We start from the raw sequence: 57,671 nt of genomic DNA on the forward strand, positions 1-57,671 counted from the left end.
CAGCAAAAGGAGTACAATTGGGGCACCATTGAGCAAATAAAATGGACGTCTCTTGACGGTAAAGAGCTTACCGGAATGCTAGTAAAACCAGAGAATTTCGACCCAAATAAAAAATACCCGATGATTGTCAATTTTTACGAAAAAAGCTCGAACGGATTGCATAGACATCGTTCGCCTTCTTTCGGTAGATCAACTATTAATTACACATATTATGCAAGTAACGGATATATAATATTTAACCCAGATGTTTATTATCGAGAAGGATATCCTGGCGAAAGTGCTTATAATTGTGTCATTCCAGGTGTTACTTCACTAATAGAAAAAGGTTTTGTAGATAAGGATAATATTGGTGTTCAAGGGCATAGTTGGGGTGGTTATCAAATAGCTTATTTAGTAACCAAAACAGATATTTTTAAAGCAGCTGAAGCTGGGGCGCCAGTGCCAAATATGATTAGTGCTTATGGTGGTATTCGTTGGTGGACTGGATTGAGTCGCCAGTTTCAATATGAACATACACAAAGTAGAATTGGCGGTACACCTTGGGAATATCCTGCACGTTATATAGAGAATTCACCCATTTTTAATCTAGATAAAGTGAATACGCCTTTACTAATTATGCATAATGATGCTGATGGTCATGTGCCTTGGTATCAAGGAATAGAGCTTTTTGTAAGTCTACGAAGACTTGGAAAACCGTCATGGTTTTTAAACTATAATGACGAACCACATTGGCCTCTTAAATTTCAAAACCGAAAAGATTTTAACATTAGACTTTCACAATTTTTTGATCATTATTTAAAAGGCGCTCCTAAACCTGTTTGGATGCATCGTGGAGTTCCAGCTATTGAAAAAGGAATTAATCAAGGGTTAGAATTACTAGATAACAAAGAATAGTTATTGATTCATCTTTTCTAAAAATTCACCCATTTTTTGATGCACAATAGTCAGTGCTTTTAAAGGGCGTACCATTACTTTTAAAGATTGTAGTTTATCTTGTTTATTAAATGTAATGATATCTACACCTTCAACAATAATGCTGTCTATTTCGGTTTTAAATTCTAATATAGCTTCGTTTCCGTTTGAAATTTCATTTATATATTCGAAATCTTGATTAGCTATAATTTGCTCGGCAGCCATTAAATACATTTTCACAAAGAACTTACCTTTAATTGGTGTAAAAACTACAGGTGAATATAGTATGACATCATCGGCTAAAAAATCATCTAACAATGATACATCCCTTTCTTCTATAAACTGATGCCATATTTTTAACCCTTTTGATTGATTCATAATTTAAATATTTACTGATTTCTCACTTGCTTTGCAAGATACTTTCAATCAAAATTATATTTTGATTTCAGTAGTGTTAGAAATGATTTCAACTCATAACTTATAGTGGAATGTTTCCATGCTTGCGGTTTGGGCGATCAACTTTTTTACCCTCTAACATCGCAAATGCTTTAATTAATTTTCTGCGAGTTTCTTCAGGTAGAATAACCTCATCTATAAACCCTCTTTGTGCAGCACGGTATGGATTTGCAAATTTCTCGGCATATTCCGTTTCTTTTTCCGCTAGTTTTGCCTCGTGATCTTCTGCTTCGGCGATTTCTTTTTTAAAGATGATTTCACTAGCTCCTTTAGCACCCATTACGGCAATTTCTGCTGAAGGCCACGCAAAGTTCATATCAGCACCAATGTGCTTTGAGTTCATTACATCATAGGCACCACCATAAGCTTTTCTAGTTATCACGCTTACCCGTGGTACAGTGGCTTCACTCAAGGCATACAATAATTTTGCGCCGTTGGTAATAATTGCATTCCATTCTTGATCCGTTCCGGGTAAGAAACCAGGTACATCCACCAGCACTAACAGCGGAATATTAAAGCAATCGCAAAAACGGGTAAAGCGCGCTGCTTTTTTTGAACTATCTACATCTAAACATCCAGCCAAACTCATCGGTTGATTAGCTACAATACCAATACTTCTACCTGCCAGTCTAGAAAAACCAACTACTATGTTTTCAGCATAGTCCTTATGAATTTCAAAGAAAGAATCTGTATCTGTAATACCATGAATGACTGCTCGCATATCATAGGGTTTGTTTGCATTCTCTGGAACGATATCAGACAATTCTTCCTGATATTCTTCACCTAGATCATAGGATAATTGCTTAGCAGTTTCCTGATTATTTTGTGGCATAAAACTCAATAATGTCTTAATGTCTTCTAAGCATTGTATATCATTTTCTGAAGTTAAATGTGTAACTCCAGATTTTGTAGCATGTGTACTCGCGCCACCTAATTCTTCTGATGTTACTTCTTCATTAGTTACGGTCTTTACCACATTGGGTCCTGTGACAAACATATAACTAGAATTCTCTACCATAATGGTAAAATCTGTCATAGCAGGGGAGTATACAGCCCCACCTGCACATGGGCCCATAATAGCTGAAATTTGCGGTATCACTCCTGAAGCCTGTACATTTCTATAAAAAATATCTGCATAGCCTCCTAAAGAACGAACACCTTCTTGAATACGGGCACCACCTGAATCATTTAATCCAATTAATGGAGCACCTACTTTTACGGCCATATCCATAATTTTACAGATTTTTTCGGCATGCGTTTCTGATAATGAACCTCCAAATACCGTAAAGTCCTGGGCAAAAATATAGACCAGCCTTCCATCTATAGTCCCATAACCGGTTACCACACCATCACCATAAAATTGTTGTTTGTCCATGCCAAAATCGGTGGTGCGATGTGTTACTAAAATTCCTACTTCTTCAAAAGAACCTTCATCTAATAAATAGTCAACACGCTCTCTGGCTGTTAACTTTCCTTTTTGATGCTGGCGCTCAATTCTTTGCTCACCACCACCTAATTTTGCTTCAGCAAGTTTCTCTTGTAACTGATCTAGTTTAGACTTCACGAGTAGGTACTTTTAATATTTGTTGTTCCTTTAAATATGCTCTTAGAGCAAGTTTAGCGGCAATTTCAGCTTCTATTTTATAGGCTTCCTCTAACAGATCTTTTGAGTAATATTTTTGAACGAAATGCGTGTCAAAATTACCAGAGGTAAAGGCTTCATGTTCACAGACAAACTTTCCAAAAGGTAGTGTTGTTTCAATACCTTTTATTTTATAATTATCAATGGCTTTTTTCATGAATTCAATGGCTTCATTACGTGTTTTGCCGTAAGTAATAAGTTTTGAGATCATGGGGTCATAGTAAATAGGGACTTCCATTCCTTCTTTAAAACCATCATCTACCCTAATGTTCTCACCTTTTGGTGGATGATATACTTCTAAAGTTCCAATACTTGGTAGAAAATCATTCATAGGATCTTCTGCATAAACACGTAGCTCTAGTGCATGACCTGTAATATCTAAATCTTTTTGTGCAAAGGACAATTTCTCGCCTCTTGCAATTTTAATTTGCTCTTCAACAAGATCAATTCCTGTGATCATTTCAGTTACAGGATGTTCCACTTGTAAACGGGTATTCATTTCCAGAAAGTAAAAATTCTTATCCTCATCTAATAAGAATTCAACAGTACCTACACCCAGATAATCACATGCCTTAGCTACTTTTACAGCAGCTTCTCCCATTTTTTCACGGATTTCAGGGGTCAACACACTAGATGGAGCTTCTTCAACCACTTTTTGATGACGACGCTGAACGCTACATTCCCGCTCAAATAGGTGTACGGTGTTGCCATGACTATCCGCCAACACCTGAATTTCAATATGGCGGGGTGAACTAATATATTTCTCAATAAAAACAGAACCATCACCAAAAGCAGAAGTTGCTTCAGAAATTGCACGTTCCATTTGCTCAGTAATATCTACTTCTTTTTCTACAATACGCATTCCTTTTCCCCCGCCTCCTGCTGAAGCTTTTATTAAAATAGGAAATCCAATTTTCTTGGCAATTTTTTCTGCATAAGCAACATCAGTAACCGCTTCATCTATACCCGGTACCATGGGAATATCATAAGCTTTAACGGCTTCTTTAGCCGCTAGTTTACTTCCCATAATTTTAATGGCCTTTGATTTTGGACCAATAAAGGTAATACCAGCTTTTTCAACAGCTTTGGCAAAATCAACATTCTCGCTTAAAAAACCATACCCGGGATGTATACCTTCTACATCTAAAGATTTTGCAACATCAATAATTTTATCACCCAATAAATAGGATTGATTTGAAGGAGGAGGACCAATGCAAACAGCCTCATCAGCTAAATGGGCATGTGGAGCATTTCTATCAGCTTCAGAATAAATAGCAACTGTTTTAATTCCCATTTTTTTTGCAGTACGCATCACGCGTAATGCTATTTCTCCTCTATTTGCTACTAGTATTTTTTTCATATCATTCCATTTCAATTAATAGCGCATTTTTCTCAACTTTATCTCCAGACTTTACGGTAATTGCTTTCACTACACCATCTTTTGGTGCTACTAAGGTGTTTTCCATTTTCATAGCTTCCAAAACTAACATGCCATCACCTTCTTTAACTTCTTGCCCTTCTTTCACATCAACGGAAACAATTAGACCAGGCATAGGCGCTTTTACATCATTAGCCTTTTGTGTTGAAGATGCTTCCAATCCTAATTCAGAAATCAAAAGATCTAATTCATTAGAAATCTTTACCTCATACCTATTACCATTTACTTGAATGGTATATTTCTTTTGATAGAAATTAGATGTTGTAATAGTGGTATCAAAAGATTGATTGTTTCTTAAAATATGATAATTATTCTTGGTTGTTTCAATAAAATCTAGATTCTTAATTTCTTGCTCAGATACATTAAAATCATAAGATTCGTTGACTTTTACTTTGAAGGATTGACCCATGGAGTTTTAACAATTAGCATGGCTAAAATAATAATTTAAATGCGGCATTGCTAATTAAAAAAATGCTAGTAATTTTGCACTGTTCTCATAAAGGGGTGCCTATAACGGCTGAGATCATACCCATTGAACCTAGAACAGGTAATGCTGTTTAGGAAATGAAATGTCATTGCGAAGTAATTTAAAAAATTACTATGGCAATCTGTTTTTGATGAAGAGATTGCTTCGTCGTAAATGCCTCGTAATGACCAAAGTCAATTATTAACGACAAAGAATAATTACCTCTTTTTATTTGATTAACATTTTAATCGATGAAAAAATTATCATTATTCTTGGTATTGCTGACACTTTCAGTTAGTTTATATGCTCAAGATAAAAAGCAAGATTCAACAAAGGTTGAAAAGTTGGATGAAGTGGTTGTAAGAGCTGTAAGAGTAAAAGCTTCTTCACCAATTACCCATTCTAACCTAACAAAAAAGGAAATTACCAAGCGAAATCTAGGGCAAGATATTGCAACACAAATTAACTTCTTACCATCAGTGGTAACCACTTCTGATGCCGGGGCAGGTATTGGATATACTGGTTTTAGGGTTCGGGGAACGGCAAATCAAGGAATAAACGTTACTATTAACGGAATTCCATATAATGATGCAGAGAGTGCAACCAGTTTTTTTGTGAACTTACAAGATTTCACATCTTCTGTTGAAAATCTACAATTACAGAGAGGGGTAGGAACTTCCACCAATGGTCCTGGAGCTTTTGGTGCTAGTTTGAATATTTTGACTGATAATGTATCTGATGAAGGATACGCCAGTACTTCACATTCTTTCGGATCATTTAACACACGACGTCATAATGTAAAATTTAGCTCTGGATTGCTGAATGAACATTTTGAAATTTCAGGTAGACTTTCGCAGATTAAATCTGATGGTTATATAGATCGTGCTTCTTCAGATTTGAAGTCCTATTTTATCCAAGGTGCTTTTAAAAATGATAATACTTTGGTAAAAGCCATACACTTTGCAGGAAGTGAAGTAACATATCAGTCATGGTTTGGTATTGATGCTGCCACGCTGGAGAGTAATAGAACTTTTAATCCTGCAGGAGTTCGTTTTGATGAAAATGGTAATCCTGATGGATTTCATAACAATCAAGTTGATGATTACAAGCAAGATCACTACCAGTTGCATTGGACACAACGATATAATAATAGATGGAGTTCAAACATTAGCTTTAATTATACATATGGCCGTGGTTTTTTTGAAGAGTATGAAAATGATGATGATTTAAGTTTTTATGGATTATCTCCTATTACGATAGGTGGTGAAACCATTACAACTGCTGATATTATTCGTCGCAGATGGTTAGATAATGATTTTTATGTTTTATCAGCAAATGTTAATTACAAGGATGATCAATTTGATGTTATTACAGGATTATTTGGTAGTTCATATAAGGGTGATCATTTTGGGGAAGTCATATGGGCACGATTTGCCAGTGATTCGGAGTTAGGAGATCGTTATTATTTTGGAGTAGGAGAAAAGAACGAGTTTTCTGCTTTCGCAAAAGCGGACTACCGTCTGAACGATGAATGGCAGTTTTACCTTGATCTTCAAGGGCGTTTTATATCCTATGAAACAACCGGGCAAAATTCTGATGTAGCTGACTTTATTGTAGATAAGGATTATAGTTTTTTTAATCCTAAAGTGGGGGCTAGTTTTAGAATCAACAACAGAAATCAATTATATACATCTTTTGCTCGTGCGCATAGAGAACCTAATAGAACAGATTTTGAAAATGGCAATCCTAGACCAGAGCGTTTGGACGATATAGAGCTTGGTTGGCGTTATAATTCGGAAAAATTAAAGCTAAATATTAATGGTTTTTATATGGATTATAATGATCAGTTAGTGCTTACAGGTGCATTAGACAGATCAGGTGCACCCATTCGTGCTAATAGCGGAAGCAGTTATAGATTGGGTTTAGAAATAGATGCCAACCTAGCTATTACCCCTGAGTTAAATATGCAACCTAATGTGGCTTTAAGTACCAATGAGAACAGGGATTTCTTTTTTCAACGAGATGGTAAATTAGAAAATTTAGGAGATACTGATATCTCATTTTCGCCAAGTATTATTGCAGGAAATACGATTTCGTATAGGCCAGTTAAAAGATTGTCACTTGCTTTATTATCAAAGTATGTAGGAGAGCAATTTATGGGAAATATTGACAGTGATGTGTCAAAATTGGATGCATTCTTTGTGAATGATTTTAATGCAACCTACACCCTAAAAGGAATACCTGCTTTAGATAGTATTGAATTTTCATTGCTTGTCAACAATATTTTTGATCAAGAATATATTTCTAACGGATATTTTTTCACATTTAATGATGATTTTACAAATCCTGGAGAAATAAGAACTATTGAGGGCGCCGGTTTTTATCCTCAGGCAACCACTAATTTTCTAGCTGGAATTACACTAAAGTTTTAAAAGAAAGAAGCTGTCTAAAAAGATTTGGTTTTGTCATTTTGAGCGCAGTCGAAAAATCTCAATCATGTTATTGTTAGATGATTAAACTCTTAAAGATTCTTCATTTCATTCAGAATGACACTTTTTAGAGAGCTTCTTTTATTTTAATTTTGATTTTATTGTGTTAATACCGGTTACTAACCAAAGTGGACAAGTACTTGTTAAAATGGTTATAAGCATAACGATTGCAACTACATACAGTACATAATCCCAAGGACTTGAAACATAACCTTTGTAGGCGTCCCATGTGGCTACCAAGGCAACAATAAAACGTATGACTTTATCAATATTTCCTACATTTTTTTTCATGAAACTTTAATTATTATTTCTCAGTATTAAGATTTTCTTTTTTCCAAGCTGAAAACCCTCCTTTTAGATCATAAATTTGTGTAAAACCTTCTGCTGCCAGCTTTTTAGCTGCAGAACCGCTTCTACCTCCTGCCTTACAATACACATAAACAGGTTGAGATTTATCTAAAACACTCATTTTCTGAAGAAAATCATCATCATAAAAATTGATATTCTTAGCCCCTTTTATATAACCTTCAGCAAACTCTTTGGGCGTTCTAACATCAATTAATTGCACTTCTTTATTTTCAACTTTTTCTTTAAAATGAGCTGGCTCAATTTTTTTATTTATAGTTTCGACCTGAACTATCGTTTCAGTAGTTTGTTCTTCAACCGTTTCTTTCTTTTTACTTTCACATGAAAAAATAACACATAGAAAAGCAATGAAGGTTAGTTCTAAATTTTTCATTTTTTATAATTAAATTTTACTTCTTTGTTGCTCCCATCTTTTTGACCTATAAGAACGTATACATTCATTTCACGATCATTAACTTTCTCAAAAGTCATTCCATCAAAATAGGTGGCATTATCGGTAATTTTCACCAATGGAAAATCTACAGTTTCATCTTTGTTCTCCCAACCTTTTAAATCGCCATGAAAATGCTTGAGTTGTAAAATTAAAGATTCATTGACTTCTCTAATAATTTCTATTTCATAAAAGGAAACTTTACCATTATTGATCAACTTAAAAGTCGCCATCATAGAATCACCACTTGGTTGGCTCCAATTTTCTTCTACAATACCGCCAAAAGCTTTGCCTTTCCAGTTTCCTGAGATCCACGCCACATCAGCCAGTTTCGCTTTAGGAGAGTGGGCTAAGCTGTCTAAAGTCAAAATATTTTCACTTACATTGTTTTGTGAAAGTAAGTTGAGTGAGCATATTACTGCGAGAAGAAATATAAGTTGTTTCATGGTTTTATTTTAACAGACAAATTACTTGACCGTTGTTGGACAAACATAATCGGTTGTTTTAATGGCTGTTTTTTTTATGGCAGTATACCCGCCCGCAACGTCAACAACATTATGAAAACCTCTTGCTTTTAAAATTGAAGCGGCAATTACCGAGCGATACCCACCTGCACAATGCACATGAAAACGCTCTTGTGTTGGAAATTCCTTTATATGTTGATTGATAAAATCTAATGGTGTATTAGGAACTTTTTCAATATGTTCACTTTGATATTCACCTGGCTTTCTTACATCAAAAACGAGTGCATCTTTAGCCATTCTGGTTTCAAGTTCTTGCGCAGAAATAGATTCTAATGTGTCTATTTCTTTATTGGCTGACTTCCATGTTTGAATACCTCCGTTAAGATATCCTAAGGTATTATCAAACCCAACACGTGATAATCGGGTAACTGTTTCTTCCTCTTTTCCTTCAGGAGTTACCAATAAGATAGGCTGCTCTATGTCTTTAATCAGCGCTCCTACCCAAGGTGCAAAACTACCACCTAATCCTATAAAAATGGAGCGTGGAATAAAACCTTTAATATACTCATTATGATGGCGTACGTCTAGTACTAAAGCATCATGCTCATTAGCCAATTGTTCAAATTCCTCCGCATTTAAAGGTCTAGAACCTTTATCTAATACTTTGTCAATACTTTCATAACCTTCCTTATTCAATTTTACATTCAAAGGGAAGTACTGTGGAGGAGGTAACAAACCATCAGTTACTTCTTTTACAAACTCCTCTTTTGTCATATCAGCACGCAAGGCATAGTTTATTTTTTTCTGTTCGCCAATTGTACCAACTGTTTCTTTACTCATGTTTTTCCCACAAGCAGAACCTGCGCCATGTGCCGGGTATACAATAACATCATCAGCTAAAGTCATTATCTTTTTACGAAGGCTCTCATAGAGTAGACCAGCTAACTCTTCTTGTGTCATGTCAGCAGCTTTTTGGGCAAGATCAGGCCTTCCAACATCTCCTAAAAACAGAGTGTCACCGCTAAAAATGGCATGGTCTTTTCCGCTTTCATCTTTTAGTAAATAGGTGGTACTTTCCATGGTATGACCTGGAGTGTATATGGCGGTAATGGTAATTGCCCCTATTTGAAATATTTCACCATCTTTAGCGATATAAGAATCAAAAGTGGTTTGGGCAGTTGGTCCATACACAATCTTGGCTCCTGTTTTTTCAGCTAAGGTTACATGTCCGCTGACAAAATCAGCATGAAAATGTGTTTCAAAAATGTATTTGATTTTCGCCTTGTTCTTTTCAGCTCGCTTAATATATGGATCTACTTCTCGTAAAGGGTCAATAATAGCTACTTCACCATTACTTTCTATATAATAGGCTCCTTGTGCCAAGCAACCGGTATAAATCTGTTCAATATTCATCTTGTAGTTATTTGAAATGCAAAATTACGATCTAATTTGGGGTGATACACTGATTTCAGTCATAAAAAATAGTTAATCGATATACGATTGATGCACATATTTAGAATAATTTTTATTGACCTCATCACCATTTTTTAAGTAGGTGTCTACTGCTCTTTGTATACTCATAAAACAATTTTCAGCACCTATTTTATGTATTAACTTACTTTTTGCAAGTGCATCTCGAACAGGACCTTTAACACTGCTAATAAAAAGTTTAATCCCTTTTTCAGAGAATTTGTTTAAGACGTCATTTAAAGCAGTAATACCGGTACTGTCAATATTGTTAATAACTTCTGCATCAACAATAATTACTTTTAGTTGTTCACCTTTTGCTTTAGCAAATTCATTGATCTTATCCTTAAAATAACTGGCATTGGCAAAATATAAACGCGAGTCAAAGCGAACAATCAAAATTTCAGGATGTAATTCAACATCTTCAAAACGATTTTTATTTCTGTAAAAATGGGTTGTTCCAGGTACTTTACCTAAAATAGCCATATGAGGCATAGATGATTCAAAAATCACCACAAAAATGGATACTAAGACTCCAGTAATAATACCCTCTTTTACTCCAATAGTAAGTGTTATAATAAAGGTAACCAACATCATCAAGAAATCTTTTTTATTGGTCCGCCATAAAAATTTTATATCTTTTATATTGATAAGGCTAAAGACTGCAGTTATGATAATTGCAGCTAATATTGTCTTTGGAAGGTAATAGAAAACGGGTGTTAGAAACAATAGGGTAAAACCGATGAATAATGCCGAAAATGCACTAGACATGCTTGTTTTAGCACCTACCTCTTTATTGATAGCAGACCTTGAAAAACTTCCTGATGTGGTATACGAACTAAAAAGTGATCCTACTATGTTACTAGCTCCCAGGGCTATAAGCTCTTTATTGGCATTGAGTTTAGGAGTTTCATAATCTTCATCTAATGCTTTAGCGATGGAAATTGCCTGTAAAAAGCCTGTAAATGCCAGGGTTAATGCTAGTGGTAATAGTTTTAAAAATAGTTCATAATTCAATTCAGGGAGTTGAAAAGAAGGAAGCCCTTTAGGAATTGTTTTTACGATTTCAACACCTCCAAAATAATTATAAAAAAACTTCATTAGTAGTATACCTAATATAACAACCAGTAAGGGACCTGGTAAACGTTTGTTAATTCTTCTTAGCGTGTAGATTATCATAATGGCGATGCCTCCAATGAGAAAACTTTTAGCATGGATGGATGAAATATTCTGAAAAATATCGGCTACTAAGTTTTGAATTTGATTGCTGCGTTCAACATTAATCTTGAGTAGTCCTTTGAACTGATTGAATCCAATGATCAGTGCCGCAGCAGTTACAAAACCGGTTAGAACTGGTTTTGATAAAAAATTGACTATAAAACCTAGTTTAAAACTTCCAACGATCACCTGAATGATCCCAACAATAAAGGTGAGGGCCAAAACCACAGGTATATAGTGTTCAGGTTCAACCGTCGAAATTGCTGAAATTCCTGCTGCAATAATAAGTGAGTCAATGGCGATAGGGCCAGTTGCCAACTGTCTAGATGTACCAAAAAAGGTATACATTATTTGCGGTATCAATGCTGTATATAAACCGTAAATAGGAGGTAAACCTGCAATGATAGCGTAGGCAATTCCTTGTGGAATGAGAATAATTCCAACGGTAAAACCTGCTAATAAGTCTCCTTTTAAATATGATGCTTTATAGTGAGGTAACCACTCTAGTATAGGAAAAATCCGTTTCAAAGAAATTCTTGGTTTCGTCTAACAAATGTAGTGGATTTTCATAACTTTGAATTATGCAGATACGCGTATTACTTTTTGGAATTATAAGAGATATTGTGGGAGGAAATGCCCTGGATTTATACCTTTCAAAGGGAATTACAGTTGAGAAGTTAAAGACGCAACTTGCTCTTAAATATACTGATTTAGCTAATTACAACTACACAGTGGCTATTAATGAAACGTATGCTGAAGATAACTCTGAGTTAAATGAAAATGATATTGTTGCATTGATTCCACCAGTGAGCGGGGGGTAGTTGTCTCGACGTCTTTCTTTTCTGAAAGAGAGAAGTTAATTATCCTCTTGGACGGACTTTAGGGGTGTCCTTAAATATTTCTTATCAATATAAAAGGTTCCAAAAGGAATAATAGAAGCTGCTAATACAATCCAAAAAGTCTTAGAATTCCATTTTAAATTATCTTTTATTAAATAAGCTAAAACAATATAAGCAACAAATAGGAGGCCATGAGGCATGCCTAATAATTTAACATAGCTTTCATCACCACCAATATACTTGACAGGTACAGCAATAAATAGTAGTAAAATGTAAGACAAACCTTCTAAAATGCTTACCGCTCTAAATGTATTCTTCATATACTTAAAAAGTCAGCTGCAAAAGTACAACCCGATTCGCTAACTTTGTCAAGAAATCTGTTAAAAATGGGTGGCAATACCTCAATAAGAATTACCTCTGAAAAATTGAATTTACAGGAATGTTATGATTTTGTTCAAGACACATCTTGTGGTGGTATTGCTTTATTTGTGGGAACCGTAAGAAATCAAACTCAGGATAAGGAAGTCACTTTACTGGATTTTTCTTCTTATGAGGCTATGGCCTTAAAAGAGATGCAAAAAATTGCTGATCTAGCACTAGCTGATTTTGATATTTTGAGAATTGCTATACATCATGCAGAAGGAACATTGCAAATTGGTGAGGTACCAGTGATTATTGCTGTATCTGCTCCTCATAGAAAAGCTGCATTTGCAGCGTGCCAATTTGCCATTGATACTTTAAAAGAAACCGTTCCTATCTGGAAAAAAGAACATTTTGTAGATGGTGAGGTATGGGTAAATGCTACACCTTAATTCTTAGTGTACAGTGAAAACTATTCTTAAAAATTTTGTTGTTGTAGTTTTATTAATCTCTCTTTCCTGTGGTAGGAAAGGTGATTCAAATTTGTTCACAGTAGAAAATACTATTACCAATCCAACATCAAAAGAAAGAGACTATAAAGTGAAAATAAATTATCTAAAATGCTATGCCGAAGAAAATAATTATAATCAAAAAATTGCTTTTATGATTGACTATTCTTTGCATAGTGGCAAGAATAGATTTTTTGTTGTTGATCTAAAGAAAGAAAGTATTCTTAAAAAAGGATTGGTATGTCATGGAAGTTGTAAAGACGATGCAAAAAATGGAGCTTTAGTAGAAAATTTCAGCAATAAAAATGAAAGCCTATGTACTTCTTTGGGAGTGGCTGTTGTAGGCAAGCGAGATTATAGTAGATGGGGAAAGAATTATAAGTACTGGCTTGATGGTTTGGGAGATTCGAACTCTAACATGCGAAAGCGTGTTGTTGTTTTACATGCTTGGGAACACGTGCCTGATGAGGAAGTCTATCCAAACTCTATCGCTTTGAGTTGGGGTTGCCCTACAGTCTCCATAAAATTTTTAGATGAACTTGATCTAATTTTAAAAGAGCATAAAAAGGTGCTTTTATATTCTTTTAAATAGTCTTTATACTATATCCATTTTCTTTAATAAAAAAGAAGCATTCATGTTTTGGCAAATACCTTCTTTTAGTTTGTAATCAAAATGAAGTTCATCATTCATGATTTCGGCATCAAAATAGTAGTTTTTTACTTGCGTAAATTCTTGTTCTATTTCGCACAAACTTAGGTCATGGGTTGCAATGATTCCAGTAGAGTTTGAAGCTACTAGTCTTTGTACAAACTTTTTAGAACCAATGGCTTTATCGGTACTGTTAGTGCCTTTTAAAATCTCGTCTAGAATAATAAAATAATTATCATTTTTTATTTTTTCTACAATCAATTTTAATCGTTTTAATTCTGAAAAGAAATAGGATTCATCATTGGCTAATGAATCTGAGGTGCGCATACTTGTGATTAATTTTATAGGTGAATATTCAAAAGAAGTTGCACAAACAGGAAGTCCGATATTAGCCATTAAAATTGCTAAGGAAACTGTACGCAAAAAAGTACTTTTTCCGGCCATATTGGCTCCGGTAATGATGTAGAATTGCTGGTTTTCAATTTTAAAATCGTTATCAATTCGCCTTTCCGTTTTTAATAAAGGATGCCTCAGTGTTTTCGCATTTATGGTATTAGAATCATTATGTACTATTGGAAAAATATATTTTGGATGATTAAAAGCAATGTTAGCCAATGAGTTTTGTGCATCAAAAAAAGCAATGACTTGAAACCAATTCTCAACCTTTTTACCATAACGCTTTATCCATTGTTCTATTTTGTACGCTATTTGTAAATCTCTTAGGAAAAATGCATTACCAAAAACAGCAATTAATAAATTATTGCGTTGATCTAAGGCATCTAGTAATTTTGAAAGTTCGGCAAAAATGACAGAAGCTTTTTTAACCTCCGTTTTTATATTGTTTTGCTCTTCTTGTAACAACTTTGCTTTAAAGTTTTCTGATTCAATTTGCTGCAATAACTTATGGTATTGACTAAAAGTGCTTTTGGCTTTGTCCGAATTTTGATAAATGGTATTTACTCTTTTAAAATAATATCCACTAATTCCGAAACCTATAAAAAATACAAATAGAAGTATGTTGATGTTTAGTATTTGAGCAATTGTTAGGGCAATTGTGAGCACTGAAATTATGGAAAAGGATAGTGTAAAGAATTGAATATTTTTTCTAAACACAGGCTTATAGGCATGAATCCAATCCAAAACAATTTGTGCTGAGCATTCTACTTTCACCAAACTGGCTACAGCTGAAAATTGTTGCCTCCATTTAGGTTTCGCCGCTAACTCTTTAATAGTTTCTTGTTTTAATACTATATCTGAAGTAGTATTTTCAGTTAATGTTTTAGCCAATACTATTTTGCCGTCATTAACTGTAGTACGATTGATATATTGAAAAAAAGAACCTTTGCCAAAGAGATCAATGTCATAACTATAAAAATGGGTAGTATCAATAAACTCGGCTCCTTCATCTAGGTTGGTATAATTTCCTGCTAGAACGTCAATTTCTGTTTGGTTAATTCTGATGAGTTGCTCTGTTATATCTCTCTTGTATTGTAAATTAGTATGGCGCAATAACAAATAGATGAAAACAGATACTCCTAACAAGGATGTTATTCCTATTAACATAAGATTTCCAAAAAAGAAGTAGAAACTGGAAACAATGAATATAAAAACTATTAGCCGAAGTGTACTTGAAACAGTTAACCGTTTTTTTAAAACATATAACTCGTTGTTGAATTTCTCTTTCTCAACAGTGTAAAATTCTTTTGGATTTTGCATTAGTAATTCGTAATTCCTCCTTTTAAGCTCAAGACGTTGAGGTCCGGATATTTCTCTTTAATTTTTTGGGTAGCTGTATAACTTGAAATACCACGATTGCAGATGATCACATATTTTTTTTGATTATCGATCCTTAAACTTCCAACATTTAGTTCTGATAAAGGTATTTTTAAATCAACCTCAAATGGTAAAGGTGTGTTTTCGTCTTCAATAACTGATATGATATCTAGATCTCTCACATTCGTTCGAGATGACAATTTTGATTTTAATTCGTCTGCGGAAATCAATAAGTTTTCATCTTGTGTTTCACATGCCTCATCAAAATAAGTGGTTGATTCAAAGATTTCAGCTATTTTTTCTTTGCTCACAGACTTCTTTAGTTTCATTTTAAACTGAGAATTGTCTAAACTATTATAGATCAATAGCTCATTTACCAAAGGTTTTCCGATGTCTGTTACCAATTTTAGTACTTCATTGGTCTGCATCAATCCAATGATTCCTACTATCGTATTTAGAGTACCTACTTCAGAACAATTGGGTACTTGCTGTTTAGACATTTCCGGAAAAGCATCCCTTAAGTTGGTGCCAAAGGTACCTTTTGAATCTCTTACATTAAAACTAGCAACGTATCCATCAAATTTATACAGTGATCCATAGATCAATGGTTTATCTTTCACCACACAGGCATCATTGAGTAAATATTTTATTGGTAAACTATCTGTACAATCTAGCACATAATGAACATTAGCAATTAAGTCAAAAACGTTGTTTTTCGAGATAGGATTTTTATACGTTTTAACTTCAACAAACGGTGAAATGGATTGGATGTGTTGTGCCAGAACTTCAACTTTTGGTTTCCCAATATCTTTGGTTTTATAGAATACTTGTCGATGTAAATTCGATTCAGAAACTATATCAAAATCAATTAAATGCAACTCACCGATACCACTGGCGGCTAAATACACAGCTGCAGCATTTCCAAGTCCACCACATCCAACTATAAGTACTTTGGTTTGCAATAATTTTTGCTGTCCTTCAGTACCGATTTCTTGTAAAGTTGTTTGACGTTTATACAGCTCTTCTTTGGTAATACCCTTCATTTAGTTTAAAACTTCTTTCCCTTTGACATTTAAATAAAACAATCCATCTTTTGTTGTGTAGTAATCCGATAACTTTTTGAGTTTATTGGAGTATTGTAAGTCTCCAAAACCATACACTGTTTCTTTACGTTGCCAGATGAGCAATCTTTTGACAATCTCTTCTTCTGTTAAAACCGCTGATCTAATAATTTCTAGAATTTTACAATCAATTTCATTGAATCCTCTTCCATTTTTAAAGCGCTTTAAATGCTGTTGCATTACAACTTCAAAATATTCTATTTTTTTACTTTGATTATAGTTAAAGGCTTTTATTTCTTCTTTGTTATTTCTTACATATACCTCCCAGGTATCTTTGGCAAATAGAAGATCATTCCTAGAAAGCTTGATCTTATTTTTATACAGTTCTACAAATTCTTCAGGTCTATAATCACCTAATGTTTTCCAATCATTTTTTGGATTTTCTTTACCAACACATACCAAGTAATACCAGACTGCCGATTTGTAGTGTTGCAATAAATAAGTGCATATAGCCATTAAATTTACTTGACAGAAAAGATCATACTCAAACCAAAGAACTACTTCATTGTACTCTGAAACATCTTGAAGTTGAACAAACTCCTTGATTGTTTTGTCAAAGTACTCAAGTCTTTCAACGTTATACTCATTTTGGAAAAATTGGTATCGAGCTTGCCAAAAAGCATCACTCCCTAAATCTTTAACAACATTTCCTTCACAAAACATTTCTCTGCAGATCGCAATATCGCCCTGTAAGCCACTTTCTTCCAGTTGATGCCTAGTGCTATCTCCATTGGCAATATGAAGTGTTCTAGGCATTGTTAAGTTCTTCTAAAGCTTTTTGATATTCTTCAGGTGTATTCACATTACGAATCAAATCATCATTTACTTCTACAATCTCAACATCAGAATTGATTAATGCTTTTCTAGGACATGAATAACCTTGCGCCAAATAATTTAGTAAAATAGGATAGGCTTTAGGTTCGTAAATGGTAACGATGGGTTCGACAAATTCTTTAGATTTTCCTTTTACTGCGGTAGCTACCTTTGAAGGATTTCTTCGTTTTAAAAGTTCTTTTATTAAATCATTATTTACAAATGGTAAATCGGTTGCCAATGCTAACCAAGCCTTATTTGGGTCTTTCATAAAAGCAGAGCATATGGCACCAAAAACTCCTAAATCAACAAATTTGTCTTGAATTACCTGGTAATCTGATATTTCTTGATTCTCTGCTAACGAAACGTAGGTGTTGAGTAAGTTGTTCTCTAACAATTCAACGGTATGTGCTAATTGTGGTTTACCATGATACTTAATCTGAGTTTTATCTTGCCCCATGCGTTTGCTTTTGCCACCTGCCAGGACCAATCCTTGAATTGGAGCAATAGTTTCCTGAATCAGACCATCAATATGTTCAGAGATGACATCAATTTCATCTATATGATATGATCTTAAGTTTTTAATTGTAGGATATTTTTCAATCAGAAAATCAAAATAGGTAGCGTCATCATTTAGTTTTACGATGAATTGAATCCTGTCTAATTGCTCCAATCGCTTTTTTACGGATGCTTCTTTTTCATTATCCAAAATGAGGATTTGCTTGGCGCCTTTATAATGATTGCCGTTGATGAAAAGTAAATCATATTTAGAGAAGCAAATCCGCTCATTATATTCATTTAAATCATGCTGCTTAGTTACAGCTATGCTTCCCGAATGATGTGCGATGAATTCATCTAAAATAGGAGCGCTAATTGTGCTAGCATGTGAAGCATCTAAATAACCAATTTTGGCCTTTTTATGTAATTTTTTGCTTATTTTTTGAACAAAATCAGTAATAATAGAGCATTTTGTACCTAAAATAGCAATTTCATTAGGGGCAAAGTTATCGTTAATTCTACGTTCTAATTTTGCGTGTTTATAGTGTTTTATATTATCCATTTTTAATATCTGATTTCCCGCCAGTCTTTTCTAATAATTTAACTTCCTTAATTATCATTTCTTGTGAAATAGATTTACACATATCATATATGGTTAGTGCAGTTACCGAAGCACCTGTTAAAGCTTCCATTTCTACCCCGGTCTTCCCTTCAATACTTACAGTACATAAAACCTCAATGGATTTTTCGTCTAGCACATTAATATCAATATGCACTCCATTTATGGGTATGGGATGACACATGGGTATCAAATCTGAAGTTTTTTTCACGGCCTGAATACCCGCAACAATAGCAGTTTGGAAAACAGGTCCTTTTTTAGTGGTTAGCTCATTAGCTTCAAACTTTGGAATAATTTTAGCGCCCAAATACATTTCTGCTCTTGCAACTGCTCTTCTTTTGGTAATTCCCTTATCACCAACATCAACCATCTTGGGCTGATTTTTATATGTTATGTGTGTAAAGTCACTCATTATCTAAAAGTTATTAATGGATATGCTTCGCCAGCTTTAAACTCCGTTTTATCCGCAGGTAGTTCTAAAAATCCATCTATATCTACCAAGTTAGCCAAATCTCCCGAACCATTTCCAATATATGGTTTTGCTATTTTTAAGCCTCCATCTCTATCAAGCTTTACTTGCAAAAAGTATGTAAGCTCTGGTTTAAATGAAAAATCATCTCCTAAAATGGCCTGCCCTTGATGATTGTAAGGTATTTCCATAGACTTTTTATACCAAGGATAGAAATATTTCAAACATCCTACAAATGTTGATACTGGATTTCCGGGAAATGCAAAAATGCTTACTTTTTTCACCTCTTTTCCACCATGTCTACTCATACTTAAAGGCACTTTGTGCCCGCCAAACCAGAATGGTTTTCCAGGACGTTGAGCCACTTTATGAAATAGTTTTTTTACCCCCAGCTCTTCTAAAACTTCGGGTAAGAAATCAAATTTCCCTTTACTTACAGCACCGCTAAACAATAAGACATCGTATTTAGTTAGATAAGTCGCAATTTTCTCTTTTAAAATAGCCTTATCATCTTGAATATGATCTGTTTTAGCTTCAATATTCAATTGCTGTAATAACGAAACTAAGGTATAAACATTACTTCTTCTAATTTGATGTGGCAAAGGAACTTCATCCGTGTCTACCAATTCATCTCCAGTAGAAATGATCATCACTTTTGGTTGTAGAGCAACTTTTACTCTTGACTTCCCCACCGTACTCAAAACTCCTATTTCAGCAGGAGAAATCAAGGAATTTTTTCTAATTAAGATATCACCTTGCCTTCTGTCTTTGCCTTTATGATGTATATTTTGATTCGCCACGATAGCGTCTATATTGATTGTTGCATTAGCATTATTAATGGTGATGTCTTCATAGCGAACAACGGTATCTGTATTTTTAGGAAGCGTAGCTCCAGTCATCACTTCAAGGCAGTTTTCTTTCTTTTCTAATATAAGTTTAGGACTTCCTGCAGCTTGAACACCTTCAATAGAAAAAGTGCGTTTTCCTTTTTTAAATGTGCTGTAGTTAATGGCAATGCCATCCATACTTACACGATCAAATGGAGGGAAATCGCGATCGGCAAGAATATCTTCTTTCAAGATTCTATTGTGAGCATCCAAAAAAGGGATTTCTTCAGTACCAAAATCTTGTGTGTTCTCAAGGATAATATGTAGTGCTTCTTTTGATGAGATCATTTAACGACACTTCTTGTTTCATTCGAAATAACAGAATTCAGTTTAACCACCAATGGTAGACATACTTTCTGATACCTTTTTATTTTTCTTTCTATTTGCTTCGGCTACAAATCCGTTTTTAGGCTTGTCTTTTACAATTGATAAAAACAGTCTTTTTAAATCTTCATTACTTGCTCCGTTACGAATGAAATCTCTAACATTAAAAACTCCTTCATCAAATAAGCAATTCTTAAACATGCCAGTTGCAGTGATACGAATGCGATTACAATCAGCACAAATGGTTCGAGTAAAGGCAGGAATGATTCCGAATATTCCTTTGTAACCTTGAACCTTAAAATTCTTAGATGTTGATGATTTTTCTGAGATTAAAGGTTCAGTATCTTTAAATTTAGATTGTACCTCATTTAAAATTCGTTGGTAGTTCCAAACTTCCTTGGTTTCACGTTGACCAATTCCATTAAAGGGCATTTCCTCAATAAATCGTACCGCTATATTCTTCTTTTTTGTTAGCTCTACGAAATCAATAATTTCGTGGGTGTTTACTCCTGATTGTACTACCATATTAAGCTTGAGATTCATAGAACTTTCCTCTAACAATTCCAATGTTTTATAAACATCTTGAAAAACATCCCGCCTTGTAATCGCTGCAAAATTTTCTCTATTTAAACTGTCTATGCTTAAGTTAATGGATCTGATATTAAGCTCTTCCAGTTTTTGAATATGATTGGCAATCAATGCTCCATTGGTAGTAATATTAATCTCATCTAACAGGTCATTGAATGAGAGCATTTCCAAAAATTTAATAAAATCCTTTCTTACAAAAGGCTCTCCACCGGTTAAACGAACTTTATTAACACCTAACTCACTTAATGCACGTGTAATACGGTACATTTCTTTAAAAGTAAGTAGTTCTTTTCTATCAACAATATCAATACCATGTGCAGGCATACAATATTTACAGCGTAGATTACACCTATCTGTTACTGCTAAGCGCAAATATGAAATTTGTCGTCCAAATGTGTCTATCAATGTACTCATACAGGAACCTGCAAGTTACAAAGAAAGGGTGGATTATAGTTGTTTGTTTAGGTAATTCAAGATGGAATTGGTAGCCCCAATATTACTTTTAACATAGTTTTTAGAGATAGTTCCTTTTTCTAAAAGCAATTGTTTGTTTTGATATAGTTCATTTAGCGTAGCATTGAATTCATGTTGATCATTAATTACAATACACCCTTCTTGTGCTACTAATTCAATGGCTTCATTAAATTTTTGATAATGTGGTCCAATTAGTATAGGCACACCATAGGTAGCGGGTTCTAAAATATTATGCAATCCTGTTTTAAATGCACCACCTACATACGCTACATCAGCATAACTATAAATTTTGGTGAGCAAGCCTATTGAATCTACAATTAGTACTTGAGTGTTAATTATATCTTCTTTATCTGTATCAGAAAAAAGACTAGTTTTCTTGTTAAAAGAGTTTTTCAATTTCTCAATTTCTTTAGTATTGATATTGTGAGGGGCAATGATAAATTTTTCGTTTACTGAAGTATGGTTGTTGATATAATCAATCAATAAAGTTTCTCCTTCATGCCAAGTACTTCCTGCTACCAGTAAATGTTTATCATTTTTAAATACTTCAATGGCTTGGATGGAATTATCCTGATTTAAAATATCATAAACTCGATCAAATCGTGTATCACCGCTTACAGTTACATTTTTAAAATTGATACTTTCTAGAAGTTCTTTAGAAGCCTCATTTTGAACAAAAAAATGATCAAACGTATTCAATGATTTACGCATCCAACTTCCATAACTTTTAAAAAAGGATTGATCTTTTCTGAAAATTCCAGAAATCAATAATGTTTTGATGTTTTTTTTCTTCAATTTCTTGAGTAAGTTGGGCCAAAACTCATATTTTATAAATACTGCAATTACTGGATTTACTATTTCAATAAACTTCTTGGCGTTTGTTTTTGTATCAAGAGGTAAGTAAGTTATTACATCCGCGAAAGCATAGTCCTTGCGAACTTCATAACCTGATGGAGAAAAAAAAGTAACTAAAATTTTGAGTTTTGAGTTTTGAGTTTTAAGCTTCTCAATAACTGGTCGTGCTTGTTCAAACTCCCCTAAAGAAGCGCAATGAAACCAGATTATGCTATCAGATTTAGAAATAGTTGACTGTAATTTTTGAAAAGTGTCTTTCCTTCCATCAACAAAAAGCCTAATCTTTTTATCAAAAAGAGCTATAATTTTCAATATTAAACTAGAGATCAATATTGCTATGTTATATAAAAAATACATACAGCAAGCTAAAATATAAATTTAGAGAATGAGCACTTAAATAATTCGTATTTTTGTGCGTTTACGTTTTAAAATTATACTATGAAAATTCCAATGGTTGACCTAAAAGGTCAGTATCAAAGAATAAAAGATCAGGTTGACAAAGCTGTAATTGATGTTATTGAATCTACTGCCTTTATCAATGGACCACAAGTAAAGTCTTTTCAGTCTAATCTTGAGAAATATTTAAATGTAAAGCACGTTATTCCATGTGCCAACGGTACTGATGCATTGCAGATAGCAATGATGGGACTTGTATTAGAACAAGGTGATGAGGTAATTACTGCAGATTTTACATTTGCGGCTACTGTTGAAACCATAGGCTTATTAAAACTGACTCCAGTTTTAGTGGATGTAGATCCAGATACTTTTAATATTGATATAAAGGCATTGGAAAAAGCAATTACACCAAGAACCAAAGCAATAATTCCGATACATTTATTTGGACAGGTAGCTGATATGGAAGCAATTATGGAGATTGCCAAAAAGTATAACTTATTTGTAATAGAAGATACAGCTCAGGCTATTGGTGCGAATTTTACATTTAAAGATGGTTCTAAGAAAAAGGCAGGTACCATTGGTCATGTAGGAACTACTTCTTTTTTTCCAAGTAAGAATTTAGGTTGTTACGGTGATGGAGGTGCTATTTTTACTAATGATGATGATCTAGCTCACATTATTCGAGGTATGGTGAACCACGGAATGTACAAGCGCTATTATCACGATGTAATTGGAGTAAATTCTAGATTGGATTCTATTCAAGCAGCCGTCTTAGATATTAAACTACCGTATTTAGACGATTATTGTAATGCCAGGAGAAAAGTTGCCAACTATTATAATAATGCCTTCGCAAAATCTGATAAATTGATTACTCCAAAATCAGGAAAATGTAATTCAGATACTTTTTGCGATGATTGTGATTGTCATGTATTTCATCAATATACCTTACGATTAAATGGAGTAGATAGAGCTGGTTTGCAAGAACACCTTAATGAGTATGGAATTGCAAATGCCATTTATTATCCGGTACCCTTACACAAACAAAAGGCCTATGCAGACGAACGTTATAATGAGGATGATTTTAAAATAACTAATGAACTCTCAGAGACTGTGATGTCTCTACCTATCCATACTGAATTTTCCGAAGAAGATTTGAAATATGTTACAGACAAAGTGTTGGAGTTTGTAAATAAGTAGTTGTTAGCTATGAAAAAGATTTTAGTGACAGGAGGGTTAGGATTTATTGGTTCTCATACTGTTGTTGAACTTCAAGAAGAAGGTTTTGAGGTGGTGATTATTGATGACCTTTCAAACTCATCCATAGATGTTTTAGATGGCATCACTGCAATAACAGGAAAAAAACCGCATTTTGAGAATTTAGATTTAAAGGATCAGATGTCAATTCAGACCTTTTTTAGTAAACATTCTGATATTATAGGTGTAATTCATTTTGCTGCTTCAAAAGCGGTGGGTGAAAGTGTAGAAAAACCCTTAAAATATTATCGTAATAATATTAATTCACTTGTATATCTTTTACAAGAGATGGAGAAAACTCAAGTTCATCATTTTATTTTTAGTTCCTCTTGTACCGTTTATGGCCAGGCTGATGAAATGCCTATTACCGAACAAGCTCCCTTTAAAAAAGTTGACTCACCTTATGCACATACAAAGCAGATTGGTGAAGAGGTGTTGCGATTCACAGCTAGTGCATCAGATATAAATGTCATTAGTTTGAGGTATTTTAACCCAATTGGAGCACATTCTTCGGCTAAAATTGGAGAATTACCAAATGGAGTTCCTCAAAATTTAGTGCCATATATAACTCAAACGGCAGCTGGTATTAGAGAAGAACTCAAAGTATTTGGTAGTGATTATGAAACACATGATGGAACCCCTATTAGAGATTATATTCATGTAGTTGATCTAGCGAAAGCCCATGTTGCATCTTTAAAAAGATTGCTTGAAGGAAAAGGTAAATCTGGTTATGAGATTTTTAATATTGGTACTGGTAGAGGAAATTCTGTATTTGATATTATACATACGTTTGAAAATACCACGGGAATAAAAATAAGCTATAAAGTTGTGCATAGGCGAGAAGGTGATGTAAAAGAATATTGTGCCGACACAACATATGCGAATAATGAATTAAAATGGAAAGCTGAATCTAGCTTGGAAGATGCATTGGTTTCAGCTTGGAAATGGCAACAAACATTGAATAGATAAAATGAAAAAAATACTAATTACAGGCGGTGCAGGATTTATAGGCTCACATGTGGTGAGACGTTTTGTAGCTAAACACCCTGAATATCAAATTCTCAACTTAGATGCATTAACCTACGCAGGAAATCTTGAAAATATAAAAGATATTAGCAATGCTTCTAATTATACTTTTATTAAAGGAAATATTAAAGATGCAGATTTTTTAAATGATCTTTTCAAAAAATATCAGTTTGATGGTGTTGTTCATTTAGCAGCTGAAAGTCATGTTGATCGTTCTATCAAAGACCCTAATGCTTTTATAGAAACCAATGTTGTTGGCACAGCCAATTTGATGAATGCTTTTAGAAATGCTTGTACTGATAATTTTGAAGGTAAACTATTCTATCATGTTTCAACAGATGAGGTTTATGGATCTTTGGGTGAAACAGGATTATTTACTGAAACCACTCCTTATGATCCTCAATCACCCTATGCGGCATCAAAAGCAGCCTCTGATCACATGGTAAGATCATATGGGAATACGTATAATATGCCTTTTATTATAAGCAACTGCTCTAATAATTATGGAGCTAATCATTTTCCTGAAAAACTGATTCCTTTATTTATAAATAATATTAAGAATAACAAATCACTGCCTGTCTATGGAGATGGTAAATATACTAGAGATTGGCTATATGTAGAAGACCATGCTAGAGCTATTGATTTGATATTCCATAAAGGTAAGGAAGGAGAAACATACAATATTGGGGGTTTTAATGAATGGACTAACCTAGATCTTATTCATTTATTATGTGAACAAATGGATAGAAAATTAGGTAGAGAAAATGGAAGTTCTGCACAATTGATTACTTATGTAAAAGATAGAGCAGGGCATGATCGTCGTTATGCCATTGATGCTTCTAAGTTAAATAAAGAATTAGGTTGGAAACCTTCAGTTACTTTTGAAGAAGGTTTATCAAAAACTATTGATTGGTATCTAGCAAATGAAGAATGGTTGAATAATGTTACTTCAGGTGCTTATCAAGAATACTATGAAAAAATGTACTCTTAATGTCACTCAAGCAGCGTTGTGTTAAAAAAGGGAAAAAGAGTAAAAACACACAACGCCACTTAAAATGACTTTTATAAATCAAACTTATAGGTAAGTCCGGCAAAAAATTGCAAGCCCTGTACTTCAAAGTTCGTATACTTTTCATAGTTGCTATTAAACACATTATTGACCTTCATGAATGCCGTTAACCGATCGGTAAATTTATACCCCCCTTTAAGGTTTAGATCAATATAATTACCAACGTTTAATAGTTTAGGGTCATTTGTAAGGTTGAGTGGTTCAGAAAATGTTAACTCATCCTTTCTTGAACCTATAAAGAACAAATCTGCTCCCGCATACCATTTATCTTGATTGTAATTGGCAAATGCCGTTGCTTTTAAGGTTGGTAACCCCCAAGCTTCTGCTTGAACATCTGTGCTGTAGTTAAAATAGTAAACGTTTCCTCCAAACTTTAACTGTTTAGAAAAGTCTACACTTACCTCTCCAAATGCATGTAATGTCTGAACTTCATCATATATAACTTGAAAAGAATTACCAGCTTCATAACCTTTGGTGACATTGGTAGTACCATCAGTTCTTAAAGGATTTAATTTAAACAGAGGTTTGCCTTTTTCATTCATATATCCTCCTTTAAAGTTATAACTAATGTTTGATGATAACTTTCCTTTTAATCCACCATAGGCGTCATATTGTCTATCAGTTCGTAGAACATTTAATGTAGGTGAAACAAATGGATTTTCATAAGCAAAACCTTTAAAAGAATTTTGTTCTAAGTCACCAACTACTCCGGCATACAAAGTCAATATTTGATCAATTAAAATATAAGAAGCTGTTATTTTAGGGTAAATAAAAGCCTTGCTTTCACTTACTCCAGAAGCAGCACTGTACACAATATTGGTCCCTAAACTAATAGTGAGATTATCTCTCAAAACCTCAAAATTGGGAGTTACCCCTAAATTAAAATAAGTATAGTTAATATCGAATTCTGTTTGTTCGTAGTTTTGAAAAAATTCACCTGCCAAAAATTCAATTCTTGCCTCCATATTAATATATTGACTACCAATGGGGAATTCAATTTTTGGTTTGATGTTGGCATAGATTTCTGTTGAGCCTTCATCATCCGTAAATCTATATAAATCTGCATTAGCTCCTTGAAAAAAGGAGTCATCATACGTAATTTTTCCGCCAATAAATGCATCGGTATAATTTAAAGATTCACTTATGCTGTTAATGACATCTTCAGAAAAATTTAATTCATTAGGTAGGCCATACCAATTAGACTGCTGATATCTAAATCCACCTGTGAGTTGCCAGTCAAAATCGCGTTCATCTTGTTTATAATACAAATCTAATTTGGCATCTAAAAAGTTATTATCTAAAGGGGTGTTGTCAATACCTCCATTAGATGAATGAAAATTTAAAAAACCTCCAAATTCATTATACCTATTACTGTTTCCATTGGCAAAAATCTCAAATTGTGGTGTGCCGAAGCTGCCAAAACCAGCGGAGATAAAATTCTCATAGATAGGTGCACTTGGATTCACTTTTAAGGCCTTAGGCTTTCCTTTCGCAGGCGTAAATGTAGATGCCACTGGAACTGAAAAAATAGTATATTGAATAGGTCTTTTTTTACTAATAGAAGCATCGTTTATTACAGGAGAAACCTTTATTTTAAAAGCATCTGATACAGTAGGTGAATAGGGTTTCACCACATTGATCACCTCGGTATCAAGTGTATCTTTATCTCTTTTTTGAGCAAAAGAAAAGGTAATGGTTAGGATACCTAGTAGTGTTAAAATATATTTTTTCATATTTGTTTTTTTATGATTCCTTCACCTAGTAATTACCAGGAGTAAGAATGACATGAAAAATTTTAGTTTCCGTCAGGGTTTACAGATTCATTTGTTTTTGCCTCTTCGGTTTTGATACGTTGTAATTCTGATTTTGCTTCATCCACTACATCTTCAAAATCACCAAAATTATTGATGACATTTTCAAGAATGTAAGTTGCCTGATAAGCATCCTTTAATTCATAAAAATTCTTAGCCATCACAATTAAGCCTTTTGCTCCATAATATTTATGAGCTGCATAATCTGATGCTAACTTTTGAACGATTGTATTTGAAACCTTATAATTACCTTCCTTATGTTTAAAATAGGCATCATAATACAATGATTCTGCTTTTAATGCACCAGTAGCGATTTTTCCAACTTCCTCATAGGCTTCTTGAGCTTTATATTCATTACCTGTTTTAATAGCTGAACGTGCTATAATAACTTTAGCATCAGACTTTACCCTATCTTCTAATTTAGGACGGGCCAATACTCTTTCAGCATATGCTACTGCATCTTCATACTGTTCTAACTCGTAATGTCCTTTCATTAAATTACTTTGAGCAAATGTTATGTTTTGCTGATAATCAGCTTGTTCTTCCAGTCGCTCTAAAACAGGCATGGCTTTTTTCCAACTTTGGTCACTCAAATAGACTTCTGCCAATCGTACTAAAGCCTGTTCTGTAAATTCATTACGTTCTTGATTTGTGATATAAATGTAGTAGGGCTCAGTCTGTTTTAACTGTTTTTCGGCATATAATGACTCTGCTAAATAAAAATTAGCTTGTAATGCATGAGCACCATTAGGAAACCGTTCAATATATTTTGTAAATGCTGTAATGGCCTTTTTTCTATTATTCTGTAGGTATTGTTTCTCTGCCGCTTCATACATATCATTGTCAAGATCATCATCAGAGACTTCTACAAAATCTACGCCTTTCACCCAATCAGCATATTCATCTACTCGTCCTAAATCAACATATACCTGACGCGCATTTGTTACAGCTTGTTTACCTTCGTCAGTATTAGGGAAATCACGAACAATGGTTTTATATTTAGCTAATGCTTCTTCGTTATTACCAGAGTTATAATGGATCAATCCTTGTTTCAATAGGGTTTTTGGCACATAGGAACTACGCTTATGATAGTTTAATAAGTTGTCATAAGCTTCTAGTGCTCTAGTATTTTCATCTGCTCTTACATAGGCATTTCCTAATTCATAATGGGCGTCATCACGATAACTTGATCGTCTATAGGAGCTCAAGAAATCAGTAAGATCGGTGATTTTATTGCTGTTTTTTCCCGTAAGGCCGTAGCTCATGGCACGTTGAAAATGCGCATAATCTTTGTCGGCGCCGTTTGCATTTATTACTTTATTATAAGAGTTAATGGCATTTTGATACTTACTTGAAACAAAATTCACATCACCTAAACGTAAATAACTATCATTCATTCTTGCGGTATCATTGGGGCTCTTATCTATAAAATCCTGAAAGTTTGAACCTGCTTTATTATAGTCTTTTAGTTTAAATAATGCATAAGCCTTATTGTAGTTTACCAGATTATTTTCAATCAACGTGTCTGGTTTTGACATGGATTCAAATTGCTGGAAACCAACCAACGCTTCATTAAAATTATTGAGGTTATAATCTGTTTCAGCTTTCCAGAAGGTACTTTGGGCAGTAATACCATTATCCCTTGGTTCATCAATAGCAATTTCAAAATGCTCTTTGGCATTATCTAACGAACCTTCATTATATAATTGAATTCCTCTATATAAAGCTACTTTTTGATAAACTTCTTTGCTGTCCGCATCCTTTTTATCCTTTAAGGCTTCTAAAGCTCCTTCAAAATCTTTAGAAGTGATATAGGCACTAATAAGTAATTGATTAATTTCTTCATTGGCTTCTGATTTAGGATATAAATCTATGTATTCTTGCAAGACATCAGGGACACTTTTATATGGATTCCCAATTTCATAGCTTAGCTTCGCATAATTTAACCAGGCATCTTTTTTAATGTCATTATTATAATCCATTTGAGATGCATTTCTAAATGCGTTTAAAGCCTCGGTTTTTTGATCACTTTTTAAATAACACTCAGCTAAATGATAGTAGGCATTCTGTGAAACAGCATTGTCACCACCTATGATCTTATTAAAATTGGCAATGGCATTTTCAAAATCATTTTGTTTATAGTAGGCATATCCCAATAAATAATAATCTGTGTTATTCCATCGTCTACGTTTTCCTTTATAATCTTTTAAATAAGGAATAGCTTCACTATAGTTGCCCAGATTAAAATAACTTTCGCCTATAATTTTTGAGATTTCAGAATGTTGATTTCTATCCGCTTTAGCGAGGAAAGGCTTGGCAACATCAATAGCTTCTTGAAACTTACCTGTCTTAAATTTAATATTGGCCATATAATAAGGTACGTCATCTCCTAGTTCAGAATTATCAGAAACTTCACTTAGGTACCTATTAGCATTATCATAATCATCTTCCTGATAGGCAATAAAACCATAGTAGTATTTAGCCTGAGATCCATACTCTTGTGAAGTCAGTAATTTTTGAAAGTACTCTTTTGATCTTTTATAACTTCTCACCGCAAAAAGACCGTAGGCATATTTAAAATTAAAATCTTCTTCCTGACCTATAGAAAGGTTTCGTGTCTCTACACGATTGTACCATTTGAGTGCATACGGATAGTTAGCATTTTTAAAATAATAATCACCTACTTCTAGAAATGCAGTATTTTGCTTACTACTCGTAGGATAACGTTCAACAAAATCACGCATTTGTTGATCTCCGTTTTGCTCACCTAGTTGTATTGCACAAAAAGCTGCATAATACACACAATTCGCTTTATACTCTGAGTCAGGTTCAAAATTATCTTTTAATTGATTGAACAACTGTTTGGCAGCAACAAAATCCCGATTGTGATATAAGGCAATCGCATGATTGTACTCTTTTAAGGAGTTGGTATAGATGTCGGATTTTTGAGCTAAGCTTGGAGTTGTTGATAAAACAATGAATAGTAGGATAAACCAGAGGGTGCTAAGCTTCATTTTGATATAGAATTAGTATAGCTGGCTAAAATTAACCATGCTTAAATTAAACAACGAATAATTGCACCGAAATTGTACAATTGTTAATTAATTATAACATTTTGTTAAGAAAATATGATTTTCTAGAGGAGGTATTAACATGAATCAGGCCAAAATGAGTTTACTCATTTAACAATTCATTCATAAATGTATTGAATTTTTCTACAAATTCTTCGTAATAGATTCCAGTTGCTGGTCCCGAAAAACCAGTATGGATTTTTCTAACATTACCCTTTTTATCAATAAATATGGTAGTAGGAAATGACAGAACATGATTTAACATGGGTAATGTTTTAGCTGCTGCTTCTTTATCATAAACGCCTGCAATAACATAATCATAACCTACATTGTATTTTTCTTTTACTTTTTCAACACGTTTTCTTGCATATTCAAAATCGTCTTTAGCTTCATAGGCAAGCCCGATGATTTCAACATCTTTGTCTTTATTTTTTTCAAACCAGTCAGCATAGAAAATAGTTTCATCCATACAATTAGGGCACCAGGTACCAAATATCTGGAGTAAAACTACTTTGTTTTTATACTTATTATCATTTAGTGAAACTGGTTTGCTATCTAGCCCTGGAAATGAAAACTCTATATTGTCATAACCTTCTTTGAGGTATGTTAATTTATCTGCATCAGTTAGCTTGGCATTTCCACTTTTAACACCTTTAAAAGTAGCTTTGTAGTCTTTACCTGAAAGAAATTCACCAAAAATAGAATCATTTTTGATGGAGGAATTAAATATAAATGCATGGTTTCCATCAAAAGTATATAGAGACATTGAATCTTTTTTGCTGACACCCTCTAGATATCTATAATCTCCTGTTTCAGTTAGAAAAGTACCTTTAATTATAGAGCCGGATTGTTTGAAGACACCTACGGCCGGAAAGTTAGTGCCATCCTCTTCTGTGAATGTTACCTGCCATTTACCATTAAAATTATCATTGCTTTTAGGCTTAATAAACCTCTTTGAATTGTCAAATTCTGCAGTGAAAGGAAGTCTATAGTTTTCTTTGTAGTTTTTGATATAAAGCCCATTTAATGTGGTGTCATTAATTTTTGCTCTTAGATCAATATCAAAAATGTGTAACTTGATAAAAACAGAATCATTTAGAACTTGAATTTCATCAAGATCTAAGGTTTCATCTTCACCATTGATTAAGGTAGCTTTGTATGAATTGCCATCTTTTAATACCTCAAAATTAAAGGGTAATTTTTCACCTTGCATATCTATCTCTGCTCGCCAAACACCCTGTTTAAGTTCAGAAGTATCAGGTTTTGCTTCTTCTTTGCAAGAGACAAATGCCAAAATAATTATTAAGAATGTAAGAAATTTGTTTACTGTTTTTTCCATTGTAATTGATGCACTTTAGAACTTACTTTTTGACCACTTTCTATTCCGCCAACTATGATGAGCATTGAGTCGTTTATTTTTGCAATTCCTCTCAAATCCATCGGTAATTTTTTTGAACGATCTTCTTTCCAGAGTCCATTTTCTAATGAAAGAATCCTATTAGAAGGTGCTACACCACCAGACCCATCGTACGCTTCTGGGCTATAATTATAGGTAATTTCACTACCACCAAACCATATAGGTTTATTGCCAATGATAGTTGAGGCCATTCTATAACCTACTATGGTGGAATCTGGTACCATAGTAGACCATGTAATTTCTGTGGGATTATCTTTATTAATAACACCTTTGCGTAATACATTTTGAATAGGATAATGCTTGCCCATCGAAGCACCTCCAAAATAATAAATGGTATCTCCAATTATAGTGCCCGAGGCACCAAATGACTTATAGATATGATTGTTGGGAGTAGAAGTACCTGTAGACCAGGCATTTTTTGCAGGATTATAAATCTGTACGTTAGGCATATTTTCTTTGTCAAACCATCCGGTTATAACATAGATAAGACTGTCCTTCCAAACAACTTGTACCTGATCATCTATAGGAATGGGAATTGGAGTACCATCTTCTAAATATTTGTCATTTATGATATCATATCTATGTACTTTGTTAGATGATTTTTCAGAGTGATCTTTAAAAACATGATAACCACCAATAATATAAATAGTATCTTTAATTCTACTAGCAGCGCTTGCTATTTTACCAAGAGTATCTGGCAAATCTGCTATTTGATGCCATTTATTTACCAAAACATCAAATTTATAAGCTCTTTTGTGTATACCTGTATATTCTTTTGTGCTGTCTAGTCCGCCAAAAGTAAAAACAAATGGTTTGTTATGAATGAAGCCTTCAATTACAGCATTGTTTGTTATAGACTCAGGAAGATTCTTTAGTGTTTGTGACTTAATAATTTCTCGTTGGTTCTTCTTAGAAAGTTTCTTTTCACAACTAAAGAAAAAAAAGAAAGATATAAAAATGATGAGGTATTTAAACATTCTTGAATTTAGGAAAATCAAAGATAGAGAAAAGTGACTTTAAGATATATTGAGTATTCACTTTTAAGGTTAAAATTTAAACATTAAGTTTGTCAAGCAAAATACTTATTTATGTCAAAACCTTTATTGCAACTTAAAAATGCCTCTATATTTCAAGAAGAGAATCTAGTGTTGTCAGATATTAGTGTAGAAATATTTGAGGGTGATTTTATGTACCTTATCGGGAAGACAGGTAGCGGTAAAAGTAGCTTAATGAAGACACTTTATGGTGATTTACCTCTAGTGAAAGGAGAAGGTTCAATTGTAGGTTTTGACTTAACGAAGCTTAAGGAAAAAGAGATTCCCTTTTTAAGACGTAAGTTAGGAATAGTTTTTCAAGACTTTAAATTGCTGAATGACAGAAACGTCCATGATAATTTGCAATTTGTTTTAAAAGCTACAGGTTGGAAAGATCAAGCTAAAATGGATACAAAGATCAATGAGGTTTTAGAAAAAGTAGGAATGAAAACCAAAGGCTTTAAAATGGCATTTCAACTTTCTGGTGGTGAACAGCAGCGTGTTGCTATTGCAAGAGCTTTGTTGAATGACCCTGAATTAATTCTAGCTGATGAGCCCACAGGTAATTTAGATCCTAAAACTTCAATTGAAGTGATGAGTGTTTTAGAAGAAATTAATAGAAGTGGAAAAACCATCTTAATGGCAACCCATGATTATGCACTTATCTTAAAATACCCTCATAAGACTATTAAATGTGAAGGAGAGAAAGTCTTTGAAGTGGTGTAAGTCATAAATTTGATTTTGAAAACTAATAAAAATGTACTCGTAGCAGTTAGCAATGATATCTCTACTGACCAAAGAGTTCATAAAGTTTCAAGTTATTTAGTAGAAAAAGGATTTAATGTTACTGTTTATGGGAGGGTACTTCCAGAGACGTTTAATGTTTACAGGAAATATGATGTCATTAGGAAGAAACATTTTTTTAATGTTAACTTCCTATTCTATGCAGAATATAACATTAGGCTTTTTTTATTTATTCTTTTTAAAAGAAAATACCGTTATATACTAGCCAATGATTTAGATACTTTGCCTGCATGTTTTCTGGGAAGTAGGATTAAAAAAAGTGATTTGGTATATGATAGCCATGAGTACTTTACTGAGGTGCCTGAACTACAAGATCGAAATTTTGTAAGACAGTTTTGGAAAACATTAGAGCGCTTTTTTTTACCAAGATTAAATAAAATGTTTACTGTTAGTTCTGGAATAGCTAAAGCATATAAAAATGAATATGGTATTCCAGTTGGAGTAATTAGAAATCTTCCATACAAAGATGATAAGAATGTACAAGATATTAGTTTTCCTACTAATAATAAGGTTATTCTTTATCAAGGCACTTTAACCGAAAAGAGAGGACTAAAACAAGCCATATTGGCCTTAAATTATATAGAAAATGTAGATTTAGTTATTATAGGATATGGAAAAGAAAAAAGAAATTTAGAAAAATTTTCAAAGGCGAAAAATTTAACTGAACGAGTTCACTTCTTGGGAAGAATACCTCATGATATATTATTTAATTATACTGAGAAAGCTGATTTAGGCTTACTTCTTGAGGAACCATCAGGTAAGAGTTTTGAATTCTCTTTACCTAATAAACTGTTTGATTATATACACGCAGAGTTGCCAATTTTAGCTTATCCATTAACTGAGATTAAGAATCTAATTAAGAAACATCAAATAGGGTTCTTTGTAAAGAGTCATGATCCTAAGCATATAGCGAAACGTATTTCAGAGGTTTTATCAGATAGCCAAAAGATGCTCAAAATTAAAGAAAATCAAAGAAAAATTAAACAGTTATTTTGTTGGGAAAATGAACAAGAAAAATTAGATTATTATTTTGATTAATGGGAGTTACAGTATCTATAATTATACCTACACATAACAATCTTGAAAGCTTAAAGCGTTGTATTTTAAGTATAGAAAAACAAGATTTTAATGACTATGAAGTGTGGATTATAGATAATGAATCAACCGATGGAACATTAGAATACCTAAGGGAATTAGAACTTCCTTTTAAATGGATCAGTAAAAGTGATAAGGGAATTTACGATGCAATGAACAAAGGGGTAGAAAATTCTAATGGAGATTGGCTTTTTTTTATGGGGGCAGATGATATATTCTACAATGCTAAAGTTTTAAATAGTGTTTTTAATCAATCTATTGAGGAAAATATAAAACTTTTATTAGGTAAGGTAGCTTACAATGTTAATAAAGGAACAAAAATAATGAGCCCTAAATGGTCATTTTTATTATGGTTTAAAAACACACTACCTCATCAGGGTATTTTTTATAAGTCTTCAGTTTTTTCTAAAAGAAAGTATTCTTTAATTTATAAAGTTTTGGGTGATTATCATTTGAATCTAATACTTTTTAAATTAAAAACGCCTATAAAATTATTAGATCAAGTAATTACTTTATGTGGAACAGAGGGTATATCTAGAGATAATAATTGGGATATTAAAAAGGAGGAAATAAAGCTTAAGAGGTCTTTAAGTAATGAATTTTTTCAACCATTTTTCTACTTCAATTCAATATTGAAATATTATTATAAGAAACTTATTAAAGTAAAAAATTAATCTAGTTTCTCAATCCAGATAAATCAAAAACAACACCAACACTAAAGAATATTAGCGTGTCATTAAATTTACTAGATCCATCAGTTTGATCAAGCCCGTCTACTTTATCAGAAAAGAAATACTGCCAACGAGCATCTGCAACCAAGTCAAATTTATTTAATTTATAGCGTGTGCCAGCACTGAAAGTAAAAGAAAAGGTATTATCTCGCTCAAGGAAATTACGATCTCGCCACTTTTCGGGAAGATTCGATATGTCTAAAGTCCCTTCAGGGGTATTTGTCAATTCAGGATCGAAACTATTATATTGCAAGCCAGCACTAACATAAGGTGCAAACTTGTCAGAAGTGTTGAACAATAGTCCATAATCCTCTAGATTCTTAAAGTAATATTCAAGTTGCATTCCAAAGTTAAATATCTTAGTTTTTCCTTTCATAGCTCGCAACTGTGAACCGATAGTATTATTTAATTCAATATATCTTCCCTTGTGCTCAAGGCTATTATTGAAATAGTAAGATATTTCAGTTCTTAATTTAAAATGATCAGAAAAAAAACTCGCACCATTTCTCCAGTTATAATTATTACCGTAAAAACTTAGATAATGCACTAAACCAATTCCGAAAGTTGTTGCATTACTACTTGGAAAGTGATGTCTTTCACCATAATCCGTTTGCATACTTAATGGACCTGCAACTACACCTATTTCATGACTCCAATCTAGCTGAGCAAAGGAATAAGATAGCGACAATAAAAGTGAAAATACGGTTAATTTCAGCTTTAATTTCATGTAAACCCTTTTTTTCGTTGCGCAATTTAAAAAAAAATACCATGCCAGCCTCTAAAAACCAGCCTAATCAGAACTAAAAGTAAAAAAAAATATTGTTTTTACATTGATTTTGAAAGTTCATCATCATTAGGTTCCCAAAAAAGGGCCTTAAAATCTACAATTTTATTATCTATTACCTTTATACCTTCATTTTCTAATAGCTGTTGCATTAAATTGGTACCTTGAAAGTGATGCTTACCAGTTAGAATACCATTTCTATTTACAACTCTATGCGCTGGAACTGATTCATCTCTTCCTGAAGCATTCATTGCCCAGCCCACCATTCTAGCTGATCTTGCGGCTCCTAAATATTTTGCTATGGCACCATAGGAAGTGACCCTTCCATAAGGTATCTTTCTTGCTACCGCATAAACCTTATCAAAAAAATTTGAATTATCATTTACCATAATAAATCTATTAATGAAACTGTAGCCACCAGTGAAGTTAATCCTCCTAAAAAATAGTTCAAATTTTTAGTTAACTTTTTTGCTTTTCTTTGAATCTTTAGGGCAGAAATGGCATACACATATAATAAAGAATAGGTTCCTAAAGCGGATCCAAGTACAAAAAGAAGTATGCTAGTAATGTTAAAGTCTAACCATCCTGCCATATTTAGGGCACTGCCAACACCACAATAAAATGGTATGGCAAACATATTTAAACTAGATAACGTCAACCCAATTGAAAAGCTACTTCCTTTTTTTAAAGTAACATCAGAGTTACTTTGCCTTTTTTCTATAAAAGCTTGTCTAAAAAAAAATAAAGACAATCCAAAAAAAATAATAATACCAGCAATTTTAATGTACCACTCAAAATCCATATTATTATGAATGTATTTGGCAAAAAAGATTGCTATAAAAGCTTGAATTAGAACTATTAATGAAACACCAATTGCAAATTTAATAGCTTCGCTTTTAGAACGTTCTAAACTAAACTTCGCGGTGGTCATATTCAGCATACTAGGTGGTGTTGTACCAATAAATGAAGTTGTAAAACCTAGAATAAATTGAATAATTAGTCCCATTTTAACTAATAATTTGTTCTAAATTTGACGTAGGTAATAGGCTTGCCTTGCTCTAAGAACTGCCTTTCATAAAATGTTTGTGTCAATATTGCCTCTTCTGGACTATGTGGATTATTGTAGATATCATGATGTGCATATATGATCTCATGATTTCCTTCCTGTAATAGTCCTAAAGTATAACCATGCAAGAACTCACTATCAGTTTTTAAATGCACAACTCCATTTTCACTCAAGATATGCTGATATTTTCTTAAGAAATCAAGATTTGTCAAACGATGCTTCATGCGCTTAAACTTAATTTGAGGATCTGGGAAAGTGATCCATATCTGACTTACTTCATTCTGCTTAAAACAATGATCTATTAACTCAATTTGCGTTCTTAAAAAAGCTACATTTTTTAAGTTTTCCTCTAATGCTGTTTTAGCGCCTCTCCAAAAACGAGCTCCTTTTATGTCAACACCAATATAATTGAATTGAGAGTTTTTTCTTGCTAAAGCGATGGTGTATTCACCCTTACCACATCCTAACTCTAGTATTATTGGATTGCTGTTCTCAAAAAAAGATGACCATTTTCCTTTTAATGAAAAGCTGCTTAAGACTTCCTCACGAGATGGTTGCAAAACATTAACAAAACTTTCGTTCTCACGAAAACGCTTCAATTTGTTTTTGCTGCCCAAAATGTGAAATTTGAAGAAAAATATTATATAGTATCGCCAGATCTCTTATGCTTGGACATTTCACCAAGCCAATAGAACATCGCAATAAAACCTATTAAAATTATGATTGTGTTTACAATGTTTGAGGCCCACCATCCTTTAGTAAAACGAAAAGCATCATATATAGCAAAAGCGTAATCTGTAAAAAAATTTCCTAAAGCTCTGAAAATATTGTTAGCAATCATATCTTGGTTATATTTACCCAGCAAAAGTATAAAATAAAGCAATGATTGCCAATTTTTTCAGTAAAACTAAACCCATTAATACATTAGTTATTGTTGCATTACTTTTTATTACTTTTCTTTTTTCTATAGCTGTTAACTTTACAGAAGAGTTCAATATTTATAAAGTAATAAGATATATAGGGAAATTAGCTCTGCTATTAATCACGCTTTTTCTTGTAAATTTTATTGTTAGAAAGAATAACCTTACTAAGGATAATTCCCATGCCTTGCTTCTTTTTGTTGTTTTGTTAGGGATGTTTCCTTTATCACTTATTAACACAAATATCATTGCATTAAATATAGTGCTTTTGCTAGCTTATAGAAGAATTTATAGTTTGCGCACGAAAAAGAGTACTAAAGAAAAATTATTTGACAGTGGCATGTGGATAGGAGTAGCCACTTTGATTTACCCTTGGAGCGCTTTGGTGTTATTATTAGTGTATGTAGCAACCTATTTGTTTGATAAACGGAGTTGGCAAAATGCTTTTATTCCTTTTGTTGGCCTTTTAACGCCAATATTTATCTATAGTGCTTATTCATTGCTTTTTGATAAAATGTATATTTTTTACGAGGTTATGTCTTTTGATTCTAGCTTTAATTTTGGTCAATTTAATTCGTTTAGATTGATTGTTCCACTGGCTTTGGTGTGTGCTTTGCTCTTATGGTCAATTTTTCCTACGAGTTACAAGATTTCTATTGTAAATAATGAATTCAAGAATTCCTGGTATTTATTGATATGTCATTTTTTTATACTATTACTTGTAGTTATTCCTTTTCCATTAAAAAATGGATCAGAGTTAATGTTACTTTTTTTTCCAATAGCAATCATCTTAGCAAATTATATTCAAATTATAGAAGAGAAAAGATTTAAAGAAGTTTTAATGTATAGTATGGTAACTGTAATGATAACTACTTACTTCTTATAATTTTTCTCCGTAGGCAAGATCTCCAGCATCACCCAAGCCAGGAATAATGTACCCTTTTGAGTTTAGCTCATTGTCAACAGCTGCAATCCATAAATGTGTATTTTCTGGAAATTTGTCTTTTGTATAATCAATGCCATCTTTTGAACCAATTGCAGAAACAATATGAATTTCTTTAGGAGTACCATATTTAAGTATACTATTATAAGCAGAAACTAGTGATTTTCCCGTTGCTAACATGGGGTCAATCAAAACAAATGTTTTGTTATTTATTGATGGTGAAGCAAAGTAATCTACTATAATTTCAATTTCACCTCTATTTTGTTTTCTATATGCTGAAATAAAGGCGCTTTCAGCTGTGTCAAAATAATTTAAGAGCCCATAATGTAAAGGTAAACCTGCTCTTAAAATTGAACATAAAACTATATTATTATATATTAGCTGTATCTCTGTTTTTCCTAAGGGAGTTTCAATAATAGTGGAATGATAATTCAATAATTTACTCATTTCATAACCAAGAATTTCTCCAATTCGTTCAATATTTTTTCTAAATCGCAAAGCGTCTTTTTGAATGCTTTTATTTCTAATTTCAGCTATAAATTTATTAAGAATAGAATTCGTGTTTTCTAAATTATGAACGGTCATTTTTTAGTGCAGATTTATTTGAATTATGATTGTGAAAAATTAGTAACGGTGGCAACAATAACATGTAAAAATATTGTATATTCACGATTCCAAAAATAATAATCAATTAAAAACAAAAATTAAATTATGGGATTATTTTCATTTATTAAAAATGCCGGGGCTAAGGTCTTTGGTATAGGTAAAACTGAAGAAGAGGAAGCAGCTGAAAATGCTGCAAAGGCTGCGGAATTGGCGGCAGCAAAAGCGGCGAAATTAGCGTCAGCTGTTGATGCCTTAGGTTTAAAAGTAGAAGGGTTAGACATTAAAGTTGATGGTGATCTTGCTACTGTTTATGGCGAAGCTGAAGACCAGGCAACACGTGAAAAAGTTGTATTAGTTGTTGGTAATACCGAGGGTATTGCTAGTGTAGATGACCAGATGACTACTGCGGTTCAAGAGCCTGAAGCTCAATTTCATACGGTAGTTAGCGGAGATACTTTAGGTAAAATAGCCAAAACTTATTATGGTAACGCTATGAAGTATCCTGTAATATTTGAAGCCAATAAACCTATGTTGACTGATCCTGATAAGATATATCCAGGTCAGGTATTGCGCATTCCTGCTTTAGAATCGTGATTTTTCAAACTTCTAACAAATAATAGAAAACCCCAACAATTAGTTGTTGGGGTTTTTATTTTTTCTATTTCCAATAGTCTGCCACCCAAGGAGCGGGAGCTACATAACGATACCATTTACCTCTACCGCCTTTAATAGCTTTATGAGGATTAATTTCCCCATGAAAAATGATGATTTTTGAACCTTCTGGTATTGAAGGTTTTTTCCAGAAAGCAAAAGGAATTCTAGAAACACAATCATATTTATAGCTAGGGCACCATTCTTTTGGCCAAAAATTAAGACTACCATGATCTTTAACAGATTGTGTTAAGTATTCCTGTTCATTTCTATGCTGCTTTCTTATGGAGTCAAAATTCTTAACAAAGTAATCAAATACATAAGGGTGCTTACCAATTTCAAAACGATATACAGATGAATTTCCTGTGGGCTTTAAATAATCTTTAATAATTAAGAAATCACCTTCAATTTCAAAGAATGCATCCATATTATCTACAATGACTACATCTAAATCTAAGAACAAAGCTGTGCCTTCTAACCCATATAAATCACCTTTGAGTGTAGTCAATTTTTTCCACATGCGTTCAGGTAAATCTCCTGGTATATCAACTTCTGGTATAGGGTAACAATCTACTTCATCTATAATACCTTTAGCATCGTCAGTAAAGCATACCATTTTAAAATCATGCGTCAAATTTCTTTTAACCATAGAGTGCAACCTATTGACATATTCAGGTCCATAAAGTGTACCCCATTTCATGCAGAAAATATATTTTTTTGACATGTGTTTTATATTTCCCGCAAAGGTAACAATAACTAACTATTAACTATTTTTTCCTGATGTTGAATTGATTCTTGGTGAATAGCCTTAAAAACTTTCTCTACAAAATCATTACTTAAGTTCTTCTCATTACCCAAGTCAACCACTTTCTTAATCACCTCTTGCCATCTACTTCGTTGTAAAATAGCAACGTTTCCATCCTTTTTTACTTTACCAATATCTTGTACTACATCCATACGATCTGATAAAAGATCTATCAACTGTTTGTCTAGCATACTTATTTCTTGACGAAGTTTTGTAAGTTTTGTTAATGCATCTTTCTCTTCAACTCTATCTTTTCTTACTCGTAAATCTTCAGTAATTTCTTTCAATCTGCTAGGTGTAATTTGTTGTTTGGAATCACTCCAGGCATTGTCAGGGTCAAAATGTGTTTCAATCATGAGTCCTTCAAATTTGAGATCTAACGCTTTTTGACAAACATCAAATATACCATCACGTTCTCCACAAATATGCGAAGGATCACAAATTATAGGAAGTGTAGGATATTTATTTTTTAAATCAATTGGAATTTGCCATTGAGGGATATTTCTATACTTGGTTTTCTTAAATGAAGAAAAGCCACGATGAATAGCTCCAAGGTTTTTGATACCAGCAGTATGCAAACGTTCAATAGCTCCCATCCACAAAGCTAAATCTGGATTTACAGGGTTCTTCACGAGAACTATTTTATCTGTACCTTGTAAAGCATCAGCTATTTCTTGAACAGCAAATGGATTTACCGTGGTTCTGGCGCCTATCCAGATAATATCCATATCAAAATCTAAAGCTAGTTTAGCGTGTTGCGCATTAGCCACTTCAGTAGTAACTAGCATACCTGTTTCTTGCTTTACTTTTGAAAGCCATGGCAAGGCTTTTGCACCGTTTCCTTCAAAATTACCAGGTCTTGTTCTGGGTTTCCATATACCCGCTCTAAAAACAGTTGCATCTGTTTCCTTTAATTGATGCCCAATTTTAAGCATTTGTTCTTCTGTTTCTGCACTACAAGGTCCTGCAATTACCAAAGGGTGTGATAATTGCATATCCTTTAACCAAATTGAAAAATCCGTTGATTCCATATATTGTTTATTTTTTTATTCCGTTTAATATGTTCTTTATTCTATTTGTTTCATTCATGACCTCAAATACTTCATGATTAGAGTTTAATTCTATTAATGCCTTAAAGGATTCTAAATTTTTAATATACTCATCTAGTGATTTTAGTATATACTCTTTATTCTGTAAGAAAATAGGTGTCCATGTTTTAGGGTTACTTTTAGCCAGTCTTACTGTAGATTCAAAACCACTACCGGCCATATTAAAAATATTTTTCTCATCTTTTTCTATTTCAAGTACCGTTTTACCCAACATAAATGCACTGATATGAGACAGATGAGACACATAAGCTATATGCATATCATGTTGCTTGGCTGATTCCATAAAAACATTTCGCATGTTCAGTTTTTCAAATAACCAAACTGTCTTTTCTATCATTTCAGTGCTACTGAACTCTTGCTCGCAGATAATATTTACTTTTTCCTTAAAGAGATCATAAATAGCAGCTTCAGGGCCTGAAAATTCTGTACCAGCAATAGGATGTGCAGCAACAAAATTTTTCCTGTTGGGATGATTTTTTACATCTTTACATACTTCATCTTTAGTAGAACCTACATCAAAAACTAAGGTGTTTTCACCTACTAAATCTAAAACTTGAAGTGTGATTTTTGGTATAATGTCAACTGGCACTGCTATAATAACAGTGTCTACTTCTTTTACAATATCAAGTGAGGCTTTTTCAAAGATGATCCCGAGATCTAGGGCTTTTTGAATGTGTTCAGGATTATCGTCTATACCGTAAATGGTCGCCCACGTAGACTTCTTTAGTTCTAATGCCAAAGAACCACCAATTAATCCAAGGCCAATAACGGCTACTTTCTCTATATTCATACGGCAATCCTTTTTAAAATTTCTTTTAGTTTCTTTTTAGAAATGCATAATGATAGACGAATGTATCCTTCACCATTAGATCCGAAAACGGTTCCTGGTGTCATAAAAACATTGTAATCATATAATAATTTATCTGCCAAAGCCTCTGCGGTAAAATCATGAGGGATTTTAGCCCAAACAAACAATCCTGCACTTTTTTTATCATAACTACAATCTAGCACATTGAAAATTTCAAATGCTATTTTCTTTCGTCTTGTATATATGGCATTCATATCTCCATACCAACTGTTATCAAGATTCAATGCTGCTATTGCACCTTGTTGTAATCCATAGAACATACCTGAGTCCATATTACTTTTTACTTGTAAAATAGAATGAATATTTTCGGCAGACCCTAGCACCATTCCTATTCGCCATCCTGCCATATTAAAAGTTTTACTCAGGGAGTTTAGTTCTAGTGCAACTTCTTTTGCTCCTTCTATTTGTAATATGCTTAAAGGATTTTTATTCAGAATAAAACTGTATGGGTTATCATTTACCAACAAAATATTATTCCGTTTAGCAAATTCTACTACATCCTTTAGTTGATTTATATCAGCCTTTGCTCCAGTTGGCATATGCGGATAGTTGATCCACATGAGTTTTACTTTTGATAAATTTCTTTTCGATAATGTATCAAGATCAGGAAACCAGCCGTTTGATTCTTTAAGGTCATAATAGTTAGGTATGGCTTCAACTAAACTGGTAACCGATGTATACGTAGGGTAACCGGGATTTGGTATCAATACTTCATCGCCTGGATTTAAAAATGCCATAGATATATGCATTATACCTTCTTTTGACCCCATTAAGGGTAAAATTTCTAGATTAAGGTCTAACTCTACATTATAATTTCTTTTATAAAAACCGGCTATTGCCTTTCTTAATTCAGGTAATCCCTGGTAACTTTGATAACCATGTATGTTTGATTCCTCTATTGATGATTTTAATATGTTTATTACCTTGCTAGGAGGGGGTAAGTCAGGACTGCCGATACCAGCATTGATAATTGGCTTACCTTGAGCAATAAGCTCACGAACTTCTCTTAATTTTTTAGAGAAGTAATATTCCTGAACATTATGTAATCTATTGGCCTTTGTTATCATAATTTTCTTTTGCCTCGCTTGTACTCGCCTAATACTTTTATACTATTCACTTTATTCTCTATATGCTCTAAGGCCCTCTGATAAGCAGTATAATCATCAAAAACTACATCAGCAAAAAAGGCATATAACCAAGGTTCATCAATAATAGGTAAAGATTGTAGTTTTGTCAATCCAATATTGTAACCCGCAAAAATATTAAGTACTTCAGTAAGACTACCTGTTTGATGCTTTGTTCTAAACTTTAGAGATGCCTTATTGATGTTTTCTTCCTTATTCAAATGGCCATTTCGTTTATTTAAAACAAAGAACCGAGTATAGTTATGTTCGCTGGTTTGTATTTTATCTGCAATTATATCTAATCTATAAATTTTAGCTGCTTTTTTGCTGGCTATAGCAGCAATACCTTTTAATTGTTTTTCTTGAATTTGTTGTGCTACTTCGGCTGTATCTGATGTCTCAACTAGCTTTATACGCGGATGTTTTCTAAAGAACTTTCTGCATTGTAATAAAGCCATTGGGTGTGACCATACTTCTTCAATATCATTTAGACCTTGCCCTTCTAGAGCCATCAAGTTGTGTTGAATGGGTAAATGCACTTCGCCATGAATTGCTAGATTAAATTCATCAATCAAGGCATAATTTGGTAAAATAGCACCAGCAAGCGTGTTTTCTATAGCCATAACTGCTCCATCCACCTGCTCACTATTTAAAAGTTCCGGTATTTCTACGAAAGACATACATTCTTTCATAGTTATATTTTTTCCAAAATAGTTACTGGCCACTTCATGATGAAATGAACCTTTAATTCCTTGTATGGCTATTTTTTTTGTTCCCATTCAGGCATAAAAAAAGTCCCGATTTCTCGAGACTCTATTGTGTGTTATAATTTTGTATCAGGAAACACTCATAAAGCCTCGCTTCATTTTAAAAAAATAAAAGAAGTAGAAATAAGCTTGCCAAGTGTTTGTTAATGTCATTCTCTAAATGATTGTTGGACAAATCTATACATTAAACTTTTAAAAACAAATTTTTTTAAAGGATAGTCTAATTTTTTTAGGATTTTTATTTTTTGATATATTTATGTTGATATATTTTTAATGGAATAACACCTTTAGTTTGAAATCCATAAGAATAGTAATATGATCGCTTCATGTTCAAGTAGGTTTTAAGGCTATTTTTAGGAATGATATTTGCTATCTTTACCGCACAACACACTTGAATGCAACTGAAAAAGTTTTCTCTACGCACGCGCATCTTTCTAGCAATGATCTTATTAGTAGTCATTGCTTCTGTTTTAATAGCACTTATTACCATTTATCAATATAAAGAGCAGGCAGATGATTATCATGAAGCGCGCTTAGAACGTAAAGAGAATACCATAATGTCTAGTCTTGATCTTGAATTACGCAGAAGAACAACCTATCCTGTTGAAGCCAAATATTTACATTTAATTTTTAAAGATAAGATTTACGATATCTCTGAAGTAAATCAATTAGATATTAATATTTATGATCTTAACGGCAAGTTATTGATCAGCTCTTCATCTAGTTTTTCAAAAGATACGGTCAATTATAGCATAACTCAAGATGTACTTAATGAAATTGCAGATGATCCTAATCATCGTGTGGTAAAAGAAGAAACAAAGAATGAAATTCCTTTTCAGGCATCTTACACATATATTAATGATAATAAGTTCAAACCTATAGGCATTTTGCATTTACCGTATTTACAGGACAATACATTTCAAGAAAAAGAACTGCGTGAATTCCTTTCTCGCTTAGCATTTGTTTACTTATTGATGCTTTTGATTGCTGTAGGTATTGCTTATTTTATATCTAGATATATTACGAAATCTATAAAAACTGTTAGTGAGAAAATCAATCAAACAGCACTTGATAAACGTAATGAGAAGATAATGTTAGAAGATGCCAGTTTAGAAATATACAATCTTGTAAGTGCTTATAATGATATGGTAGATCAACTAGGAGAAAGTGCTGTAAAATTAGCCAAAAGTGAGCGCGAACAAGCATGGCGAGAAATGGCGAAACAGGTGGCTCATGAAATCAAGAACCCATTAACTCCAATGCGTTTGTCTGTGCAGAGTTTTGAGCAACGCTTTGATGTTACAGACCCGAATATCAAGGAGAAATTGAATGAGTTTAGTAAATCGCTTATTCAACAAATTGATACTATGAGTTCCATTGCTTCGGCTTTTTCAAATTTTGCGGAGATGCCAAGGCAAAAAAGAGAGGAATTGAATGTTGTAGAGGTTGTAAAATTGGCACTAGATATTTTCAACGAGGAGTATATCCATTATTTTCATAAAGAAGAAAGTTTGATTGCTCAGTTGGATAAGACACAGCTGATAAGAATCGTTACAAACTTAGTGAAGAATGCCATTCAAGCGTTAGAAAATCAAGAAAACCCTAAAGTAGAAGTAAAAGTAAGTGATGATAATGGTAATGTGCGTATTACCATAGCTGATAATGGTAAAGGTATTCCAGAAGAAGATAAAAAGAAGATTTTTGAGCCTAAGTTTACCACAAAGTCTAGTGGTATGGGACTTGGCCTGCCCATGGTAAAAAATATTGTGGAAGCTTATAATGGAAATATTACTTTTACATCAGAAATAAATCGAGGAACCGTATTTACGGTAAGTATTCCTAAAAAATAAATCAATGAGTTATAACAATATTTTAGTTTCAAATACAGATGGAGTTACGAGCATTACAATTAATCGTCTATCAAAATTAAATGCTTTAAACAAAGAAACGATTCATGAGTTGCATAACGCTTTCGCGGAAGCGAATTCTGATAGTACTTGTAAGGTAATTATTATAACAGGTAGCGGTGAAAAAGCATTTGTTGCAGGTGCTGATATCTCTGAATTTTCGGATTTTGATGTTAGGCAAGCAAGTGAGTTAGCAAGAAAAGGACAGGAGTTATTATTTAATTTTATAGAGAATCTTTCTACACCTGTTATTGCTGCGGTAAATGGATTTGCTCTAGGTGGTGGATTAGAATTAGCAATGGCAGCACATTTTAGAATTGCTAGCGATAATGCAATGATGGGTTTACCTGAAGTAAGCCTAGGGGTCATACCCGGTTATGGAGGTACACAACGCTTAGCACAGTTAGTGGGTAAAGGAAGAGCTATGGAATTAATAATGACGGCCGGTATGATCCCCGCCAATGATGCATTGAATTATGGTTTAGTAAATCATGTCGTAACTCAGGAAGAGCTCTTGCCATTAGCAGAAAAGATAACTGGCAAAATTATGCGAAACTCTTCTACAGCAATTGCATCAGCCATAAAAGCGGTTAATGCGAATTATGTAGATGGAATTAATGGTTTTGATGTTGAAATTGAAGAATTTGGTAATTGTTTTGGAACCGAAGATTTTGAAGAAGGCACTACAGCCTTTTTAGAAAAACGTAAACCTAATTTTTCTTAAAGTTTTTTTTCAAAGATAATTTTAGTTTGACCTCTATCGTTTGTATAAACCTGTTTAATATCAAATCCGTTTTTAAGATTTAAGATCATCATGGGCTTAAAGTTATTCATTGACTTGGTTCTGATTTTTGAATACCCCTGTTGCTTCACCCAACCTTCTTGAAGATTTGCGAGTTTTTTGGCGATTCCTAGTTTTCTGTAGTCCCCTAAAATACCACCTACCCAGCTGTAAAAAGTTGTTTCGTTATAGTTATATCCTACTTTAAATCCAATAGGTTTTTGATCTTTAAAGGCAATGATGGCTAAAACATTTTCTTTTTCGTTTAGGCGTTGTCTAAAAAAATCAAGCTTGGCATCTTCAAAAATATCTTGATAAAGTTTAAGGAGAGTATCTTCAATTCACTTTCACTGGGATTTCCTTCAACCAGCTGAAAAGTAAAGTCGTCATTTTTTTCCGTTCCACTCATCATAAAATTGTTGAAGATATTGTTCCATAAATCGATGACGTTGTTCAGCAATTCTTCGCCCTGTAGTCGTATTCATTTTATCTTTTAGTAGTAATAATTTTTCGTAAAAGTGGTTGATGGTAGGCGCAGATGATTTTTTATATTCTTCTTTTGACATATTTAAATTAGGTTCAACCTCTGGGTTGAATAATTCTCGATTCTTAAATCCACCATAATTAAAAGCACGAGCAATACCTATGGCGCCAATGGCATCCAATCGATCAGCATCTTGAACGACCTCTAATTCTTTTGAAGTAAACTGATTTTCATCTACTAAAAGACTATTCTTAAATGAAATATTTTCAATGATCTTAACTACATGTTCTATTACTACACTATCAACATTTTGAGCTAGTAAAAAACGAGCTGCTTTTTTTGGCCCAATAGTTTCATCACCATCATGAAATTTAGCATCAGCAATATCATGTAACAATGCACCCAGAGCAATAATAAGCCTATCTACTTTTTCGCTTTTAGCAATTAATTTAGCATTATTGAATACTCTTTGTATATGAAACCAATCATGACCACCTTCCGCATTTTTAAGTGTATCCTTTACAAAAGTAATGGTACATTCTATAAGCTGTTCGTTATTCATGCCGCAAAATAAAAAATCCTTCTATAAGAAGGATTCATTTTTACAAAGAAGTTAATAGGTATTCAATTAAGAGCTATACATTTTCCTTTATCACAGTTTACAGCCGATGGAGGGTTTACTAAAGAACAGTCAGATATGATTCCATATCTAATATTATATACGTTTTGTAACCTGTTATATTCCTCTACTTTTGCAACCAATAAATCTTCATCTATAGAAGTGCTATAAACCAAATAAGACCAAGGTCCTCCGCAAGGTTTACTGCCAAACGCTATGAACTTGCATTCAGTATTTTCAGAACAACCTGATGACTCAACCAACTCAATAATCTCCTCTCCTAAATCTTCTATTATCTTTAAGTCAGAAGCTTGATCATCTGAAGAATCATCACTGGAACAGGCAAGAATTATGGTTAGAAAAAGAGCATAAAAAAATGACTTCATATCAATGAATATTTATCAATAGATATGAAATCACTTGAAACGTTGCGTAAAAAAACTTAGCAGAATTCTTGGTAGGCTTCGCTTAAGTTTTCAGCAATCATTTCTGCAGATCTTCCTTCAATATGATGACGTTCTAACATGTGTACCAATTCACCATCTTTAAATAAGGCCACGGCAGGAGATGATGGAGGAAAAGGTATCATATGTTCACGAGCCTTCTCTACTGCCTCTTTTTCCATGCCTGCAAAAACCGTGGTTAAATTATCAGGCTTTTTATCACCCTGTATAGATGCTATAGTTCCTGGTCTGGCAGTACCAGCTGCACACCCACAAACAGAATTAACCATAATTAAAGTTGTTCCTTTTTCTTTTAAAATATCTTCTACATCTTGAGGAGTATGTAACTCTTTAAAACCTGCTTCAACTAACTCCGCACGCATAGGCTTTACAATTTCTTCTGGATACATATTTTATTATTTTTTTAGTAACAAATTGTATTGCAAAGATACATATAATTATATTTGAGTTTTATAAGATATAATAGCATATATGGCAGATTTTGCAAAATGGTTAGGTGCAAGTTTAGGGTGGTCTTTTGGAGGACCAATTGGAGGTATTTTAGGATTTGTTCTTGGGAGTTTAATTGATGGTTTTTCTGATAAAGATGTAAAAGACTTCAGAAGACAAATACCTGAAGGAAATAGAAGAACAAGCAAAAGAGCGCGACCGCAAACTAAACCAGGTGATTTTGAAGTAAGTTTATTAGTACTGGCGGCAGTGATTATAAAAGCTGATGGCGATGTAAATAGGAGAGAGCTTGATTTTGTAAGAGATCAATTTCAAAATATGTATGGTTCGGCCAGGGCAAATCGAGCCTTTAGATTGTTTAGTGGTATTATTAAAAAGAATAATATTTCTACAAGACAAGTAAGTATTCAGATTCGCCAGCATATGGATCATGCTTCGCGTTTACAGTTACTACATTTTCTATTCGGTATCGCTAAAGCGGATGGAAATGTGAGTCAAGTTGAAATGGAAACGATCCATAGAATTGCAGGATATTTATATATAAACAGCCACGATTTTGAATCTATCAAGGCTATGTTTTATAATGCAGTTGATAGTGCTTATAAAATTTTGGAAATACAAAAATCGGCAACAGATGATGAAGTTAAAAAAGCATATAGAAAAATGGTAAAAAAATACCATCCTGATAAAGTAAAGCATTTGGGCGAAGAACATGTAAAAGGTGCTGAAGAGAAGTTTAGAAAAGTGCAGGAAGCTTATGAAAAAATTCAAAAAGAAAGAGGATTATAAGTACAAATCCAAACTTTTAGGTCCTTCCAATACCGTTTTTACAATCTTGTTTTGGTTTTCTTCATCAATACTATTATGCCATTTAACAAGTGAAATTTCTAAGTCTTTTATTTCTATACCTATAATTGATTTTGGGTGAACACAGCTACCATCATTAAAATAAGGTAAGTCTCCAGGTTCAGGAAAACGAGGTCTATGCGTGTGACCAGCTATGACCATTTGATTGTTATTCGAAAGCATCCAATCTTTTAGTCTGCGTTCAACTTTTATAAGGTTTTTATAATTTTTTGCTGGGCTAGTAGGGTCTTTTACATTAAACCATTTTTGTAAAGGCATCCAGAAATAGCGTACAAAAAAGCGACTGAACTTCCAGAATTTATAATTAAACCAATCTGCTTGGTGACCATGAATGAGTAAGATGGTTTTACCTGTATTTTCTATTTCTAGTAAAATACTTTCGTAATAATGCAAATTAAAAAGCCGTTGTTTTTCTTTTAGTTCCTTTGGATTAATAATGTTGTATACCATTTTTTCAACTACCAAAGGGTCTCTAAAGATCATATCATGATTTCCCCAAATCATATAAGCTCGGTCTTCCAAATGAAATTGTCGTAGAAGTTCAAGTGAATCCTTATAAGCATTGTAAATAGGTTCGAATGAATCATTTTCCCATAATTCTACGCCATCACCCAATTCAAAGTAGGTATAACCATCATCATAATAGGTTCTTAAAGCATAATCATAGATTTGCATATTGTGTGCAAAATCATCTGCATAACTATTATCACCTCTATGCAGATCACTAAAGAAAATCAGTTTTGAATCACAATCAATGGTGATTTTTTTGGCATGCTGTAAGGCGTTGTCAAGAATGGAGTTCATATAGCCAAGAAACTACGCACTAATTTACTTTATTTTTACCACCCAAATATCTTTGCCACCTTTATTTGTAGTAATGTCTTTATCAGAGCTTTCGGTTTCTCCTACAACAACGATTTTACCATCAAAAGTTTCTGTAACACCATAGGCAAAATCTAAACCAGATCCGCCAAATGATTTTTCAAATAAAAGTTTACCACTAGTATCAATTTTTATTACCCAAAAATCATTTTCACCATTATTGTTAGTTAAATCACCATCACTACTTTTGGAGTGTCCTGCAATTATATAAGAGCTAAAAATGTTATTGCTTTTACTGATTGCGAAAGCACTATCAAAACCTGAACCGCCAAACGACTTTTCCCAAAGTAATTCTCCATTGTCATTAATTTTTAATATCCAAACGTCCGCACCACCTTTTGGGTTGGATACCAAACCATCATCACTTATTGCAGTACTTGCTATTATGTAATTACCATCATTAGTGGCTATAGCAGCGTATCCATCATCTATGCCTGAGCCCCCAAAAGATTTTTCCCACAACATAGTACCATTAGTATCCATTTTGATTACCCAAACATCGTAGCTACCATTGGTATTACTAATATCAAAATCATTACTTTCTGATGAACCTACCAGCATAAAATTACCATCATGCGCTTGTAAAACTTTATAGATCCTATCATTATTTGAGCCGCCATAATAACGGCGCCATTGTAAGTTACCATTTGAATCAAGCTTTTGCGCCCAAAACTCCCCCACGCCATGTTTAGTGGTAATTGTTTCATTTCCTAGTCCACCGGAAGCTGTTACATCTAAGTACCCACCTATAAAATATCCTCCATCATTGGTTTGAAACAATGAATGACTATGGTCATGGCCAGAAAAACCAAAAGATTTTTCCCATTGAATACTTCCTTGAGCGTTTAATTTTACCAACCAATGATCATGAAATCCTTGATTTTGAGATCCATCACCATCTGAGCTCATACTAGGGCCGGTAATAGCATAACCCCCATCTGATGTTTGAATGATGGCACGCCCTTTGTCATCACCACTTCCTCCATAGGTTTTTTGCCATTCAACAGTGCCATCTTTATCTAATTTCAATACCCAAAAATCATTTTCAGCTAAATCTTTATCGGTAACATCCCCATCAATACTATTTGTGTATCCAATAATGGCATAGCCGCCATCTGATGTTTCTATTACCCCTCTAGCTATATCATCACCACTACCGCCAAATGTTTTTTGCCATTCTATTTCTCCTGCTAAAGTAATTCGGTCAGTAACTGATTCATCGGTATTACAACTTATAAAAGTTAAATAAAGAATAGCGCAAATTTTTACTTGCAATTTCACCTAGCTACTTTTTTTGATGATGAATAAACCCCTATCGGTATCACTGACTACAATATTGCCACTTTCAAAATATGGATATACGCTCCAAACACCATCAAAAGCAGTATTGTCATTTTCTGGATATGTATCAAAAAATCCGACTTCTGTTAAATTGCCATTAGAAATATCTGATAAATCAATAACACGAATACCTGCCGTATAATTAGCCAAATAAAATAAATTACCATTGACATAGCCATTATGGTCAATGGCTGATGTTGGGCCTAAATAAGTAGATTTAAGAGAAGGGTTCTCTAAATCAGAAAAATCAAAAATTAGTGTACGCGAATTGAAGCCAAAACCAGTTTCATCTAACTCATCACCTAATAAAAAATAGCGATGATCTTCAGTAAACCACCCTTGATGCGTGTAACCAGGATTACTATAAGATATTTGTGAAATACTTTTAGGATTTGCTTTATCTGTAATGTCTACAATAACAACCTCATTAACCCCACCTTGTTCACCATTGCTACCTATGAGAATTTCTTTACCAACATAATCAGTGTCAGGACCATTATAAATTACCACTTGCGCGTCATGACTATATTGATCCATACCATAGCCTCCTTCGCTGAGAGGATTCTTTGGATCTTTAATATTAATGAATAAAGGCCCTCCATTAAACTGAGTAGTACCCACAGGATAGGCATAACCTGAAGTTTCATTAATTACTATATTATGAGCATTGCCAAAATCATTAAAATCTTTATCTGAAGTAAAAGTTTCCGGTGGATTTGTTACATTTCTTAATCTGGTTAAATCAAAAACCTGCATACCATGATTAGGTGCTTCGCTCACTATAAAAGCGTGGTCTTTGTAAACTTTAATATCTCGCCATTGACTAAATAAGGTTGCCGTTGGTAACTTTCCTAAATATATTGCTTCATTAGTATTTGTTATGTCTATAAAAGCAGTTCCATCATCTAAACCCATTAAAGCATATTCTTTTCCGGTTGCGGAATCTGTCCAACCCCAAGAGTCATTTCCGGAAGATGAGCCAAAAAATTCTAATGGAATATTTAATAATAAGTCATAATCATTACAAGAAAATCCTCCTGCTATTCCAGAAGAGCATTCTTCAGTTGAAGAATTGAAAATAGCATCACAAGCATCACCCATTCCATCTCCGTCAGAATCTGCTTGTGTTGCATTTGAAATGTTTATACAATTGTCATTAATATCATTGAATCCATCAGAATCTGCATCTACTAGAGCTGGTTGAGGGTTACTGTCATCTGAAGATGAACATGAATAAAATAAAGTCAAGAATATGATAATTAATAATAAAAAAGATTTTCTTTTAATCATTTGTGTTTGCTTAAAGTTTAAAAACATCAAAAATCATGCTGAATTCTTATGAAATGACGATTTTTGCAGATCAAACAAATGTAAGGATTTCTAAGAGTAAAACTAAAAGCATGTTAGAAGACAAAAATCAAAATAGTACCTCATTATCAGATTTAGGTGAATTTGGATTAATAAAACATTTAACTGATGCCATAGAAATAAAGCAAAAGTCTTCTGTTAAAGGAGTAGGAGATGATGCTGCTGTTTTGAAATTTGATAAGCAGGTTTTAGTCACGACAGATTTGTTAGTTGAAGGTGTTCATTTTGATCTATCATATATGCCTTTAAAACATCTAGGGTATAAGGCTGTAATGGTTAATTTATCTGATGTATATGCTATGAACGGAAGTGCCACTCAGATTACAGTTTCATTAGCTCTTTCAAACAGATTTCCTTTAGAGGCAGTTGAAGAGTTATATGCTGGTATTCATTTGGCATGTAAAACGTATGGGATTGATTTAGTTGGAGGTGATACTACATCATCAACAAAAGGATTATTAGTAAGTATTACCGCGATTGGTGAAGCCAATAAAGAAGATATAGTTTATAGAAGTGGAGCTAAACCTAATGATCTCATTGTGGTTACGGGTGATTTAGGTGCCGCCTATTTAGGATTACAAGTACTGGAGCGTGAAAAGCAAGTTTTTCAGGCCAATCCAAATGCACAACCAGAATTGGATAATTACACGTATTTAGTAGAACGTCAATTGAAGCCGGAAGCTAGAAAAGATATCATCAAGATACTAAAGGATTTAGATGTAAAACCTACTGCTATGATTGATATTTCTGATGGTTTATCATCAGAAATTATTCATATATGTCAACAAAGTAAGGTAGGCTGTAATTTGTATGAGGATAAATTACCATTAGATCCTCAGGTAATTTCTACTTGTGAAGAGTTTAATATAGACTCTACCATGGTTGCATTAAGTGGAGGCGAAGATTATGAGTTACTATTTACGATCTCTTTAGATGATTTTGACAAGATCAAGGCCAATCCTAACCTTACAGTTATTGGTCATATTACTGATAAGAATGAGGGAATGAGTCTAACTACTCGTGCCAATCAAAAAGTTGAATTAACAGCACAAGGTTGGAATGCATTGTTAAAAAACAGTTAATTCACCTTATTTATAACTACTTGCTTTGTCAAAATTCTAATTTTGAGGCATTAATATCAAACCTTTATGATTAGAATTATACTTTCATTGTTGACTTTGCTACTATCATTTTTGGTATCCGCTCAAAAACTAGCAAGACCTTTTTTGCCAGAAGTTTTTGAAAATTATCCTAATGTTCGTGATTTTACGATGTCACCAGATGGTAGCGAAATCTACTTTACTGTTGATGACTTAAAAAGTAGAATTGCCCTTATTTCTTTTGTAAAGAAGACTCAAGATGGATGGACAAAGCCACAATCCGTTTCTTTTACTGGAAAGTATCGTGATTTAGAAGCGGCATTTTCAGCTGATGGTAAGCGTTTATATTTTGTTTCTAACCGCCCAATTCATAAAGACTCCATAAAACCTAAAGATTATGATATTTGGTATGTAGATAGAACTAATCAAGGTTGGTCTGAGCCAAAAAATATTGGTGCTCCTATTAATACCCAAGCTCATGAATTCTATCCTTCGTTAACTAAAAATGAAGACATTTATTTTACTGCAGAGAGCGAAGGGGCAGTTGGCAGAGAAGATATTTTTGTAAGTAGGTTAAAGGATGGCAACTATCAAGAACCTGTTTCATTAAAAGGGGATTTAAATACCAAATACTTTGAGTTTAATGCTTTTGTAGCTCCTGACGAAAGCTATATTATTTTTAGTGGGCAACGACCCAAAGAAGGAAAAGGCAGGGGAGAATTGTATATCAGCTATAACGAAAATGGCAGTTGGTCTGAAGGAAAGTTGTTGGAAAAAATCAATTCTGAATACCTAGATTTTTGCCCATATGTTGATCAAAAAACAGGTAAATTGTATTTTACTAGCCAAAAGACTGATGTACAAAGAAGTTATAAAGAACCTCAAAATCTTAAGACTTTTTTGAAAATGTATGCACAATCTTCTAAAGGACTAAATAGAATTTATTCCATTGATTTCAAAGAGGTGATTAAGGATTGAGCACGAATAATTATAATGTGAATTTATTTAGGATACTATTAATTACTGTTAGTCTAATTTCATGTCAAACGGAATATGACAAAACTTCTGAGGCAGAATTCAAGAGGTTAATGAATAATGTTGCAAAAGGCTGGTCAATTCAAGATACTGATTTAGCATTGAGTAGTTTTGACCAAGATGCCATCTATATGGAACCTCCCAATCTTCAGTATTACAGAGGGCATAAACAGCTTCATCCCTATTTTGATGAGCTGGATTCAACATATAACATGAAATTTCATAATCTATGGTTTAATGAAGCTGCTCAGTCAGGAGTAGGTGAATTTACCTTTAGTTATGGAAAAGATACCTCTGATGTAGGAGTGGTAGTTGCTGAAATAAAAAATGGGAAGATAGTATTCTGGAGAGAGTATTTAAAAAAGGGACCAACCGACTTCAAGGAATTCCTTAAGGTAGAAGATAAAGATTGGCAATGGCACATTGGTAATTATCCTGAACCTAAAGACACTTTGAATTAATAGATTTTACTTTTTAGAAATCAATTCGTCAATAAGATTAGTGAGCTCTTCTCCATGTAAGTTTTTTGCTAAAATCGTACCTTTTTTATCAATTAAAAAATTGTCTGGTAAAGCTGTAACTGCATAGTCATAAGCTGCCGGTGTTTTAAAACGCTCAAGAGTAGAAACGTTAGCCCAAGTACGCTTGTCTTTTTCTAAAGCTGCCAGCCATTTGTCGCGTTTATCATCAAGAGAAACGCCATAAATATCAAATTGTGCCCTGGTATAGGTGTTCATGAGCTCATTCAACTTTGGTGCTTCTCGTCTACAAGGTCCACACCAGCTTGCCCAAAAGTCAATTAAAATATAGTCTGATTTTATAGATGATAAAGTAATCACGTCTCCGACTGGGCCTGGCATTTCAATGGGCGCTACAGTTCCACCGATAGCCGTTTG

At 33.4% G+C, this 57,671-nt stretch carries 61 protein-coding genes (2 of these 61 running past the window's edge); 19 read left to right on the forward strand and 42 right to left on the reverse strand.

Annotated elements, in window-relative coordinates; genetic code table 11:
• Positions 1-894, forward strand: the end of a protein-coding gene (locus AC1EU5_RS02355; RefSeq protein WP_480190741.1) for a S9 family peptidase. The gene continues 1,902 nt to the left of window position 1, outside the view; 894 of the gene's 2,796 nt are visible here — the last part of the coding sequence; its start codon lies beyond the left edge, outside the window; the stop codon is at positions 892-894.
• On the opposite strand, the gene AC1EU5_RS02360 is transcribed toward AC1EU5_RS02355, so the two are convergent.
• The 4 genes from AC1EU5_RS02360 to AC1EU5_RS02375 all read right to left on the reverse strand — a co-directional run bounded on the left by AC1EU5_RS02360 (position 895) and on the right by AC1EU5_RS02375 (position 4,857).
• Positions 895-1,290, reverse strand: a complete 396-nt coding sequence (locus AC1EU5_RS02360; protein ID WP_480190742.1) for a nuclear transport factor 2 family protein — start codon at positions 1,288-1,290, stop codon at positions 895-897.
• Positions 1,291-1,390: 100 nt separating this feature from the next.
• Complete coding sequence (locus AC1EU5_RS02365; RefSeq protein ID WP_480190743.1) at positions 1,391-2,932, reverse strand: acyl-CoA carboxylase subunit beta; 1,542 nt, start codon at positions 2,930-2,932, stop codon at positions 1,391-1,393.
• Complete coding sequence (gene accC, locus AC1EU5_RS02370; protein ID WP_480190744.1) at positions 2,922-4,370, reverse strand: acetyl-CoA carboxylase biotin carboxylase subunit; 1,449 nt, start codon at positions 4,368-4,370, stop codon at positions 2,922-2,924. Before accC ends, AC1EU5_RS02365 begins: the two co-directional genes overlap by 11 nt.
• A 1-nt stretch (position 4,371) precedes the next feature.
• Positions 4,372-4,857 (reverse strand): biotin/lipoyl-containing protein, encoded by a 486-nt coding sequence (locus AC1EU5_RS02375; protein ID WP_480190745.1) that lies wholly within the window; start codon positions 4,855-4,857, stop codon positions 4,372-4,374.
• Positions 4,858-5,165: 308 nt separating this feature from the next.
• Between AC1EU5_RS02375 and AC1EU5_RS02380 the strand changes: the two genes are divergently transcribed.
• Positions 5,166-7,346 carry a TonB-dependent receptor gene (locus AC1EU5_RS02380; protein ID WP_480190746.1) on the forward strand — a complete coding sequence of 727 codons (2,181 nt, stop codon included), beginning with the start codon at positions 5,166-5,168 and terminating at the stop codon, positions 7,344-7,346.
• A gap of 138 nt (positions 7,347-7,484) precedes the next feature.
• Here the strand turns inward: AC1EU5_RS02380 and AC1EU5_RS02385 are convergent, their stop codons facing one another.
• The 5 genes from AC1EU5_RS02385 to AC1EU5_RS02405 form a co-directional block, all read right to left on the reverse strand.
• The gene (locus AC1EU5_RS02385; protein ID WP_480190747.1) at positions 7,485-7,694 is read right to left on the reverse strand and encodes a YgaP family membrane protein; all 210 of its coding nucleotides are present in this window, start codon (positions 7,692-7,694) and stop codon (positions 7,485-7,487) included.
• Positions 7,695-7,707: 13 nt separating this feature from the next.
• Complete coding sequence (locus AC1EU5_RS02390; protein ID WP_480190748.1) at positions 7,708-8,142, reverse strand: rhodanese-like domain-containing protein; 435 nt, start codon at positions 8,140-8,142, stop codon at positions 7,708-7,710.
• Positions 8,139-8,645, reverse strand: a complete 507-nt coding sequence (locus AC1EU5_RS02395; protein ID WP_480190749.1) for a DUF6265 family protein — start codon at positions 8,643-8,645, stop codon at positions 8,139-8,141. The genes AC1EU5_RS02390 and AC1EU5_RS02395 overlap by 4 nt, the downstream gene beginning before the upstream one ends.
• A 21-nt stretch (positions 8,646-8,666) precedes the next feature.
• Positions 8,667-10,076, reverse strand: a complete 1,410-nt coding sequence (locus tag AC1EU5_RS02400) for an MBL fold metallo-hydrolase (protein ID WP_480190750.1) — start codon at positions 10,074-10,076, stop codon at positions 8,667-8,669.
• Positions 10,077-10,148: 72 nt separating this feature from the next.
• Entirely contained in the window at positions 10,149-11,876 is a 1,728-nt protein-coding gene (locus tag AC1EU5_RS02405) for a SulP family inorganic anion transporter (protein WP_480190751.1), read from the reverse strand.
• Between the two features lie 53 nt (positions 11,877-11,929).
• Between AC1EU5_RS02405 and AC1EU5_RS02410 the strand changes: the two genes are divergently transcribed.
• Complete coding sequence (locus AC1EU5_RS02410; protein WP_480190752.1) at positions 11,930-12,169, forward strand: MoaD/ThiS family protein; 240 nt, start codon at positions 11,930-11,932, stop codon at positions 12,167-12,169.
• A 35-nt stretch (positions 12,170-12,204) separates the two neighbouring features.
• Here the strand turns inward: AC1EU5_RS02410 and AC1EU5_RS02415 are convergent, their stop codons facing one another.
• The gene (locus AC1EU5_RS02415; protein ID WP_480190753.1) at positions 12,205-12,507 is read right to left on the reverse strand and encodes a DUF3817 domain-containing protein; all 303 of its coding nucleotides are present in this window, start codon (positions 12,505-12,507) and stop codon (positions 12,205-12,207) included.
• 45 nt (positions 12,508-12,552) lie between these two features.
• Between AC1EU5_RS02415 and AC1EU5_RS02420 the strand changes: the two genes are divergently transcribed.
• Both AC1EU5_RS02420 and AC1EU5_RS02425 read left to right on the forward strand, forming a co-directional pair.
• Positions 12,553-12,999 carry a molybdenum cofactor biosynthesis protein MoaE gene (locus AC1EU5_RS02420; RefSeq protein ID WP_480190754.1) on the forward strand — a complete coding sequence of 149 codons (447 nt, stop codon included), beginning with the start codon at positions 12,553-12,555 and terminating at the stop codon, positions 12,997-12,999.
• Between the two features lie 13 nt (positions 13,000-13,012).
• Entirely contained in the window at positions 13,013-13,648 is a 636-nt protein-coding gene (locus AC1EU5_RS02425) for a murein L,D-transpeptidase catalytic domain-containing protein (protein WP_480190755.1), read from the forward strand.
• 3 nt (positions 13,649-13,651) lie between these two features.
• Here AC1EU5_RS02425 and AC1EU5_RS02430 read toward each other — a convergent pair whose 3' ends face one another.
• The 8 genes from AC1EU5_RS02430 to AC1EU5_RS02465 form a co-directional block, all read right to left on the reverse strand.
• Entirely contained in the window at positions 13,652-15,268 is a 1,617-nt protein-coding gene (locus tag AC1EU5_RS02430; protein WP_480190756.1) for a MutS-related protein, read from the reverse strand.
• Between the two features lie 152 nt (positions 15,269-15,420).
• Positions 15,421-16,521, reverse strand: coding sequence for a HesA/MoeB/ThiF family protein (locus tag AC1EU5_RS02435; protein ID WP_480190757.1), 1,101 nt, complete (start codon positions 16,519-16,521; stop codon positions 15,421-15,423).
• Positions 16,522-17,355, reverse strand: coding sequence for a DUF1835 domain-containing protein (locus AC1EU5_RS02440; RefSeq protein ID WP_480190758.1), 834 nt, complete (start codon positions 17,353-17,355; stop codon positions 16,522-16,524). It abuts the gene before it with no gap.
• The gene (locus AC1EU5_RS02445) at positions 17,348-18,472 is read right to left on the reverse strand and encodes an NTP transferase domain-containing protein (protein WP_480190759.1); all 1,125 of its coding nucleotides are present in this window, start codon (positions 18,470-18,472) and stop codon (positions 17,348-17,350) included. The genes AC1EU5_RS02440 and AC1EU5_RS02445 overlap by 8 nt, the downstream gene beginning before the upstream one ends.
• Positions 18,465-18,941 carry a cyclic pyranopterin monophosphate synthase MoaC gene (gene moaC, locus AC1EU5_RS02450; RefSeq protein ID WP_480190760.1) on the reverse strand — a complete coding sequence of 159 codons (477 nt, stop codon included), beginning with the start codon at positions 18,939-18,941 and terminating at the stop codon, positions 18,465-18,467. Before moaC ends, AC1EU5_RS02445 begins: the two co-directional genes overlap by 8 nt.
• The gene (locus tag AC1EU5_RS02455) at positions 18,941-20,173 is read right to left on the reverse strand and encodes a molybdopterin molybdotransferase MoeA (protein WP_480190761.1); all 1,233 of its coding nucleotides are present in this window, start codon (positions 20,171-20,173) and stop codon (positions 18,941-18,943) included. The genes moaC and AC1EU5_RS02455 overlap by 1 nt, the downstream gene beginning before the upstream one ends.
• Before the next feature lie 42 nt (positions 20,174-20,215).
• The gene (gene moaA, locus AC1EU5_RS02460) at positions 20,216-21,211 is read right to left on the reverse strand and encodes a GTP 3',8-cyclase MoaA (protein WP_480190762.1); all 996 of its coding nucleotides are present in this window, start codon (positions 21,209-21,211) and stop codon (positions 20,216-20,218) included.
• Between the two features lie 33 nt (positions 21,212-21,244).
• Entirely contained in the window at positions 21,245-22,438 is a 1,194-nt protein-coding gene (locus AC1EU5_RS02465; protein ID WP_480190763.1) for a 3-deoxy-D-manno-octulosonic acid transferase, read from the reverse strand.
• Positions 22,439-22,564: 126 nt separating this feature from the next.
• On the opposite strand from AC1EU5_RS02465, the gene AC1EU5_RS02470 reads away from it, so the two are divergent.
• From AC1EU5_RS02470 to rfbB, 3 genes are read left to right on the forward strand one after another with little or no spacing between them, the layout of a single operon-like run.
• A complete protein-coding gene (locus AC1EU5_RS02470) occupies positions 22,565-23,719 on the forward strand; it encodes a DegT/DnrJ/EryC1/StrS family aminotransferase (RefSeq protein WP_480190764.1) in 1,155 nt (384 codons plus the stop codon).
• 9 nt (positions 23,720-23,728) lie between these two features.
• Entirely contained in the window at positions 23,729-24,745 is a 1,017-nt protein-coding gene (gene galE, locus AC1EU5_RS02475) for a UDP-glucose 4-epimerase GalE (RefSeq protein WP_480190765.1), read from the forward strand.
• Position 24,746: 1 nt separating this feature from the next.
• Entirely contained in the window at positions 24,747-25,793 is a 1,047-nt protein-coding gene (gene rfbB, locus AC1EU5_RS02480; RefSeq protein WP_480190766.1) for a dTDP-glucose 4,6-dehydratase, read from the forward strand.
• A 71-nt stretch (positions 25,794-25,864) separates the two neighbouring features.
• Here rfbB and AC1EU5_RS02485 read toward each other — a convergent pair whose 3' ends face one another.
• From AC1EU5_RS02485 to AC1EU5_RS02500, 4 genes are all read right to left on the reverse strand, one after another.
• Positions 25,865-27,604, reverse strand: coding sequence for a TonB-dependent receptor (locus AC1EU5_RS02485; RefSeq protein ID WP_480190767.1), 1,740 nt, complete (start codon positions 27,602-27,604; stop codon positions 25,865-25,867).
• 62 nt (positions 27,605-27,666) lie between these two features.
• On the reverse strand, positions 27,667-30,696 hold the full coding sequence (locus AC1EU5_RS02490; RefSeq protein ID WP_480190768.1) for a tetratricopeptide repeat protein: 3,030 nt from the start codon (positions 30,694-30,696) through the stop codon (positions 27,667-27,669).
• Positions 30,697-30,856: 160 nt separating this feature from the next.
• Positions 30,857-32,092, reverse strand: a complete 1,236-nt coding sequence (locus tag AC1EU5_RS02495) for a peroxiredoxin family protein (RefSeq protein WP_480190769.1) — start codon at positions 32,090-32,092, stop codon at positions 30,857-30,859.
• Positions 32,077-33,147, reverse strand: a complete 1,071-nt coding sequence (locus tag AC1EU5_RS02500) for a Kelch repeat-containing protein (protein WP_480190770.1) — start codon at positions 33,145-33,147, stop codon at positions 32,077-32,079. Before AC1EU5_RS02500 ends, AC1EU5_RS02495 begins: the two co-directional genes overlap by 16 nt.
• Positions 33,148-33,258: 111 nt before the next feature.
• Between AC1EU5_RS02500 and AC1EU5_RS02505 the strand changes: the two genes are divergently transcribed.
• Genes AC1EU5_RS02505 through AC1EU5_RS02515 form a run of 3 tightly spaced genes read left to right on the forward strand, consistent with a single transcriptional unit; the run spans position 33,259 to position 35,777 of the window.
• On the forward strand, positions 33,259-33,930 hold the full coding sequence (locus tag AC1EU5_RS02505) for a cell division ATP-binding protein FtsE (RefSeq protein ID WP_480190771.1): 672 nt from the start codon (positions 33,259-33,261) through the stop codon (positions 33,928-33,930).
• Positions 33,931-33,945: 15 nt separating this feature from the next.
• Positions 33,946-35,046, forward strand: coding sequence for a glycosyltransferase (locus AC1EU5_RS02510; protein WP_480190772.1), 1,101 nt, complete (start codon positions 33,946-33,948; stop codon positions 35,044-35,046).
• On the forward strand, positions 35,046-35,777 hold the full coding sequence (locus AC1EU5_RS02515) for a glycosyltransferase family 2 protein (RefSeq protein ID WP_480190773.1): 732 nt from the start codon (positions 35,046-35,048) through the stop codon (positions 35,775-35,777). Before AC1EU5_RS02510 ends, AC1EU5_RS02515 begins: the two co-directional genes overlap by 1 nt.
• A gap of 1 nt (position 35,778) precedes the next feature.
• Here AC1EU5_RS02515 and AC1EU5_RS02520 read toward each other — a convergent pair whose 3' ends face one another.
• The 5 genes from AC1EU5_RS02520 to AC1EU5_RS02540 form a co-directional block, all read right to left on the reverse strand.
• Entirely contained in the window at positions 35,779-36,561 is a 783-nt protein-coding gene (locus AC1EU5_RS02520; RefSeq protein ID WP_480190774.1) for a THC0290_0291 family protein, read from the reverse strand.
• 98 nt (positions 36,562-36,659) lie between these two features.
• Positions 36,660-37,007, reverse strand: a complete 348-nt coding sequence (locus AC1EU5_RS02525; RefSeq protein WP_480190775.1) for an MGMT family protein — start codon at positions 37,005-37,007, stop codon at positions 36,660-36,662.
• A complete protein-coding gene (locus tag AC1EU5_RS02530; protein WP_480190776.1) occupies positions 37,001-37,624 on the reverse strand; it encodes a LysE family transporter in 624 nt (207 codons plus the stop codon). Before AC1EU5_RS02530 ends, AC1EU5_RS02525 begins: the two co-directional genes overlap by 7 nt.
• A gap of 5 nt (positions 37,625-37,629) precedes the next feature.
• Positions 37,630-38,301, reverse strand: a complete 672-nt coding sequence (gene trmB / locus AC1EU5_RS02535) for a tRNA (guanosine(46)-N7)-methyltransferase TrmB (protein WP_480190777.1) — start codon at positions 38,299-38,301, stop codon at positions 37,630-37,632.
• 23 nt (positions 38,302-38,324) lie between these two features.
• A complete protein-coding gene (locus AC1EU5_RS02540; RefSeq protein WP_480190778.1) occupies positions 38,325-38,525 on the reverse strand; it encodes a DUF6341 family protein in 201 nt (66 codons plus the stop codon).
• 41 nt (positions 38,526-38,566) lie between these two features.
• Between AC1EU5_RS02540 and AC1EU5_RS02545 the strand changes: the two genes are divergently transcribed.
• The gene (locus AC1EU5_RS02545; protein WP_480190779.1) at positions 38,567-39,490 is read left to right on the forward strand and encodes a DUF6427 family protein; all 924 of its coding nucleotides are present in this window, start codon (positions 38,567-38,569) and stop codon (positions 39,488-39,490) included.
• Here AC1EU5_RS02545 and upp read toward each other — a convergent pair.
• On the reverse strand, positions 39,485-40,132 hold the full coding sequence (gene upp, locus AC1EU5_RS02550; RefSeq protein ID WP_480190780.1) for a uracil phosphoribosyltransferase: 648 nt from the start codon (positions 40,130-40,132) through the stop codon (positions 39,485-39,487). The two genes, AC1EU5_RS02545 and upp, sit on opposite strands and share 6 nt — an antisense overlap.
• Positions 40,133-40,258: 126 nt before the next feature.
• Between upp and lysM the strand changes: the two genes are divergently transcribed.
• Positions 40,259-40,747 carry a peptidoglycan-binding protein LysM gene (gene lysM, locus AC1EU5_RS02555; RefSeq protein WP_480190781.1) on the forward strand — a complete coding sequence of 163 codons (489 nt, stop codon included), beginning with the start codon at positions 40,259-40,261 and terminating at the stop codon, positions 40,745-40,747.
• A gap of 64 nt (positions 40,748-40,811) precedes the next feature.
• Here the strand turns inward: lysM and AC1EU5_RS02560 are convergent, their stop codons facing one another.
• The 6 genes from AC1EU5_RS02560 to AC1EU5_RS02585 all read right to left on the reverse strand — a co-directional run bounded on the left by AC1EU5_RS02560 (position 40,812) and on the right by AC1EU5_RS02585 (position 45,937).
• Positions 40,812-41,528 carry a glycosyltransferase gene (locus AC1EU5_RS02560; RefSeq protein WP_480190782.1) on the reverse strand — a complete coding sequence of 239 codons (717 nt, stop codon included), beginning with the start codon at positions 41,526-41,528 and terminating at the stop codon, positions 40,812-40,814.
• A 32-nt stretch (positions 41,529-41,560) separates the two neighbouring features.
• A complete protein-coding gene (locus AC1EU5_RS02565) occupies positions 41,561-42,640 on the reverse strand; it encodes a chorismate mutase (protein WP_480190783.1) in 1,080 nt (359 codons plus the stop codon).
• Positions 42,641-42,647: 7 nt separating this feature from the next.
• A complete protein-coding gene (locus tag AC1EU5_RS02570) occupies positions 42,648-43,502 on the reverse strand; it encodes a prephenate dehydrogenase (protein WP_480191084.1) in 855 nt (284 codons plus the stop codon).
• 2 nt (positions 43,503-43,504) lie between these two features.
• On the reverse strand, positions 43,505-44,653 hold the full coding sequence (locus AC1EU5_RS02575) for a pyridoxal phosphate-dependent aminotransferase (RefSeq protein WP_480190784.1): 1,149 nt from the start codon (positions 44,651-44,653) through the stop codon (positions 43,505-43,507).
• Positions 44,650-45,489, reverse strand: a complete 840-nt coding sequence (locus AC1EU5_RS02580) for a prephenate dehydratase (protein ID WP_480190785.1) — start codon at positions 45,487-45,489, stop codon at positions 44,650-44,652. The genes AC1EU5_RS02575 and AC1EU5_RS02580 overlap by 4 nt, the downstream gene beginning before the upstream one ends.
• A gap of 226 nt (positions 45,490-45,715) precedes the next feature.
• The gene (locus AC1EU5_RS02585; RefSeq protein WP_480190786.1) at positions 45,716-45,937 is read right to left on the reverse strand and encodes a hypothetical protein; all 222 of its coding nucleotides are present in this window, start codon (positions 45,935-45,937) and stop codon (positions 45,716-45,718) included.
• Between AC1EU5_RS02585 and AC1EU5_RS02590 the strand changes: the two genes are divergently transcribed.
• The gene (locus AC1EU5_RS02590) at positions 45,918-47,327 is read left to right on the forward strand and encodes a sensor histidine kinase (RefSeq protein ID WP_480190787.1); all 1,410 of its coding nucleotides are present in this window, start codon (positions 45,918-45,920) and stop codon (positions 47,325-47,327) included. The two genes, AC1EU5_RS02585 and AC1EU5_RS02590, sit on opposite strands and share 20 nt — an antisense overlap.
• A 4-nt stretch (positions 47,328-47,331) precedes the next feature.
• Positions 47,332-48,108, forward strand: a complete 777-nt coding sequence (locus tag AC1EU5_RS02595) for an enoyl-CoA hydratase/isomerase family protein (protein WP_480190788.1) — start codon at positions 47,332-47,334, stop codon at positions 48,106-48,108.
• Here the strand turns inward: AC1EU5_RS02595 and AC1EU5_RS02600 are convergent.
• From AC1EU5_RS02600 to AC1EU5_RS02615, 4 genes are all read right to left on the reverse strand, one after another.
• Positions 48,105-48,506, reverse strand: a complete 402-nt coding sequence (locus tag AC1EU5_RS02600; protein ID WP_480191085.1) for a GNAT family N-acetyltransferase — start codon at positions 48,504-48,506, stop codon at positions 48,105-48,107. The two genes, AC1EU5_RS02595 and AC1EU5_RS02600, sit on opposite strands and share 4 nt — an antisense overlap.
• A 45-nt stretch (positions 48,507-48,551) precedes the next feature.
• The gene (locus AC1EU5_RS02605; RefSeq protein ID WP_480190789.1) at positions 48,552-49,211 is read right to left on the reverse strand and encodes an HD domain-containing protein; all 660 of its coding nucleotides are present in this window, start codon (positions 49,209-49,211) and stop codon (positions 48,552-48,554) included.
• A 62-nt stretch (positions 49,212-49,273) separates the two neighbouring features.
• The gene (locus AC1EU5_RS02610; RefSeq protein WP_480190790.1) at positions 49,274-49,654 is read right to left on the reverse strand and encodes a hypothetical protein; all 381 of its coding nucleotides are present in this window, start codon (positions 49,652-49,654) and stop codon (positions 49,274-49,276) included.
• A gap of 56 nt (positions 49,655-49,710) precedes the next feature.
• Complete coding sequence (locus tag AC1EU5_RS02615; protein ID WP_480190791.1) at positions 49,711-50,121, reverse strand: BrxA/BrxB family bacilliredoxin; 411 nt, start codon at positions 50,119-50,121, stop codon at positions 49,711-49,713.
• An 82-nt stretch (positions 50,122-50,203) separates the two neighbouring features.
• On the opposite strand from AC1EU5_RS02615, the gene AC1EU5_RS02620 reads away from it, so the two are divergent.
• Entirely contained in the window at positions 50,204-50,971 is a 768-nt protein-coding gene (locus AC1EU5_RS02620; RefSeq protein ID WP_480190792.1) for a TerB family tellurite resistance protein, read from the forward strand.
• Here the strand turns inward: AC1EU5_RS02620 and AC1EU5_RS02625 are convergent.
• Genes AC1EU5_RS02625 through AC1EU5_RS02635 form a run of 3 tightly spaced genes read right to left on the reverse strand, consistent with a single transcriptional unit; the run spans position 50,966 to position 54,562 of the window.
• Complete coding sequence (locus AC1EU5_RS02625) at positions 50,966-51,853, reverse strand: metallophosphoesterase (protein WP_480190793.1); 888 nt, start codon at positions 51,851-51,853, stop codon at positions 50,966-50,968. The genes AC1EU5_RS02620 and AC1EU5_RS02625 overlap by 6 nt on opposite strands.
• A gap of 24 nt (positions 51,854-51,877) precedes the next feature.
• Positions 51,878-53,212, reverse strand: a complete 1,335-nt coding sequence (locus tag AC1EU5_RS02630; RefSeq protein ID WP_480190794.1) for a hypothetical protein — start codon at positions 53,210-53,212, stop codon at positions 51,878-51,880.
• On the reverse strand, positions 53,213-54,562 hold the full coding sequence (locus AC1EU5_RS02635; protein ID WP_480190795.1) for a choice-of-anchor B family protein: 1,350 nt from the start codon (positions 54,560-54,562) through the stop codon (positions 53,213-53,215). It lies immediately after the preceding gene.
• 110 nt (positions 54,563-54,672) lie between these two features.
• On the opposite strand from AC1EU5_RS02635, the gene thiL reads away from it, so the two are divergent.
• The 3 genes from thiL to AC1EU5_RS02650 all read left to right on the forward strand — a co-directional run bounded on the left by thiL (position 54,673) and on the right by AC1EU5_RS02650 (position 57,236).
• Positions 54,673-55,722, forward strand: coding sequence for a thiamine-phosphate kinase (thiL, locus tag AC1EU5_RS02640; protein ID WP_480191086.1), 1,050 nt, complete (start codon positions 54,673-54,675; stop codon positions 55,720-55,722).
• Between the two features lie 66 nt (positions 55,723-55,788).
• Entirely contained in the window at positions 55,789-56,718 is a 930-nt protein-coding gene (locus AC1EU5_RS02645; protein ID WP_480190796.1) for a TolB family protein, read from the forward strand.
• 110 nt (positions 56,719-56,828) lie between these two features.
• Complete coding sequence (locus AC1EU5_RS02650; protein ID WP_480190797.1) at positions 56,829-57,236, forward strand: nuclear transport factor 2-like protein; 408 nt, start codon at positions 56,829-56,831, stop codon at positions 57,234-57,236.
• A 6-nt stretch (positions 57,237-57,242) separates the two neighbouring features.
• Here AC1EU5_RS02650 and AC1EU5_RS02655 read toward each other — a convergent pair whose 3' ends face one another.
• Positions 57,243-57,671: the 3' portion of a TlpA family protein disulfide reductase gene (locus AC1EU5_RS02655; protein ID WP_480190798.1), read on the reverse strand. The gene runs 705 nt beyond the window's last position; 429 of the gene's 1,134 nt are visible here — the last part of the coding sequence; its start codon lies off the right edge, out of view; its stop codon occupies positions 57,243-57,245.

The sequence above is a fragment of the Maritimimonas sp. 2405UD52-3 genome (genome assembly GCF_056591715.1).

Bases quoted from the DNA above. Each gene is read 5' to 3' on its own strand.
- AC1EU5_RS02360 (WP_480190742.1), bottom strand. From the start codon at position 1,290: ATGAATCAATCAAAAGGGTTAAAAATATGGCATCAGTTTATAGAAGAA.
- accC (WP_480190744.1), bottom strand. From the start codon at position 4,370: ATGAAAAAAATACTAGTAGCAAATAGAGGAGAAATAGCATTACGCGTG.
- AC1EU5_RS02375 (WP_480190745.1), bottom strand. From the start codon at position 4,857: ATGGGTCAATCCTTCAAAGTAAAAGTCAACGAATCTTATGATTTTAAT.
- AC1EU5_RS02380 (WP_480190746.1), top strand. From the start codon at position 5,166: ATGAAAAAATTATCATTATTCTTGGTATTGCTGACACTTTCAGTTAGT.
- AC1EU5_RS02385 (WP_480190747.1), bottom strand. From the start codon at position 7,694: ATGAAAAAAAATGTAGGAAATATTGATAAAGTCATACGTTTTATTGTT.
- AC1EU5_RS02390 (WP_480190748.1), bottom strand. From the start codon at position 8,142: ATGAAAAATTTAGAACTAACCTTCATTGCTTTTCTATGTGTTATTTTT.
- AC1EU5_RS02395 (WP_480190749.1), bottom strand. From the start codon at position 8,645: ATGAAACAACTTATATTTCTTCTCGCAGTAATATGCTCACTCAACTTA.
- AC1EU5_RS02400 (WP_480190750.1), bottom strand. From the start codon at position 10,076: ATGAATATTGAACAGATTTATACCGGTTGCTTGGCACAAGGAGCCTAT.
- AC1EU5_RS02410 (WP_480190752.1), top strand. From the start codon at position 11,930: ATGCAGATACGCGTATTACTTTTTGGAATTATAAGAGATATTGTGGGA.
- AC1EU5_RS02415 (WP_480190753.1), bottom strand. From the start codon at position 12,507: ATGAAGAATACATTTAGAGCGGTAAGCATTTTAGAAGGTTTGTCTTAC.
- AC1EU5_RS02430 (WP_480190756.1), bottom strand. From the start codon at position 15,268: ATGTTAATAGGAATAACATCCTTGTTAGGAGTATCTGTTTTCATCTAT.
- AC1EU5_RS02435 (WP_480190757.1), bottom strand. From the start codon at position 16,521: ATGAAGGGTATTACCAAAGAAGAGCTGTATAAACGTCAAACAACTTTA.
- AC1EU5_RS02440 (WP_480190758.1), bottom strand. From the start codon at position 17,355: ATGCCTAGAACACTTCATATTGCCAATGGAGATAGCACTAGGCATCAA.
- AC1EU5_RS02445 (WP_480190759.1), bottom strand. From the start codon at position 18,472: ATGGATAATATAAAACACTATAAACACGCAAAATTAGAACGTAGAATT.
- moaC (WP_480190760.1), bottom strand. From the start codon at position 18,941: ATGAGTGACTTTACACACATAACATATAAAAATCAGCCCAAGATGGTT.
- AC1EU5_RS02455 (WP_480190761.1), bottom strand. From the start codon at position 20,173: ATGATCTCATCAAAAGAAGCACTACATATTATCCTTGAGAACACACAA.
- moaA (WP_480190762.1), bottom strand. From the start codon at position 21,211: ATGAGTACATTGATAGACACATTTGGACGACAAATTTCATATTTGCGC.
- AC1EU5_RS02470 (WP_480190764.1), top strand. From the start codon at position 22,565: ATGAAAATTCCAATGGTTGACCTAAAAGGTCAGTATCAAAGAATAAAA.
- galE (WP_480190765.1), top strand. From the start codon at position 23,729: ATGAAAAAGATTTTAGTGACAGGAGGGTTAGGATTTATTGGTTCTCAT.
- rfbB (WP_480190766.1), top strand. From the start codon at position 24,747: ATGAAAAAAATACTAATTACAGGCGGTGCAGGATTTATAGGCTCACAT.
- AC1EU5_RS02485 (WP_480190767.1), bottom strand. From the start codon at position 27,604: ATGAAAAAATATATTTTAACACTACTAGGTATCCTAACCATTACCTTT.
- AC1EU5_RS02490 (WP_480190768.1), bottom strand. From the start codon at position 30,696: ATGAAGCTTAGCACCCTCTGGTTTATCCTACTATTCATTGTTTTATCA.
- AC1EU5_RS02495 (WP_480190769.1), bottom strand. From the start codon at position 32,092: ATGGAAAAAACAGTAAACAAATTTCTTACATTCTTAATAATTATTTTG.
- AC1EU5_RS02500 (WP_480190770.1), bottom strand. From the start codon at position 33,147: ATGTTTAAATACCTCATCATTTTTATATCTTTCTTTTTTTTCTTTAGT.
- AC1EU5_RS02505 (WP_480190771.1), top strand. From the start codon at position 33,259: ATGTCAAAACCTTTATTGCAACTTAAAAATGCCTCTATATTTCAAGAA.
- AC1EU5_RS02515 (WP_480190773.1), top strand. From the start codon at position 35,046: ATGGGAGTTACAGTATCTATAATTATACCTACACATAACAATCTTGAA.
- AC1EU5_RS02520 (WP_480190774.1), bottom strand. From the start codon at position 36,561: ATGAAATTAAAGCTGAAATTAACCGTATTTTCACTTTTATTGTCGCTA.
- AC1EU5_RS02525 (WP_480190775.1), bottom strand. From the start codon at position 37,007: ATGGTAAATGATAATTCAAATTTTTTTGATAAGGTTTATGCGGTAGCA.
- AC1EU5_RS02530 (WP_480190776.1), bottom strand. From the start codon at position 37,624: ATGGGACTAATTATTCAATTTATTCTAGGTTTTACAACTTCATTTATT.
- AC1EU5_RS02540 (WP_480190778.1), bottom strand. From the start codon at position 38,525: ATGATTGCTAACAATATTTTCAGAGCTTTAGGAAATTTTTTTACAGAT.
- AC1EU5_RS02545 (WP_480190779.1), top strand. From the start codon at position 38,567: ATGATTGCCAATTTTTTCAGTAAAACTAAACCCATTAATACATTAGTT.
- upp (WP_480190780.1), bottom strand. From the start codon at position 40,132: ATGACCGTTCATAATTTAGAAAACACGAATTCTATTCTTAATAAATTT.
- lysM (WP_480190781.1), top strand. From the start codon at position 40,259: ATGGGATTATTTTCATTTATTAAAAATGCCGGGGCTAAGGTCTTTGGT.
- AC1EU5_RS02560 (WP_480190782.1), bottom strand. From the start codon at position 41,528: ATGTCAAAAAAATATATTTTCTGCATGAAATGGGGTACACTTTATGGA.
- AC1EU5_RS02565 (WP_480190783.1), bottom strand. From the start codon at position 42,640: ATGGAATCAACGGATTTTTCAATTTGGTTAAAGGATATGCAATTATCA.
- AC1EU5_RS02575 (WP_480190784.1), bottom strand. From the start codon at position 44,653: ATGATAACAAAGGCCAATAGATTACATAATGTTCAGGAATATTACTTC.
- AC1EU5_RS02580 (WP_480190785.1), bottom strand. From the start codon at position 45,489: ATGGGAACAAAAAAAATAGCCATACAAGGAATTAAAGGTTCATTTCAT.
- AC1EU5_RS02590 (WP_480190787.1), top strand. From the start codon at position 45,918: ATGATCTTATTAGTAGTCATTGCTTCTGTTTTAATAGCACTTATTACC.
- AC1EU5_RS02585 (WP_480190786.1), bottom strand. From the start codon at position 45,937: ATGACTACTAATAAGATCATTGCTAGAAAGATGCGCGTGCGTAGAGAA.
- AC1EU5_RS02595 (WP_480190788.1), top strand. From the start codon at position 47,332: ATGAGTTATAACAATATTTTAGTTTCAAATACAGATGGAGTTACGAGC.
- AC1EU5_RS02605 (WP_480190789.1), bottom strand. From the start codon at position 49,211: ATGAATAACGAACAGCTTATAGAATGTACCATTACTTTTGTAAAGGAT.
- AC1EU5_RS02610 (WP_480190790.1), bottom strand. From the start codon at position 49,654: ATGAAGTCATTTTTTTATGCTCTTTTTCTAACCATAATTCTTGCCTGT.
- AC1EU5_RS02615 (WP_480190791.1), bottom strand. From the start codon at position 50,121: ATGTATCCAGAAGAAATTGTAAAGCCTATGCGTGCGGAGTTAGTTGAA.
- AC1EU5_RS02620 (WP_480190792.1), top strand. From the start codon at position 50,204: ATGGCAGATTTTGCAAAATGGTTAGGTGCAAGTTTAGGGTGGTCTTTT.
- AC1EU5_RS02625 (WP_480190793.1), bottom strand. From the start codon at position 51,853: ATGAACTCCATTCTTGACAACGCCTTACAGCATGCCAAAAAAATCACC.
- AC1EU5_RS02635 (WP_480190795.1), bottom strand. From the start codon at position 54,562: ATGATTAAAAGAAAATCTTTTTTATTATTAATTATCATATTCTTGACT.
- thiL (WP_480191086.1), top strand. From the start codon at position 54,673: ATGTTAGAAGACAAAAATCAAAATAGTACCTCATTATCAGATTTAGGT.
- AC1EU5_RS02645 (WP_480190796.1), top strand. From the start codon at position 55,789: ATGATTAGAATTATACTTTCATTGTTGACTTTGCTACTATCATTTTTG.
- AC1EU5_RS02650 (WP_480190797.1), top strand. From the start codon at position 56,829: ATGAATAATGTTGCAAAAGGCTGGTCAATTCAAGATACTGATTTAGCA.